Annotated in this window: 47 protein-coding genes and 4 pseudogenes; 18 read left to right on the forward strand and 33 right to left on the reverse strand. The window is 71.7% G+C overall.

The features are described 5' to 3' along the window. A pseudogene (locus ADK57_RS22230) lies at positions 1-1,128 on the reverse strand (hypothetical protein); the annotation flags it as partial. A gap of 310 nt (positions 1,129-1,438) precedes the next feature. On the opposite strand from ADK57_RS22230, the gene ADK57_RS22235 reads away from it, so the two are divergent. Both ADK57_RS22235 and ADK57_RS22240 read left to right on the forward strand, forming a co-directional pair. After that, positions 1,439-2,077, forward strand: a complete 639-nt coding sequence (locus ADK57_RS22235; protein ID WP_078973271.1) for an RNA polymerase sigma factor — start codon at positions 1,439-1,441, stop codon at positions 2,075-2,077. Then, on the forward strand, positions 2,074-3,123 hold the full coding sequence (locus ADK57_RS22240) for a CU044_5270 family protein (protein ID WP_053751273.1): 1,050 nt from the start codon (positions 2,074-2,076) through the stop codon (positions 3,121-3,123). The genes ADK57_RS22235 and ADK57_RS22240 overlap by 4 nt, the downstream gene beginning before the upstream one ends. A gap of 12 nt (positions 3,124-3,135) precedes the next feature. Here the strand turns inward: ADK57_RS22240 and ADK57_RS22245 are convergent, their stop codons facing one another. From ADK57_RS22245 to ADK57_RS22260, 4 genes are all read right to left on the reverse strand, one after another. Next, complete coding sequence (locus tag ADK57_RS22245; protein ID WP_053751346.1) at positions 3,136-4,194, reverse strand: NAD-dependent epimerase/dehydratase family protein; 1,059 nt, start codon at positions 4,192-4,194, stop codon at positions 3,136-3,138. A gap of 171 nt (positions 4,195-4,365) precedes the next feature. After that, positions 4,366-6,048, reverse strand: a complete 1,683-nt coding sequence (locus tag ADK57_RS22250; RefSeq protein ID WP_053751274.1) for an acyltransferase — start codon at positions 6,046-6,048, stop codon at positions 4,366-4,368. A gap of 49 nt (positions 6,049-6,097) precedes the next feature. Continuing rightward, positions 6,098-6,781: a response regulator gene (locus ADK57_RS22255; protein WP_053751275.1), complete on the reverse strand. Its 684-nt coding sequence runs from the start codon at positions 6,779-6,781 to the stop codon at positions 6,098-6,100. After that, positions 6,778-7,635 (reverse strand): sensor histidine kinase, encoded by an 858-nt coding sequence (locus ADK57_RS22260; RefSeq protein ID WP_420711881.1) that lies wholly within the window; start codon positions 7,633-7,635, stop codon positions 6,778-6,780. Before ADK57_RS22260 ends, ADK57_RS22255 begins: the two co-directional genes overlap by 4 nt. Positions 7,636-7,775: 140 nt before the next feature. Between ADK57_RS22260 and ADK57_RS22265 the strand changes: the two genes are divergently transcribed. Both ADK57_RS22265 and ADK57_RS22270 read left to right on the forward strand, forming a co-directional pair. Next, positions 7,776-8,483 (forward strand): ABC transporter ATP-binding protein, encoded by a 708-nt coding sequence (locus ADK57_RS22265; protein ID WP_053751277.1) that lies wholly within the window; start codon positions 7,776-7,778, stop codon positions 8,481-8,483. Then, complete coding sequence (locus ADK57_RS22270) at positions 8,480-10,792, forward strand: ABC transporter permease (protein WP_053751278.1); 2,313 nt, start codon at positions 8,480-8,482, stop codon at positions 10,790-10,792. Before ADK57_RS22265 ends, ADK57_RS22270 begins: the two co-directional genes overlap by 4 nt. 33 nt (positions 10,793-10,825) lie before the next feature. Here the strand turns inward: ADK57_RS22270 and ADK57_RS22275 are convergent, their stop codons facing one another. Next, complete coding sequence (locus tag ADK57_RS22275; RefSeq protein WP_199830652.1) at positions 10,826-11,308, reverse strand: MarR family transcriptional regulator; 483 nt, start codon at positions 11,306-11,308, stop codon at positions 10,826-10,828. Positions 11,309-11,510: 202 nt separating this feature from the next. Between ADK57_RS22275 and ADK57_RS22280 the strand changes: the two genes are divergently transcribed. Together ADK57_RS22280 and ADK57_RS22285 are read left to right on the forward strand one after the other, a co-directional pair. Continuing rightward, positions 11,511-12,470, forward strand: coding sequence for an alpha/beta hydrolase (locus tag ADK57_RS22280; protein ID WP_053751279.1), 960 nt, complete (start codon positions 11,511-11,513; stop codon positions 12,468-12,470). A gap of 58 nt (positions 12,471-12,528) precedes the next feature. Then, the gene (locus tag ADK57_RS22285) at positions 12,529-13,344 is read left to right on the forward strand and encodes an alpha/beta fold hydrolase (RefSeq protein ID WP_234390362.1); all 816 of its coding nucleotides are present in this window, start codon (positions 12,529-12,531) and stop codon (positions 13,342-13,344) included. Here the strand turns inward: ADK57_RS22285 and ADK57_RS22290 are convergent. Genes ADK57_RS22290 through ADK57_RS22310 form a run of 5 tightly spaced genes read right to left on the reverse strand, consistent with a single transcriptional unit; the run spans position 13,325 to position 18,706 of the window. Beyond that, the gene (locus ADK57_RS22290; RefSeq protein WP_053751280.1) at positions 13,325-14,575 is read right to left on the reverse strand and encodes a glucarate dehydratase family protein; all 1,251 of its coding nucleotides are present in this window, start codon (positions 14,573-14,575) and stop codon (positions 13,325-13,327) included. The genes ADK57_RS22285 and ADK57_RS22290 overlap by 20 nt on opposite strands. After that, positions 14,572-15,480, reverse strand: a complete 909-nt coding sequence (locus ADK57_RS22295) for a 5-dehydro-4-deoxyglucarate dehydratase (protein WP_053751281.1) — start codon at positions 15,478-15,480, stop codon at positions 14,572-14,574. Before ADK57_RS22295 ends, ADK57_RS22290 begins: the two co-directional genes overlap by 4 nt. A gap of 48 nt (positions 15,481-15,528) precedes the next feature. Further along, positions 15,529-16,473, reverse strand: a complete 945-nt coding sequence (locus ADK57_RS22300) for a carbohydrate ABC transporter permease (protein ID WP_053751282.1) — start codon at positions 16,471-16,473, stop codon at positions 15,529-15,531. After that, positions 16,470-17,375: a carbohydrate ABC transporter permease gene (locus ADK57_RS22305; RefSeq protein ID WP_053751283.1), complete on the reverse strand. Its 906-nt coding sequence runs from the start codon at positions 17,373-17,375 to the stop codon at positions 16,470-16,472. Before ADK57_RS22305 ends, ADK57_RS22300 begins: the two co-directional genes overlap by 4 nt. Next, the gene (locus ADK57_RS22310) at positions 17,372-18,706 is read right to left on the reverse strand and encodes an ABC transporter substrate-binding protein (RefSeq protein WP_053751284.1); all 1,335 of its coding nucleotides are present in this window, start codon (positions 18,704-18,706) and stop codon (positions 17,372-17,374) included. Before ADK57_RS22310 ends, ADK57_RS22305 begins: the two co-directional genes overlap by 4 nt. A 199-nt stretch (positions 18,707-18,905) precedes the next feature. Between ADK57_RS22310 and ADK57_RS22315 the strand changes: the two genes are divergently transcribed. Next, on the forward strand, positions 18,906-19,829 hold the full coding sequence (locus ADK57_RS22315; protein ID WP_053751285.1) for a phosphotransferase family protein: 924 nt from the start codon (positions 18,906-18,908) through the stop codon (positions 19,827-19,829). Next, positions 19,826-20,686, forward strand: coding sequence for a fructosamine kinase family protein (locus ADK57_RS22320; RefSeq protein ID WP_234390363.1), 861 nt, complete (start codon positions 19,826-19,828; stop codon positions 20,684-20,686). Before ADK57_RS22315 ends, ADK57_RS22320 begins: the two co-directional genes overlap by 4 nt. Before the next feature lie 134 nt (positions 20,687-20,820). Here ADK57_RS22320 and ADK57_RS22325 read toward each other — a convergent pair whose 3' ends face one another. Then, on the reverse strand, positions 20,821-22,992 hold the full coding sequence (locus ADK57_RS22325) for a TerD family protein (protein WP_053751286.1): 2,172 nt from the start codon (positions 22,990-22,992) through the stop codon (positions 20,821-20,823). Positions 22,993-23,052: 60 nt separating this feature from the next. Next, on the reverse strand, positions 23,053-23,442 hold the full coding sequence (locus tag ADK57_RS22330) for a DUF5997 family protein (RefSeq protein ID WP_053751287.1): 390 nt from the start codon (positions 23,440-23,442) through the stop codon (positions 23,053-23,055). Positions 23,443-23,500: 58 nt separating this feature from the next. Between ADK57_RS22330 and ADK57_RS22335 the strand changes: the two genes are divergently transcribed. From ADK57_RS22335 to ADK57_RS22345, 3 genes are all read left to right on the forward strand, one after another. Beyond that, positions 23,501-24,316 carry a LysR family transcriptional regulator substrate-binding protein gene (locus ADK57_RS22335; protein WP_078973272.1) on the forward strand — a complete coding sequence of 272 codons (816 nt, stop codon included), beginning with the start codon at positions 23,501-23,503 and terminating at the stop codon, positions 24,314-24,316. Between the two features lie 239 nt (positions 24,317-24,555). Then, positions 24,556-25,017, forward strand: a complete 462-nt coding sequence (locus ADK57_RS22340) for a CBS domain-containing protein (RefSeq protein ID WP_053751289.1) — start codon at positions 24,556-24,558, stop codon at positions 25,015-25,017. Between the two features lie 13 nt (positions 25,018-25,030). After that, positions 25,031-26,329, forward strand: coding sequence for an SLC13 family permease (locus ADK57_RS22345; protein WP_053751290.1), 1,299 nt, complete (start codon positions 25,031-25,033; stop codon positions 26,327-26,329). A gap of 27 nt (positions 26,330-26,356) precedes the next feature. On the opposite strand, the gene ADK57_RS22350 is transcribed toward ADK57_RS22345, so the two are convergent. Further along, positions 26,357-29,161 (reverse strand): beta-L-arabinofuranosidase domain-containing protein, encoded by a 2,805-nt coding sequence (locus ADK57_RS22350; protein ID WP_053751291.1) that lies wholly within the window; start codon positions 29,159-29,161, stop codon positions 26,357-26,359. Positions 29,162-29,428: 267 nt separating this feature from the next. On the opposite strand from ADK57_RS22350, the gene ADK57_RS22355 reads away from it, so the two are divergent. Further along, positions 29,429-32,032, forward strand: a complete 2,604-nt coding sequence (locus ADK57_RS22355; RefSeq protein ID WP_053751292.1) for an ATP-binding protein — start codon at positions 29,429-29,431, stop codon at positions 32,030-32,032. A 101-nt stretch (positions 32,033-32,133) separates the two neighbouring features. Then, positions 32,134-33,549 (forward strand): FAD-binding oxidoreductase, encoded by a 1,416-nt coding sequence (locus ADK57_RS22360; RefSeq protein WP_053751293.1) that lies wholly within the window; start codon positions 32,134-32,136, stop codon positions 33,547-33,549. Between the two features lie 178 nt (positions 33,550-33,727). Here ADK57_RS22360 and ADK57_RS22365 read toward each other — a convergent pair whose 3' ends face one another. After that, complete coding sequence (locus ADK57_RS22365; protein WP_053751294.1) at positions 33,728-34,426, reverse strand: HAD family hydrolase; 699 nt, start codon at positions 34,424-34,426, stop codon at positions 33,728-33,730. Positions 34,427-34,430: 4 nt separating this feature from the next. Beyond that, a complete protein-coding gene (locus ADK57_RS22370) occupies positions 34,431-34,922 on the reverse strand; it encodes an Lrp/AsnC family transcriptional regulator (protein ID WP_053751295.1) in 492 nt (163 codons plus the stop codon). 196 nt (positions 34,923-35,118) lie between these two features. On the opposite strand from ADK57_RS22370, the gene ADK57_RS22375 reads away from it, so the two are divergent. Together ADK57_RS22375 and ADK57_RS22380 are read left to right on the forward strand one after the other, a co-directional pair. Beyond that, the gene (locus ADK57_RS22375) at positions 35,119-36,630 is read left to right on the forward strand and encodes an FUSC family protein (RefSeq protein ID WP_053751296.1); all 1,512 of its coding nucleotides are present in this window, start codon (positions 35,119-35,121) and stop codon (positions 36,628-36,630) included. 147 nt (positions 36,631-36,777) lie between these two features. Continuing rightward, positions 36,778-37,812: a lactonase family protein gene (locus tag ADK57_RS22380; protein WP_053751297.1), complete on the forward strand. Its 1,035-nt coding sequence runs from the start codon at positions 36,778-36,780 to the stop codon at positions 37,810-37,812. A gap of 117 nt (positions 37,813-37,929) precedes the next feature. Here the strand turns inward: ADK57_RS22380 and ADK57_RS22385 are convergent, their stop codons facing one another. The 3 genes and pseudogenes from ADK57_RS22385 to ADK57_RS22395 all read right to left on the reverse strand — a co-directional run. After that, positions 37,930-38,853: a sirohydrochlorin chelatase gene (locus ADK57_RS22385; RefSeq protein WP_107091619.1), complete on the reverse strand. Its 924-nt coding sequence runs from the start codon at positions 38,851-38,853 to the stop codon at positions 37,930-37,932. A gap of 182 nt (positions 38,854-39,035) precedes the next feature. Further along, positions 39,036-40,016, reverse strand: a complete 981-nt coding sequence (locus tag ADK57_RS22390) for an N-acetylglucosamine kinase (protein ID WP_053751299.1) — start codon at positions 40,014-40,016, stop codon at positions 39,036-39,038. Continuing rightward, positions 40,013-40,477 (reverse strand): annotated as a pseudogene (locus ADK57_RS22395) (uracil-DNA glycosylase); the annotation flags it as partial. The pseudogene ADK57_RS22395 and the gene ADK57_RS22390, both read right to left, overlap by 4 nt. 232 nt (positions 40,478-40,709) lie before the next feature. Between ADK57_RS22395 and ADK57_RS22400 the strand changes: the two are divergent. Beyond that, positions 40,710-41,387 (forward strand): uracil-DNA glycosylase, encoded by a 678-nt coding sequence (locus ADK57_RS22400; protein WP_053751300.1) that lies wholly within the window; start codon positions 40,710-40,712, stop codon positions 41,385-41,387. Positions 41,388-41,567: 180 nt separating this feature from the next. Here ADK57_RS22400 and ADK57_RS22405 read toward each other — a convergent pair whose 3' ends face one another. The 13 genes from ADK57_RS22405 to ADK57_RS22465 all read right to left on the reverse strand — a co-directional run bounded on the left by ADK57_RS22405 (position 41,568) and on the right by ADK57_RS22465 (position 54,994). Continuing rightward, complete coding sequence (locus tag ADK57_RS22405; RefSeq protein ID WP_053751301.1) at positions 41,568-42,368, reverse strand: hypothetical protein; 801 nt, start codon at positions 42,366-42,368, stop codon at positions 41,568-41,570. Between the two features lie 49 nt (positions 42,369-42,417). Continuing rightward, a complete protein-coding gene (locus ADK57_RS22410) occupies positions 42,418-43,068 on the reverse strand; it encodes a hypothetical protein (protein WP_234390365.1) in 651 nt (216 codons plus the stop codon). Continuing rightward, complete coding sequence (locus tag ADK57_RS22415; RefSeq protein WP_053751302.1) at positions 43,041-44,318, reverse strand: MCE family protein; 1,278 nt, start codon at positions 44,316-44,318, stop codon at positions 43,041-43,043. The genes ADK57_RS22410 and ADK57_RS22415 overlap by 28 nt, the downstream gene beginning before the upstream one ends. Beyond that, the gene (locus ADK57_RS22420) at positions 44,315-45,604 is read right to left on the reverse strand and encodes an MCE family protein (protein WP_053751303.1); all 1,290 of its coding nucleotides are present in this window, start codon (positions 45,602-45,604) and stop codon (positions 44,315-44,317) included. Before ADK57_RS22420 ends, ADK57_RS22415 begins: the two co-directional genes overlap by 4 nt. Next, positions 45,601-46,731, reverse strand: coding sequence for an MCE family protein (locus ADK57_RS22425; RefSeq protein WP_199830654.1), 1,131 nt, complete (start codon positions 46,729-46,731; stop codon positions 45,601-45,603). Before ADK57_RS22425 ends, ADK57_RS22420 begins: the two co-directional genes overlap by 4 nt. Then, a complete protein-coding gene (locus ADK57_RS22430) occupies positions 46,731-47,708 on the reverse strand; it encodes an MCE family protein (protein ID WP_053751352.1) in 978 nt (325 codons plus the stop codon). Before ADK57_RS22430 ends, ADK57_RS22425 begins: the two co-directional genes overlap by 1 nt. A gap of 179 nt (positions 47,709-47,887) precedes the next feature. Then, on the reverse strand, positions 47,888-48,925 hold the full coding sequence (locus ADK57_RS22435) for an MCE family protein (RefSeq protein ID WP_053751304.1): 1,038 nt from the start codon (positions 48,923-48,925) through the stop codon (positions 47,888-47,890). Beyond that, positions 48,922-50,187: an MCE family protein gene (locus ADK57_RS22440; protein WP_053751305.1), complete on the reverse strand. Its 1,266-nt coding sequence runs from the start codon at positions 50,185-50,187 to the stop codon at positions 48,922-48,924. Before ADK57_RS22440 ends, ADK57_RS22435 begins: the two co-directional genes overlap by 4 nt. Before the next feature lie 14 nt (positions 50,188-50,201). Continuing rightward, entirely contained in the window at positions 50,202-51,005 is an 804-nt protein-coding gene (locus tag ADK57_RS22445; protein WP_053751306.1) for an MlaE family ABC transporter permease, read from the reverse strand. 4 nt (positions 51,006-51,009) lie between these two features. Further along, positions 51,010-51,780: an MlaE family ABC transporter permease gene (locus tag ADK57_RS22450; protein WP_053751307.1), complete on the reverse strand. Its 771-nt coding sequence runs from the start codon at positions 51,778-51,780 to the stop codon at positions 51,010-51,012. Further along, a complete protein-coding gene (locus tag ADK57_RS22455) occupies positions 51,777-52,721 on the reverse strand; it encodes an ABC transporter ATP-binding protein (protein ID WP_053751308.1) in 945 nt (314 codons plus the stop codon). The genes ADK57_RS22450 and ADK57_RS22455 overlap by 4 nt, the downstream gene beginning before the upstream one ends. Before the next feature lie 112 nt (positions 52,722-52,833). Further along, the gene (locus ADK57_RS22460; RefSeq protein ID WP_053751309.1) at positions 52,834-53,898 is read right to left on the reverse strand and encodes a sigma-70 family RNA polymerase sigma factor; all 1,065 of its coding nucleotides are present in this window, start codon (positions 53,896-53,898) and stop codon (positions 52,834-52,836) included. 121 nt (positions 53,899-54,019) lie between these two features. Then, entirely contained in the window at positions 54,020-54,994 is a 975-nt protein-coding gene (locus ADK57_RS22465; RefSeq protein WP_234390367.1) for a lytic transglycosylase domain-containing protein, read from the reverse strand. A gap of 369 nt (positions 54,995-55,363) precedes the next feature. Here ADK57_RS22465 and ADK57_RS47710 point away from each other — a divergent pair. Both ADK57_RS47710 and ADK57_RS51345 read left to right on the forward strand, forming a co-directional pair. After that, positions 55,364-55,697: pseudogene (locus ADK57_RS47710) on the forward strand (2-oxo-4-hydroxy-4-carboxy-5-ureidoimidazoline decarboxylase); the annotation flags it as partial. Positions 55,698-55,713: 16 nt separating this feature from the next. Then, positions 55,714-55,871, forward strand: a pseudogene (locus tag ADK57_RS51345) (hydroxyisourate hydrolase); the annotation flags it as partial. A gap of 312 nt (positions 55,872-56,183) precedes the next feature. On the opposite strand, the gene ADK57_RS22470 reads toward ADK57_RS51345, so the two are convergent. Further along, a complete protein-coding gene (locus ADK57_RS22470) occupies positions 56,184-57,269 on the reverse strand; it encodes a WD40/YVTN/BNR-like repeat-containing protein (RefSeq protein ID WP_053751310.1) in 1,086 nt (361 codons plus the stop codon). Between the last annotated feature and the right edge of the window lie 48 nt (positions 57,270-57,317).

The following is a 57,317-nucleotide window of genomic DNA, read 5'->3' on the forward strand; positions in this document are numbered from 1 at the left end:
GTTCACCACGAACGCCCCGTTCACCATGGACGCATCGCTCACCACCAACGCGCCTCTCCCCACGGACACACCGTTCACCACCGACGCGTCCATGAGGAGTGACGCGTCGGTGGTGAACGGTGTGTCCGTGGGGAGAGGCGCGTTGGTGGTGAGCGATGCGTCCATGGTGAACGGGGCGTTCGTGGTGAACAGTGCGTCCGTGGGGAGAGGCGCGTTCGTGGTGAGCCGCGTGTCCATGGTGAGCGGGGCGTTCGTGGTGAGCGGCGCGTCCATGACCGGAGGCGGCTCGATGGTCAGCTGCCCGCCCATCGTGGCGGCGGTCGGCTGCTGTTGCTGCCAGAACAGGTCGGGTTCGTGGCGCGTGTCCTGGGCCGGGGTGGCCCAGGAGTCCTCGGCCGGGCGGGACTCGATCGCGGCGAGAGGTGCGCTCGTCAGGGCGGTTTGGGCGGCGTGGGCGGTCAGCAGGTCGCGGGCGGCGGCGAGTTGACGCTGGACGCGTTCCTTCGTGGTCCGCAGCGAGGACGGGCCCGACTCGGCCGTGGCGGCGGGCAGCGCCTTGGGAGCCGTCTCCGGAGCGGGTGGCAGCGCCGGGACGGACCTGGCGGTCAGCTCCGCGACGGGACGGTCGGCAGCCGCCTGCTCACGGACGCCGGGGGCGGCCGCCGGGCGAGCGGGCCGGGTGTCGACCGACGAGGCCGGCCTCCGGTCGGGCGGCAGCGATGCCGGCGTGGTCGGTCCCAGCTTGGCGCGCGCCACGTCGAACCACTGCCGGGTGACGTCGCCGAGGGCGGGATCGGCCTGTCTGCGCGGCGTGTTGCCGGTTCCGGCGTCGGCGGCCGTACCGGACTGCCCGCGTCCGGTGTCGGCGAGCGAACCGGCGCGCTTGCGCGGACTCGTCGCCGCGCGGGTCGCGTTGAAGGTCCCGGTGTCGGTCTCGGCCCGGTCGTAGAGGTTGTCGATCCGCTGCCGGACCTCGTCGCGGCTCGGCCCGTCCTCGGCCGCCGCGGGAGTGGCGCCCGCGGTCTGGGAGAGCAGGGCCACGGAGGTGAGAGCCGCCGTGGCGAGTGCGGAGTTGCGCATGCCCGGGAGGCCGATGCCTCCGGGGCGCGGGGATCGCTCCGGCGCCATGGAAGAGGTACTCCTTCCGTAGCCCGTCACCGAACTCCTGCCGCCGAGGCGGATGTCGGGTTCGGTCAGGGGTGACTCGACCAAGGTACGCGCGACACGACGGGTTTCGCCGGGGGAAGTCGTGCGGTCAGGCGGCCAACTTAGCCAACTTGTGTGACTGGTGTGAAGATTCAAGGGTAAAATGTCCGATACGTAACTGTGACCTTCGTCGTGTTGCTCCGAGGGACCTCCGGTGGAGCGTGAACTCGTTCCGTTCGGGTCGGCAAGTACGGGTGAACGATGTCGATTTCGCCGACCCCACGGACTGCCGATGACCGATCTGCCCTGCCGGCCCTCCCCGAGAGCCGGCGTTCCCCACGGTGCCGCCGAGGACGACGACGCCTCGTTGATCGTGGCGTCGCTGGACGAGCCGGAGCGTTTCGCGGAGCTGTTCGACCGCCACGCACCCGCCATCCACCGGTACATCGCGCGTCGGCTCGGCCGTGACGCGGCCGACGACGTCACCGCGGAGACCTTCCTGACGGCGTTTCGGATACGGAGCCGCTACGACGCGAGCCGGACCTCCGCCCGCCCCTGGCTGCACGGCATCGCGGCGAAGCTGATCGGCAGGCACCGCAGGGAGGAGGTCAAGGCGCTGAAGGTCCTGGCCCGCAGCGGAACCGACCCGGTCGCGCAGACCTGGACCGAGAACGCCGACGACCGGGTCGCGGCGCAGGCCGCCTCCCCGGCGCTGGCGAAGGCGCTGACCCGGCTCTCCCAGGGCGACCGGAATGTCCTGCTGCTGTTCGCCTGGGCCGACTTCACGTACCAGGAGGTCGCCGAGGCCCTGGACATCCCCGTGGGAACCGTCCGTTCCCGGCTCAACCGGGCCCGCAGGAAGCTGCGCGGCGTCCTGGGCGAGCACCGTTCCCTGGTCGAGGCACCCGCACCCGAAGGTGGCACCGTATGAACGAGATCATCGAGACGCGCGCGCTGCGGGACGACTGCCCGCTCCCCGACGACGCCAGGCTCGCCCCGCTGCGGGACCGCGTGCTGGACGCCGCCCGGGTCGACGGCGCCGGCCGGCGCCCCACACTGCGCGGCACGGGCGGCGGGTTCCCGCGCCGCAGGATCGTCCTGACCGCGGCGGCGACTGCGGCGGTCGCCGTGACCGGCATCGTCGTCGCGGATCTGCCGGGCGGCACCGACATTCCTGCCGACGGCCCCCGGCTGCTGTCCGCGCGGGCATCCGCCAACGCCCTGGAACTGGCCGCGAACACGGTGGAGCAGCTCGGAGCCACCGAGCCCGGGCCGAAGCAGTGGGTGTACGAGAAGTCCACGAGCTTCCAGCACGGCACACCGCAGTCGGCGGAACAGTGGACCCGTTGGGACGGCACGGGGTCGGCCAGTCTGCCCGGCGTCCCCCGGTCCGGAGACATCTCGGACTTCGACCCGAACAAGCTCCAGGTCTGGTACGGGCCCAACCAGGAGGAGAAGTGGAAGAAGGAGGGCTACGACGACCGTTCGCAGCGGCAGTTCTACCGCTTCCTCGCCACCCTGCCCGGCGACCCCGACCGGATGATGCGGCGCATCCGTCAGGAGCACGCCATCGGTGACATCGAAGGGGAGACGCCGGCGCAGCGCGACTGGCGGGAGATCCACGTCCTCTACCGTTCCGTCCTGATTCCGCCGAAGGTGCAGGCGGGCATGTTCCGGGCCCTGGCGAAGATCCCCGGCGCCCGGGTGGAACAGGGCGTCGAGGACCCCCTCGGGCGGAAGGCGATCGCGGTGACCGTCAACTACCCCGAGCGCACCGCGAACGGCCTGCAGGGCAAACAGGAGATCTTCTTCGACCCGGAGACCTACGCGTACCTCGGGGCGAGGGAAGAGGTCCCGCCTCTGGAGTCGATCACCACGAACGGCACGAAGATGCCGCTGCCCGCGGAGGCCGACTCCGCGATCGTCGTCGCACGTGCCGCGTGGGGGGTCGTGGACAAGCCGGGCGCCCGGCCCTGAGGGCGCGGGCGGTCACCGCGCGGCCCGCTGCCCCCGCCAGGCCTCGTAGTGGTCGAGAACCGTCTGCTCGACGGGGCGGTAGGTGACGCCGAGTTCGTGCACGCTCCTGCTGTTGTCCACCCGGAAGCGGATGCCGAGGTGCCCCCGGATGTAGTCCTGGGTCAGGCCGAAGGCCGGGCCCAGGACGTGCACCGGCCAGTGCGGCAGCGCGGTGCGCGGCAGGCGCAGGTCACGGGGGTGGTGCGCCCGGATGATGCGGGACATGTCGTGGAACGACGTCATCGTCTCGGCCGCGACGATGTAGCGCCCTTTTGCCTCGGGGTTCTCGGCCGCCGCGATGTGCGCGTCGGCCACCTCCCGTACGTCCGCCGTGGTGAAGGCGAAGTCCGGTGCGCCGTAGAAGAAGTAGCCCTTGAACAGCTCTTCCAGCAGGAACAGGCTGCCGGACTCCGACGCGGGGGCGAGCGACGGGCCCAGGATCAGGCCCGGATTGACGGAGACCATGCGCCAGCGGTTCTGGGCCGTCTCGGCCTCCCATGCCGCGCGCTCCGCGACGGTCTTCGCATAGTGGTAGGGGTTGTTCCGCACCGTGCTCGTGGTGTTGAAGTACTTCTCCGAGAGCACCTGGTCGTCCATGTCTAGCACGTCGGCGTAGTCGCCGAAGATCGCGCCCACGGTGGAGGTGAACACCAGTCTCTCGACCGTCGGGGTCCGCTCCAGGCTCCCCAGCACGTTGCGTGTGCCGAGCAGGGCCGGGTCGACCATGTCCCGTCGGCCGTCCTTGATCTTCTCCGGCATGAAGAACGGCGACGCCACGTGGAAGACCACCCGGCAGCCGCGGATCGCGTTGTCGAAGGACCCCTCGCGCAGCAGGTCCGCCTCGAACAGGTCGAGGCGGCCCGGAAACTCCTCCTGCATCTCCCGAAGCGGCAGCACCTTGGCCGTGTGCGCGAGGCTCCGTACGGTGGTGCGCACCGCGTAGCCACGTTCCAGCAGCCGCCGGACCAGATGGCTGCCGACAAAACCACTGCCGCCGGTCACCGCGACGACCGTCGCCCCGCCTTTGCCCACGCCCTGCTCCTCAGTGCCGGTCACCGGTACGTCCGGGGCGCTGCGATCGGTGCCCCAACGGTCAGGGTCGGGCATGACACTGTGGAAAGGGAACATGCATGGCTGAGTTGTGATCGTTGTCGGCGGCTCCACTGCGCCGTGTGGGGTCCCTTTCGCCCGGCCGCGTCGCACTCACCCGTCCGGGCCTCTCTGGTCCCCAGCACCTCCTCGGGCCGCGTCGGGCCGGTGGATGCCGCGGGGCCGGTAGCCGAGTTCGTCGGAGCGGCCCAGCAGGTCGGCCAGGAGCCAGACGATGGCCAGCCACATCTCGGTGCCCTGGAGGCCCGGTTCCGGGCCGGGGCCCGCCGTGCCCGGGCCGAAGCCGAAGCCACGGCCGTCCCGCCAGCGAGTGAGGGCGAGGGCCAGCTGCCGCTCGGCCCAGGCGCGGATCTCGGCGGTGCGGTAGCCGGCGCCCCCGGCGCCCGTCCCGAGCTGCCCCGTGCACAGCCACAAGGGGTGGGCGACGTCCAGCACATTGCAGGCGTTCTCCCGGCCCGTCCCGAAGTACCGGGTGTCCCGGGCGTGGTCCAGGACCGCGTCCACGACCCGCTCCGGGTGCGGCACGGGCAATCCGAACTGGGCGAAGGAACCGCGCGTCAGCCGGTAGTAGCCGTTGACCACCTGCAACCGCCCGGCGCCGGGCGAGGGTACGCCCCACATCCCGGTCCACGGGTCGGCACGGGTGAGCAGCCAGCCGAACAGCGCCTCCGGCGCTCCGGGTTCGGTACCGCCGCCTTGAGGCCGCCGCAGGTTCCAGTGGGCGGCCGTGGCCCAGGAGTCGATCCAGGCTCCGGCACCCCACGCACCGTCCCGCCAGGGCAACTCTTCGAGCCGCGCGACAAGTTGGGGGACCGTCATCTCCTGTACCCCGCGCACCGGATGGGGGAGGCCCACGCCCAGCAGGTCCAGCGCGTAGCCGACGCAGAGGACGTGGTACAGCGCCGCACCCTCGCCGGGGAAGCCGTCGTCCGGCAGGGACTCGCCGAACTCGGGCACCAACCCGGTTCCGGGGTCCTGGAGCGCGGCCAGCCGCCCGCGGTGCTCGTCGGCCGCCAACTGTCCCGGGGCGGAATCCAGCAGCAGGTCGGCGATCTCCACGGCGTCGCAGTGCGCCCGTACCGTGGGCGCGGCGCCGGGACGGTCGACGTACCGCTCGCCGTCCCAGCAGCGGGCCAGCAGGTCCGGAGCCTGGGCGCGGGCGGTGTCGGCGAACCGGCTCAGATCCGTGCCGACCGCGGGGGGCGGCGGGGTGTCCCGGCGGTCACGGACCGGACGTGCCGGATTCCCGGCGGCCACCGTCCACGCCGGAAGGTCCTTGGTGACGACCGCTCCCGCGCCGATCACACAGTGGTCGCCGACGGTGACGCCGTCCACCACGACCACGTGCGAGCCGATCCACACGTCATCCCCGATCTTGATCCCTCTGCTGGTGAGCGGTTGCCGGAAGACCGGCCGGTCGGGGTCCATGGAGTGGTTGAAGCCGAGCAACGAGGTGTGGGCCCCGATCCGTACGCCGTCACCCAGGGCCACGGCACCTCGGACGGTGGTGAACGGATTCAGCGTGCAGTCCGCGCCGGTGGCCAACTCCCCGGTGACATAGGCGTGGGCGGCGATGTACGAGCCGGCCCCGAGCCGCAGCCGGTCCGGGAACACCGCGGCCGACTCGGCGACGTAGCACCGCTCGCCGATCTCGCTGTCCCCGTCGATCGCCCGCTGCCGTTCCCGCTGGGCGAGACGCTGCTCCTCGGTCGCATCCTCCGCGAACAGCCAGGGACAGTGGTCGAAGTGCCGCACGGACGGCTCCTGGTGATCCATGGGCCGTACGCTAGGCGTCCCGATACCGCGCCGGAAGAGCCCATGAGTCTCACCGGTCCGGCAGCCCGCCCGGCCTGACCAGCCCCGCCTCATACGCGAGTACGACCGCCTGGGCGCGGTCGCGCAGGGCCAGCTTGGCGAAGATGCGGGCCACGTGGGACTTCACCGTGGCCTCGCTCAGGGTCAGTTCGGTGGCGAGCTCGGTGTTGGACAGGCCGCGGCCCAGCAGGGTCAGGACCTCCAGTTCGCGGGGCGTGAGGGCGGCGAGATTCGCGGGGACGGCGGCCGGACGGTCACCGTGGGAGGCGAAGCGCTCCACCAGGCGCCGGGTGATGGACGGGGCCAGCAGGGCGTCGCCCGTGTCGACCAGGCGTACGGCCGCCGCCAGATGCTCCGGCGTGACGTCCTTCAACAGGAAACCGCTGGCCCCGACCGACAGCGCGGTGTAGACGTAGCGGTCCAGGTCGAAGGTGGTCAGCATGAGCACCCGGCAGTCCGGGGAGTGTTCCAGAATGCGGCGGGTCGCCTCCAGGCCGTCCATGTTCGGCATGCGGATGTCCATCAGCACGACGTCCGGGCCGAGTTCGCGGGCCATCGCCACCGCCTCGGCGCCGTCGGCCGCCTCGCCGACCACCTCGATGCCCCGCGCTTTCAGGATCAGCCGGAAGCCGGTCCGGATCAGGTTCTGGTCGTCGGCGACGAGGACGCGGGGTGACCGCTCGGCCGCCGTCACGGGCGGTCCAGGGGGATGCGGGCCCGAACCCGGTAGCCGCCGCCGAGCCGACGCCGGGCGTCCAGGTCACCGCCGTACACCGCGACCCGCTCGCGCAGGCCGAGCAGCCCGCGGCCCGTGCCGTCCCGGTGCCGGGGGTTCGTCCGCGCGGGCGGGTTGCCGGTCAGCACGCTCGGGCCGGTGTTGAGCACCTCCACGCGCAGCGCGTGGTCGGCGTACCGCACCGTGACCTCGGCCTTGCCGCCGTCGCCGTGTCTGAGCGCGTTGGTCAGCGCCTCCTGCACTATCCGGTAGGCGGTCACGTCGATGCCCTGCGGCAGCGGGCGCGGCTCCCCGGAGATCCGCACCTCGACGGGCAGGCCGGCGAAGGAGATCCGGTCGACGAGCGGACCGAGCCGGTCGAGGCCGGGCTGCGGAGCCAGCTCCACAGGGGGTCCGACATCGCCCTCTTCCTCCGACTCCGGGTCCTCGCCGCTCGCCGACGGCGCCAACAGCCCCAGCAGATGCCGTAGATCGGTCATCGCCCCGCGTCCCGCGTCCTCCACCGCCCGCAGAGCCACCGCGGCCTCGTCCGGCATCGTGCCCAGTACCTCGCGGGCCGCCCCGGCCTGCACCACCATCAGGCTGACGTTGTGGCTGACGATGTCGTGCAACTCCCGGGCGATACGGTCGCGTTCGGCCGTGACCGCGGCCCGCGCGGCACTTTCCCGTTCCCGCTCCAGCAACCAGCCGCGCTCCCCGACGGCCGCCTGCCACCGGCGTCGCGTACGCCACAGCGCCACCGCCAGCCCGACGGCCGCCGCGCACGCCACCCCCAGCGCCGCCATCAGCGCGTTCGTCTCCCCGTCCCACACGAGCATCACCTTGGCAGACCCTCACGGGATCCGCATCAGCCTGTGGATCCAGGGCCCTGCATCTCCAGGATGAGCGGCCGCCCGATCTGCCATCCACGGAGGGATGTTCAGGCCGCCGTACCCTCCGTAGCGTTTTCCGCATGATCACTGAGGAGAACAGGGGAGAGGCCGTCGTACGGCTCGACGGTGTGCGCAAGGAGTACGGCGAGACGGCCGCGCTGGACGGTGTGTCGCTGGAGATCCGGGCGGGGGAGGCGGTCGCCGTGATGGGGCCGTCGGGGTGTGGCAAGTCCACCTTCCTCAACATGATCGCCGGGTTGGACCGGCCGACCGGCGGCACGGTCGTCGTGCACGGGGAGAACGTGGGGGAGTTGAGCGAGAAGGGCCTCGCCCTGTACCGGCGCCGCCGGATCGGCATGATCTTCCAGTTTTTCAACCTGGTCGACGACCTGTCGGCGCTCGACAACGTGGCGCTGGCCGCGCAGTTGACCGGTACCCCGGCCCGGCAGGCCCGCCGCCGCGCACTGGAGCTCTTCGACGAACTCGGCATCGCGGACCGCCGCAACGCCTACCCGGCGGTACTCAGTGGCGGCGAGCGGCAACGCGTCGCCGTGGCGAGGGCGTTGATGAACCGTCCGGCCCTGCTGCTGGCCGACGAGCCGACCGGAGCCCTGGACAGCCGGGCGGGCGAGCAGGTGATGGATCTGCTGCTCGACCTGAACCAGATCGGCCAGACCCTGATCCTGGTGACCCACGACGAGCACCTCGCCCGGCGCTGCGCCAGTCGGCTGGTCGAGTTCGCCGACGGCCGGGTGACCGGCGAGCACACCCTGGAGCCGTCCGCATGAGGGCGGTGTGGCGAGCCGCCCGCGCGGCGGTGCGGCGGCGCAGACTCCAGACCCTCGTCATCGCCCTGGTCACGCTGACCTCGACGGCGGCGATCGTGGTGGCGCTCGGTCTGGTCGACGCGGCCTCCGCCCCCTTCGACAAGGCCTTCGACAAGCAGCGTGGCCCGCATGTCGCCGCCGCTTTCGATCCCGCGAGGGTCTCGGACGCGGAGCTGGCGCGGGCGGCCCGGCAGCCCGGCGTCGAGGCCGCCGCCGGGCCCTTCGCCCAGGCCGCGATCGAACTGCCGCGCGAAACCATGAACTTCGGACTCGGCAGCGACCTCACCGTCGTGGGCCGGGCCGACCCGGCAGGCCCGGTGGACCGGCTGGACCTGTGGGCGGGCCGCTGGGCCACCGGGCCGGGCGAGGTCGTCCTGAACCGGCAGTCCGACTGGACCGCGGACGACCTCGGCAAGAAACTCCGGGTGCCGTCGGGCCCGGACCTCACCGTCGTCGGGTTCGCCTTCGACCTCGGCCGGACCGCGGACGCCTGGGTCGCCCCCGAGCAGATCGCGGCCCTGCACCCCACGGCCACGCAGATGCTCTTCCGCTTCACGGACGCCTCCTCGCAGGACCGGCTCCGCGCGAGCCTGGCCGCCGTCACCGACGGGCTGCCGCCGGACGCGCTCACCGCTTCGCAGTCGTACCTCACCCTCAAGCAGCAGATCGGCAGTTCGGCCCGCGCGTTCACGCCCTATCTGATGGCCTTCGGCATCCTCGGCATCGTGGTGGCGGTGCTCATCGTCGCCAACGTCGTCAGCGGCGCGGTGATCTCCGGCTTCCGGCACATCGGCATCCTCAAGGCCCTCGGCTTCACCCCGGGACAGGTGCTCGCCGTGTACCTCACGATGATCTCCGTCCCCGCGGTCGCCGGCTGTGTCCTCGGCACCGTCGTCGGCAATCTGCTGGCCCGCCCCCTCTTCGAGTTCGTCTTCATGGGGCCGGACGCCGGGGTGTTCCACGACAGCGTGGGCATCGCGCCCTGGGTGAACGTCCTCGCCCTGCTCGGCATGCCCGGCGTGTGCCTCCTCGCCGCGCTCGCCCCGGCGGCACGCGCCCACCGGCTGCCCGCGGCCCGGGCCATCAGCGCGGGCAGCGCCCCGCGCGCCGGGCGCGCCCTGGGAATCCAGCGGCGGCTGGCGGGCAGCGGGCTGCCGCGTTCGGTGAGCCTGGGCATGGGCCTGCCGTTCGCCCGGCCCGGGCGCAGTGCCCTCACCCTTGCCGCGGTGGTCCTGGGCGTGACCGCCGTGACGTTCGCGACCGGCCTGGGCGCGTCGATGACCAGGTTCGGCGAGGCGGGCCGCGACGCCTTCCAAGTCACGGTGTACGTCGGCAAGTACAAGGACGGCAAGGAGATCCGGCCGACGCACGGCGACGCCGAACTCCAGTCGATGCTGCGCTCCCTGCCCGGCGCCGACGAGGTCACCGCGAGGGCGGACGTCGAGGTGCGCATGGCGGGCTCCGCGCAGGAGGTGATGCTCGAAGGCCGCCGGGGAGACCGGCCGCAGCTGGACAGCGTGCTGACCGCAGGCCGGTGGATGCACCGGAGCGGCGAGATCGTCGCCGGCTCGGCCTTCCTGCGCCGGAACGACCTGCGGGTCGGCGACCGCCTCCGCCTGGAGAAAGGCGACCGGCACGAGACGGTGGTGATCGTCGGGGAGTTCATGCACAACGACCGTCGACTCGTCGTCACCGACCAGTCGACACTGACCGCCCTGGCCCCCCAGGAGAAGCCCATCGCCTACCACGTCAGGCTCCGCGACGGGGCGGACCAGGCCGCCTACGCCCGCGCGGCCCGGGCCGCCGACCCCGGGATCAGCCCGGACCCGGTCGGCGCCAACACCGTCACGCAGACCATCGTCGGCTCGGCATCGTTGCTCACCGTGATGCTCGCCGTGGTCGCCTCCCTCGGCGTCTTCAACACGGCCGTCCTCAACACCCGCGACCGCCGCCGCGACCTGGGCATGCTCAAGTCCATCGGCATGACGCCGCGTCAGGTCACGGCGATGACGGTGACCTCGATGGCGGTGCTCGGGGCGCTCGGGACCGTGGTCGGCATACCGCTGGGCATGGTCGGCCACGAGCTGGTCGTGCCGCGGATGGCGGACGCCGTGGACATCACCCTGCCGTCGTACATGACGGACGTATGGCAGGCGCCCGCCCTGCTGGCCCTGGCCCCGGCAGGTGTGGCGATCGCCGTCCTGGGCGCGTACGTCCCGGCGCGCAGAGCGGCACGGCTGACGGTCGCCGAGGTGCTGCACAACGAGTGACGGTGTACGGCCGCTCCGCCCTCACCGCGTGCCTCAGTCGGCGCTGACGTTCGAGGTGAGCAGGCGGAGCAGCTGTTTGGCCAGGGCGTCCTGCTCCGGGGTCAGGCCCATGGCGTCGCCGATCGCGAGCGGGACCGTACCCGCGCGGTCCCGGAGCAGGGCTCCGGCTTCGCTGAGACGGATCGCGACCGAGCGCTCGTCGTCCGCCCGGCGCTCGCGGTGCAGCAGGCCGTTCGCCTCCAGGCGCTTCAGCAGGGGCGAGAGGGTGCTGGACTCCAGCTGGAGCGAGGCACCCAGCTCGCGGACCGAGATCGAGTCCTGCTCCCACAGCACGAGCATGACCAGGTACTGCGGATAGGTCAGCCCCAGCTCGTCCAGCAGCGGCCGGTAGCGCGCCGTCACCGCGCGGGAGGCGGCGTACAGCGCGAAGCAGAGCTGGTCGTCCAGGAGCAGCGACCCTTCGGCCGGTTCTGGGGCTGTACTCACGGCTCGGCTCCTGCTTCCTGCGCTGGTCATCGAGGCTCACCACCCTATCCTTGAAGTCCTCTCGATTCTATCGAGCCCTAAGAAGTCCACCCCTAATGAGTCCAGTCCTAATGAATCTTGCCCTAATGAGTTGTGCACGATCTAATCGAGCGCTACTCTCCAGGTGTGCCGCCTCTCCGGGCCGGGGTCCCCGCCGGAGCCTGCCCGCGGCACCCGATCCGAGGAGATCGTCATGACCGAGACCCGCCCGGTCCTCGAGCCCGCCGCCCAGTCCTTCGTCGAGGCCACCGCGAACCCGCCGTACCTCTTCGACCTCGGTCCCGTCGAGGGACGCAAGACGGTCGACGAGGTGCAGTCCGGGGAGATCGCCAAGCCCGACGTCGACGAGGAGTGGGTCACCGTCTCCGGCGGCCCCACCGGCGAGGTCCGCACCCGGATCGTCCGCCCGGCCGGCGCCACCGGCGTCCTCCCGGTGATCCTCTACATCCACGGGGCGGGCTGGGTCTTCGGCAACGCCCACACCCACGACCGCCTGGTGCGCGAACTCGCCGTCGGCACCGGTGCAGCGGTGGTCTTCCCCGAGTACGACCTCTCGCCCGAGGCCCGCTACCCGATCGCGATCGAGCAGAACTACGCGGTCGCCCGCTGGATCGTCACCGAGGGCGCCGGCCACTACCTGGACCCCACCCGCATCGCCGTCGCCGGCGACTCCGTCGGCGGGAACATGACCGCCGCGCTGACGCTGATGGCCAAGGAACGCGGCGATGTCCCCCTGGTCCAGCAGGTGCTGTTCTACCCGGTCACCGACGCCGCCTTCGACACCGGCTCGTACCAGCAGTTCGCCGAGGGCTACTTCCTGCGTCGCGACGCCATGCAGTGGTTCTGGGACCAGTACACGACCGACGAGCAGCAGCGTGCCGAGATCACCGCCTCGCCGCTGCGCGCCACCACCGACCAACTGCGCGACCTGCCTCCGGCGCTGGTCATCACCGGCGAGGCCGACGTCCTGCGCGACGAGGGCGAGGCCTACGCCAACAAGCTGCGCGAGGCGGGCGTCCCCGTCACGGCCGTCCGCTACCAGGGCATCATCCACGACTTCGTGATGCTCGACGCCCTGCGCGGGACGCACGCCGCCGAGGCCGCCGTCAACCAGGCCGTCAGCACGCTGCGCACGGCGCTTGGCACCGCCTGACACCGGCAGGTTGTTCCTGGAGCACCATTCCTGAAGGAACAGGGCACGTCCGAGAGGCGTGCCCGCTGCCCCGTCCACTCAGGAGAGCCACCGGTGGTCGACCTCGGCCGCATCCGCCTGTTCTTCACCAGCCCCGGCCCGGCCCCGCCGACGCCCCGCCCTGCTGCTGGTGCACGGCTGGGGCGGTGACGGCCGGGAGTGGTCGCCGCACGCGGAGGCGCCGGCCGGCCGGTTCCGGGTGGTCGTGCCCGACCTGCGCGGACACGGCCGTTCCGAGGTTCCGGCCGAGGGCAACACCCCGGTGGAGACGGCCGCGGACTTGGCCGCCTTGATCGACGCCCTCGGCACCGGCCCCGTGGTCGCGGTCGGGCACTCGAGGGGCGGCCAGGTCGTCAACCTGCCGGCCGTCCACCACCCGCACACCGTGCGGACGGTCATCGAGCTCGACCCCGCCCACGGCGCACACGGCGAGGAGGCCGAGCAGATCGCGCCCGCGGCTCACGCGCCGCCGCCGACTTCGTGGCCGGCGCCTTCGCACCGGACGCCCCGGCCGGACTGCGCACCGCCCACGTCCGCGCCGTGCTCGGCACCCCCGACCACGTCATCGCCCGGTCGTACGCCGGGATGTACACCGACCCGGGCGCGGTGGGCGTACCCGCACAGCGAGCAGTACCTGCGCCGCCGCGCCCGGCGGGCGCTGACCGTATGGACGTCGGCCGAGGCCGCCGCCTGGGAACGCGGCACCCGGCACGTGCCCGGCTCACGCGTCGACCACTGGCCGGGAACCGGGCACTACCTCCACGAGGAACACCCGCGGCGTACCGTCCGCCTCGTCGAGGACTGGGCGGACTCCGTCACCAGCGCGGCAGCTTGAGCTCGTACTCCGGCTGGATCCGCCGCATGTAACCGGTGTCGTCCCGCGTGCGCACACCGGACTCGATGTACAACCGGTGCAGCCGGTCGAGGGCGTCGTGGTCGAGTTCCACGCCGAGACCGGGCCCGGTGGGTACCTCGACCGCGCCGTCGCGCAGCTCCAGCACACCCGGGACGATCACGTCGTCGGCCGAGTTCCACGGGTAATGCGTGTCGCAGGAGTGGTCGAGGTTGGGGATGGCCGCCGCCACATGGGTCATGGCGGCGAGGCTGATGCCCAGGTGAGAGTTGGAGTGCATGGACAGCGCCAGCCCGAACGCCTCGCAGACTGCGGCCAGTTCACGGGTGCGGCGCAATCCGCCCCAGTAGTGGTGGTCGGTCAGCAGGACCTGGATCGCGTTCTGCTCGATCGCCGGCTTCAGGTGTTCCCAGGCGATCACGCACATGTTGGTCGCGAGCGGCAGCGGCGCGTCCTCGGCGACTTCCGCCATGCCCGGGATGCCCTTGGTCGGATCCTCCAAGTACTCGAGTACGCCGTCCAGTTCGCGGGCGACGCACTTCGACGTCTCCACCGTCCAGGCGGTGTTCGGGTCCAGGCGCAGCGGCTCCCCGGGGAACGCCTCCGCCAGCGCCTTGATCGCGGCGATCTCGTCGTCGGGAGGGAAGACCCCGCCCTTGAGCTTGAACGAGCGGAAGCCGTACCGCTGTTGCATCAGCCGGGCCTGCTCGACGATCCCGGCCGGGTCCAGTGCCTCGCCCCAGTCGTCGCCGACGGCCGCGCGGCCGTCGAGGGCCGGGTGTTCGGCCCACTTGTAGAAGAGGTATGCCGCGAACGGCACGGAGTCCCGCACCGCGCCGCCGAGCAGGTCCACGACCGGACGCCCGAGCAGTCGGCCCTGCGCGTCGAGGCAGGCGACCTCCACCGCGGAGGTGGTCCAGCCGCGTTCGTGGGAGCTGGGCACGGTCGGCAGCAGGGCGGCGTCGATCGCCGCCGCGACGGCCGTCGTGTCGAAGACGTCCATGCCGACGACCACCTTCGCCGCCGCCTGAAGTCGCTCCAGGCGGGCGGTGCCGCCCGGCGACTCGCCGAGGCCCACCGTGCCGTCCTCAAGGACGAGTTGGAGAATCACACGTAGTGCAAGGGGCTCGTGGACGCCGTTGGAGTTGAGCAGGGGCGGGTCGCGGAAGGCGATCGGGGTGACGATCAGCTCCCTGATCCTGGTGGGCTTCATGCGCCGATCACCTCCAGGCCGTGGTCGATGAGCTTCGCGAGCCGGGCGACGTGCTCCGGCGTCGGGTCGACGAGGGGCGCCCGTACGCCGCCCACGTCCAGGCCGCGCAGGGTCACCCCGGCCTTGACCAGCGACACGGAGTATCCGGGGACCTCGTCACGGAGCTCGACCAGTGGACCGTAGAACTCGTCGAGGAGCGTGTTGACCTGCGCCTCGTCGTTCTCGGTGAGCGCCCGGTGGAAGGCCAGGGCGATCTCCGGGGCGAAGGCGAACACGGCGGAGGAATACAGGTCGACGCCGATGCCGCGGTAGGCGGGTGCGGTCATCTCGGCGGTGGGCAGGCCGTTGAAGAACTGGAAGTCCTGCCCGTCCGGGAGGGCGCGCACGGCCCGGACGATGCGGTGCATCCGCTCGATGTCACCGAGACCGTCCTTGAGGCCCACGACCCCGGGCAGGGCGGCGATCTGCGCGGCCGTGGACTCGGTGAGGCGGGCGGTGCCGCGCTGGTAGAAGACGACGGGCAGGCCGGTGGCGTCGGTGACCTCCTCGACGTACCGCACCAGGCCCTGCTGCGGGGCGTTCACCAGGTACGGCGGCAGCAGCAGGAGGCCGTCGGCGCCGGCGCGTTGGACGCGGGCCGCCTGGTCGCGGGCGACCCGCACGGGACCGCCGGCCGCCGCGAGGACGGGCACCCGCCCCGCGGTCGCTCCGACGGCGACCCGTGTCGCCCGCTCGATCTCCTCCGGTGTCAGCGCGTGGAACTCGCCGGTACCGCAGGCGACGAACACGCCGCCCGCGCCGGCCGCGACGCCCGCCTCGATGTGGTGGGCGAGCCGTCCTTCGTCCAGTGAGCCGTCCGCGGCGAACGGCGTGACCGGGAAGAACAGCACTCCTTGGAACTTCATGTCTCCCTCGTAACTGCGAGTGTGCGTGGGGGGTGAGGTCGGCGGGGGTCAGCCCTTGGTGGCCCCGGCGGCGATGCCGGTGACCAGCGAGCGCTGGAGGAGCAGATAGACGATCAGGCTGGGGACCAGGGCGATGACCGCACCGGCTAGCACGACCCCGGAGCCGACCTCGGGGTCGGTGCGCAGGATGGACAGGGCGACGGTGACCGTGTAGTCGGTGGGGTCCTTGGAGGCGATCAACGGCAGCAGGTACTGGTCCCAGATCATGACGAAGCCGAGCACACCGGCCACGCCGAGGGCGGGCTTGCACAGCGGCAGGACGACCTGCCACAGCATCCTGAACTCGCCCACGCCGTCCAGCCGGGCGGCCTCCTCTATCTCGGTGGGGATGTCCTTCATGAACTCGGTCAGGAGCATCACGGAGAAGCCCCAGGCACCGAGCGGCAGGATCACGCCCCACGCCGTTCCCTTCAGGTCCACGCCGACCACCGGGACGTGACCGAGGACCAGGGACAGCGGGATCGCGATGACCTCCTCGGGGAGCATCATCGTCAGCATGAACAGGGTCAGGACCAGCGCCTGGCCGCGGAACCTGTGCCGGGCCAGCGCGTACGCGGCGAGCACCGACACCGCGAGCTGGAGCAGCAGCGCGCCGCCCGCTATGACGAGGGAGTTGGTGAAGTAGTCCCAGATCCCGCGCTCGCCCGCCACCTTGAAGTTCTGCAAGGTGCTGTCGTGCGGGAGGAAGGACAGCGACGAGCCGCTGGCGTGTGCGGTGAAGGCGCCGGAGACGATCGTCAGGAACGGCGCCGCGAAGATGCCGAGCGCGATCGCGCAGAGCAGGATCCGCAACGTCCAGGCGACGCCCGGCCGGTCGCTCCAGCCGAGGGCGGTGTCGAAGCGGGCGGGGGTCGCCCGCTGCCTGGCCGAGGCATTCCCGGCCGGTGAACCAGGCACCGACGTGCGGACGGTGTCGATGGTGGGTGCGCTCATCGCACGTCTCCCCTCTTGCGGAAGTGGTTGACCGTCACGGTCAGCAGCAGGGTCACGCAGAGCAGCACCACGGAGGCCGCGGAGGCGCCGCCGATGTCGTTGCGGGTGAAGCCGAGGCTGTAGGCGCGGGTCATCCAGACCTCGGTGGACCCGGCCGGACCGCCGCCGGTGAGGACGTACACCTCGGTGAACACACGCAGTCCGCGGATCGCGGCGAGCGTGAGGACGATGCCGAGCGCGGGGCGGATCGCGGGCAGCGTCACGTAGCGCAGCCGCTGCCACAGCGAGACGCCGTCCATCGCGGCGGCCTCGTAAAGGGTGCGGTCCACACCGGCCAGACCGGCGAGGATGATCACCATGTTGTACGGGGCGAGCATCCAGACGGCCATGACCATCGTCGCCCACAGCGCGGTGTTCGGGTTGTCGAGGAACTGCGTGGGCCCGAGCCCGAGGAAGCCGAGGCCGTGGTTGATCAGGCCGTCGGAGGTCGGGTAGTACAGCAGCCGCCACATCTCGCCGACCACCGCGGTCGCCGTGACGACCGGCAGGAAGACGGCCGTACGCATGATCTTCAGGGAGCGGGCCTGGCCCTCAAGGAGCAGGGCGAGCAGGAAGCCGACGAAGATGGCGCCCAGCGACTGGCCGAGGCCGAGGAGGAGGGTGTGGCCGATCGCGTCCTGGAAGCGATGGTCGGTCAGGACCCGGGTGTAGTTGTCGAGGCCGACCCACTTGTCGCCGAGGAAGGGCCGCACGTCGAAGAAGCTGAGCCAGACGCCCTTGCCCATGGGCAGGAACTTGAAGACGAGGGCGAGCAGCAGGCCGGGGGCGAGGAACACCCAGGGAAGCGCTGCCTTCTTGGTGAGAACTCTGCGCCGCTGGGGCGTGGTGACGGTCGCGGTCATTTCAACAGGTCCTGGTCCTTGAGGTCACCGGCGAGGGTGTCGTTGAGTTCCTTCAGGCTCGAACTGACGTCGCTGCCGCAGTACGTGAAGATCGCGTTGAGGCTGTCCGCGGTGTCCTGCTTGATCGGGGCGAAGTCCGGCGCGTTCGGGAACTGCTCCGAGGTGTCCTCGTACGCCTTCTGTACGACGCTCCAGCGGGAGTCGTTCCGTACCTTCGCCGCGTCCAGGGCGGAGTTGACGGGGATGCGGACGACCGGCTGGTGGCCGTCGACGCTGGTCATGGCGATCCGCTGGCCCTCGGGGGAGATCAGGAACGCGGCCAGCGCCTGCTCCTGCTTCGTCTTGCCGGTCTTGGCGCCGAAGTACACGTTCTCGCCGTCGGCCAGCACGTCGGACCCGGCGGGCCCGGCCGGAGCGGCCACGACCTCGTACTTGTCCTTGCCGGGCGTCGCGTCGAAGGTGGTGATGTTGTACGGGCCGGTGAGGTACATGCCCGCGTTGCCGTCCTGGAAGTTCGTGGCGTTGCCGGTGATGGCGGTGAGCGCACCCGGCTGGACCACGTTCTCGGAGCCGCAGAAGAGGTTGTCCTTCAGCCAGGTGACGGTCCGTACGGCGGCCGCCGAGTCCATGGCGGGGCGGTAACGGCCGTTGCCGCCCGGCTCGATGATCTTCGCGCCGCCCTGCCACAGGTAGCTGGCGCCCCACCAGGCGGCGTAGCCGTTCTGGGCGCTGCCGGGGACGACCATGCCGTAGGTGTCGGCCTTGCCGTCGCCGTCCGGGTCCCCGGTGGCGAAGGCCTGGGCGACCTGGAGCATCTCCTGCCAGGTCGTGGGCGCATCCAGGCCGAGCTTCTGCAGCCAGTCCTTGCGGATCATCAGGGTCATGGCCTGGCGGGAGTACGGGATGCCGTAGTGCTTGCCGTCGATGCCCACGGTGGAGGACCAGGACTTGCCGGTGATCTGGTCGTGGCCCGCGATCGAGTCCGGGGCGATGGGCTTGAGCAGGCCCTGGCTCTGGTAACTGCCCATCAGAGCCGTGTCGTTGATCATGACGTCGGGCAGGTCCTTGGTGGACGCCCGGCTCTGGAGCTGCTGGTCGAAGTTGACCACCGGCTGATAGTCGATCTTGATTCCGGTCTTCTTGGTGAAGGCGGCGAAGACGCGGTCGTAGGTCGCGGCGGAGTCCGGATTGCTCCGCGTCCACACCTCCAGCGTGTTCGGGTCGTCGGAACCGGCGCTGTCGGAACCGGAGCCACAGGCGGCCGTTCCGAACACCAATCCCGCGACGGTCAGCGCGGCGGCCAGGCGGCGACTTCGTCGACGATCGCCCATGGGCACTCTCCGTTCATATCCGTGAACTCTCTTCACGAATCTAAATGATCGCCCAAGCTACGAATCGTTTCACCCGTATGTCAATACATGGCTGAAACATTTCACCAGCGTCACACACGGCCGGGTGGCGGTCCTCGGAGCCGCTCTCCGAGGACCGACGCGTTGTCACGGACGGACCGGCGGCCCTACGGTTTCGGGCGTGCTGCCTTTGGTGGAAACGGACGAGGAATGGGACACGGTCGTCCCGGACGAGACGGTCATGCGGGCCGGTGCCCAGGACCTCTGCGTACGACTCGGGTTGGCCGGCGCACCACTGACCCGCTTCCCCGAGGGGTCACAACCGGTCTACGCGGTGGGCGACGACCTCGTCCTCAAGCTCTTCCCCTCGGCCGCCGCCCGCGACGGCGTCGCCGAGGGCCGGGTGCTGTCCCACCTCCAGGGGCTGCTGCCCGTGCCCACACCCCGGGCGCACGGCTTCGGCCCGTACGAGAACGGCCGGCAGTACGTCCTGATGTCCCGCCTGCACGGCGAGAACCTGGCCCACGCCAGGGGGCGGCTGCCCCGGGCCGACCACGAGCGGCTCGTCGCCGACGTCGGCGAGACCCTCGCCGTGCTCCACACCCTCGACCCCGATCCCCTCGCGGATGTCCTCGGGCCCGGGGACTGGGGCGCGTTCCTGGACCGTCGCCGGGCGGCCGTCGTCGAGCAGCAGCGCCAAAAGGGGCTGCCGGCCGCCTGGCTGGAGCAGATCCCCGACTTCCTCGCCTCGGTCGACCTCCCACGCGCCCCACGGCCCGCCCTGCTGCACACCGAGGTCATGGCCCAGCACTTCCTCGTCGATCCCGGTGCCCGCCGGCTGACCGGCCTCTTCGACTTCGAGCCGGCCATGATCGGCGACAGGGCCTACGACTTCGTCGGCGTCGGCCTCTTCGTGACCCGCGGGGACCCCCGACTGCCGGCCCGCCTCACCGCGTCGTACGGCCGCGCCTTCGAACCCACCGAACTGCTCGCGTACACACTGCTGCACGTGTACAGCAACCTGCCCTGGTACCTGCGCGAACTGCACGCGCCCGCCGAGGCAACGCTGACCTCGCTCGCCGAGGCATGGTTCGGTACGGCGTGACGCGCGAGGGGCTCGGTGACGTGGCGACGCGCCTCACCGGGCGCCCCGTCACCGAGGTGCGCCCGCTGTCCGCAACGCTCGCCGAAGTCACCCTCGCCGACGGGCGGGTGGTCATGCTGAAGGCGGGGGAGGAGCCCGGAGCGGTCGAGGCAGAGGCGGCCGGGCTGCGCTGGCTGGCCGACGCGGACGCGGTCCGGGTCCCGGTCGTGCACGGCCACGACGGACGTCGACTGGTGATCGACCGGGTCCCGCAGGGCCGCCCTGCCGGCGGCGCGGCGGTCCGGTTCGGCCGCGACCTCGCCGCCCTGCACGCCGCCGGGGCACCCGCGTTCGGCGCCCCGCCGCCCGGCGGCCCGAGGGACGCGTACATCGGGCACGCCCCGATGCGGAACGCCGACGGCACCGACTGGCCGTCCTGGTACGCCGAGCACCGGGTGCTGCCCTATCTGCGCCGCGCGGTCGACGACGGCACCGTACGCCCCGCCGAGGCCCGCGTGATCGAAGAGGTCTGCGCGCGCCTGCCCGAGCTGGCGGGCCCGGCCGAACCGCCCGCCCGACTCCACGGCGACCTGTGGAACGGCAACGTCCTGTGGGGCACCGACGGCGAGGTGTGGCTGATCGACCCGGCCGCGCACGGCGGCCACCGCGAGACCGACCTGGCGATGCTGCACCTCTTCGGCTGCCCCCACCTGGACCGGGTGCTGGACGGCTACCAGCAGGCCGCGCCGCTCGCCGACGGCTGGGCGGACCGCATCGGGCTGCACCAGCTCTTCCCGCTGCTGGTGCACGCGGTGCTGTTCGGCCGCGGCTACGCCGAACAGGCCCTCGCACAAGCACGAACGGCCCTGGCGCGCTGATCCGCGCGCCAGGGCCGTCGTACGAACAACGCCTTTCGGCGTGACGTGGAGGGCGAGGAAAGCGAAGGGACTAATTTCAAGGGAGTTTGAGAAGGAAGCCCCTTCATGGCCTCGCCGTGATCAGACGTTAGCAGTCACTCGGGGATCAAGTCGCGCAGATTTTCGAGGGTGATGATCCGGGAGTCCGGGTGCAGCCCCTCGGGGCGCTCCAGACCGATGTAGGTGACCGGCCCGTCCGGGGTGGAGCCGCCGTCCCACAACGCCATGCCCGTCGCGCTGTCGGCCATCAGCTCCGTCAGGTACCGCACCGTCAGCTGCTCGCGCTCGACGATGCCGCGCAGCAGCGTGGCGACCGAGACGCGGTTGCCCTCGACCCGGTTCGACGTCGGCGTGCCCTTCAGGTACAGGTGCAGCCACTTGGCACGCCACCGGCCGTCCTCGCCCCGCAGGAACGCCAGCGGCAGCGCCACCCGGCCGGGACCGCGCAGCTCCGACTTCATCCGCACCGTGCGCGCCTCGAACGGGCGGCCCTGCTGCTCGCCGTCACGCAGCATGAACCCGAAGAACGACTCCTCGACCTCCTCGAAGCCCTCCCCCGAGAAGAGGTTGACCTGCGGGACGATGAAGGTGCCCCGCACGGCGCCAAGACGCAGGTTGATGAACTCCGAGGCCCCCTCGGGCGCTTCGACGATGTCGCCGGAGTGCTCACCGTCCACGGCGGAGAGGTTCGTGTACGACAGCCAGGAGACGGTTTCGTAGTCGGCGCCCAGCATCAGCGCCGACAGGTCGTAGTCCGTGTTGCGTTCGGTCTGCTTCCAGTACACGAAGAAGCGCAGCAGCTCGCCGTCGACCGGGGAGACCGAGCCGCGCGGCAGCACGCCGAGACCCGCCGCCGTCGCCTTCCCGCTGAGCGGGAGCGCCACGTCGAGGACCGCGGGGTCGACCAACAGGTGCCCCGGAGCGGGGAGCCGGCGCCTCGTCTCCGCGTCGAGCGCGGCGATCAGACGGTCCCGCTGCGGGGCCGGCAGCGGCGGGCGGTCCTCGGGGGCGACCCAGGCACGGCCCATGCGGTTGATGAAGACACGTCGATGGCCGGACTCGTCGGCGCGGTTGTGCAGGTGTTCGCGCACCGACAGCACGACGCGCCCGGCGACCGAGGGAGCGGCCTCCTCGGCGGCGGCCACGACAGCCTCGCGCTCCTGCTCGCCGACGGCCGTGCGCAGCAGACGGTCCAGCGCCCGGAACAGCTTTCCAGGAGCGGACTTCAGCAACTCGGCCGCCGCCATCACGTCGCCCGCGCCGAGCAGCTCCTCGATGCGGCCGTCGAACGACCGCGCCTTCAACTCGCCCCGCGCGACGGCGAACACCTCGGCGGCATGCGGCCACCGCGGGTACTCGTGCGGGTGCAGCCGCTCGCCGAGCCGCTTGAACTCCTCGCGGTGCGCGTGCACGTCGGCGAGCTTGGCCGGAGCCTCGGCGACGACGCTGTCCAGACCGGCGAGCAGCGCGCGACGCGCCGGACGGGACAGCGCCCGGAACCGCGTCGGCTCCTGAAGGGTCACATCACCGCCCGACAGAGCGCACGCCAGGCGCAGCACGTCGGTGACGGTGTCCAGCAGCAGGTCCGCGCCCACCTTCAGACGGGCCTCGTTGACGACGGCACGGTTCTCCCGGACCGGAATCTCCTCCGGCCGGGGCCCGTTCGCGCAGTGCTCCGCGAGCGCCTTCAGGTCGCCGAGCCCCTCCTCGCCCAGCGGCGTCGCGCTGCCGGCCAGGGCCAGGTACAGGCCGGCGACCTCGTCGTCCAGTGCGCCGCCGAGGTGCAGCACCGTCATCCGGTCGCCCGCCGCGGCGATCAGCTCGTCGTGGGCGGCGAGCATCTCGGCGTACGTGTGCTGGTAGCGGCCGTACGACGGGAGGGTGAGCAGGTTCACCACACCCCGGCGCAGCTGCTCGAGGACGCCGACCCGTGCCCGGCTGTCGTCGAGGGCCTCGGCGATGCAGTGCATCCAGAAGTCGAACGTGTCCGGCACGTTGGCAGGGAAGTCGACGAAGTAGACGTTGTGCCCGACGTGGTCGCCGACCATCTCGCGGACCGTGCGCAGCGTGCGCACGGCGGTGTCGACGACCGTGCCCTCGGACAGACCCGACAGGCGCTCCAGCAACTGTGCCGACAGCTTGAAGCCGACGGACATCAGCGCGGCGTCGAACTGCCGCGCCGCGACGTCGCCCTCACCGGCGGGACCGGTGGGGGAGGGGAGGCGGTGGGTGTGCCGGACGACCAGCGGTTCCAGACTCTCGACCATCCCGCGATGATCGCAGAGCGGCGCCCGCCACCGCACCGGAGTTTTCGACCGGTGTTCGAGTCAGGAGGGCTGGTCCCGCTCGGCGTTCTTCTCCTTGATGCGCACCGCTTCCTTGCGCACCTCGGCCTGGGTGGCGCGCTCCTTCTCCAGCCACTCGGGCCGGTCCTGCTTGAGCGCCTCGATCTGCTCGGTGGTGAGCGGCTCCGTGACACCGCCGCGCGCCAGACCGGCGATGGAGACGCCGAGCTTCGCCGCGACGACCGGGCGAGGGTGCGGGCCGTTGCTGCGCAGCTCCTGCAGCCAGGCGGGCGGGTTCGCCTGGAGCTCGTTCAGCTCGGCGCGGGTGACGACTCCGTCCTGGAACTCCTGAGGGGTGGCCGGGAGGTACACACCCAGCTTCTTCGCCGCGGTCGCGGGCTTCATCGTCTGGGTGGTCTGGTGCGACTTCATGGTGTCAAGACTATCGACCGCCGACGAGAGGTCCGACCACGGCCGGTAGCCTGGCCTGGTGACAGGCTCCGCGGCATCCCCTTCGTTCCGGCTCGCATACGTCCCTGGCGTGACCCCCGGCAAGTGGGTGCGGATCTGGCAGGAACGCCTGCCGGACATCCCCCTGGAGCTCGTCGCCGTGCCGGCCGCCGAGGCATCCGGGGTGCTGCGCGCCGGCGACGCCGACGCGGCGCTCGTACGGCTCCCCGTCGACCGCATGGTCTTCAGCGCGATCCCCCTCTACACCGAGACGACGGTCGTCGTGGCTCCCAAGGACCACCTCGTCACAGCGGCCGACGAGTTGTCCGCCGAGGATCTCGCCGACGAGATCGTGCTGCACCCCCTCGACGACGTCCTCGACTGGGACCGGCCCCCCGGACAACCCGCCTTCGAACGCCCCGCCACCACCGAGGACGCGGTCGAACTCGTCGCCGCGGGCATCGGCCTCCTCGTCGTCCCCCAGTCCCTGGCCCGCCTGCACCACCGCAAGGACCTGACCTACCGCCCGCTCGTGGACGCCCCCCAGTCCGGCGTCGCCCTGGCCTGGCCCGAGGACGCGACGACCGACCTGGTCGAGGACTTCATCGGAATCGTCCGCGGCCGAACGGCCAACAGCACCCGCGGCCGCACCAAGCCGGAACCCGAGGCCGGGGCCCAGCGCAAGCGGCCCGAACAGAAGGGCGGCGCCCGGAAGCCGGCGGCCGGCAGGTCGGCCGGGCAGGGCTCCCGGGGCGGAGCCGGGAGCCCGTCCGGCTCGCGGGGCGGTGCCGGGCGTTCGGGCACTGCGGGCGGCTCCAAGGGAGCGCGACGCGGCAAACCCCGCCGCCGGTCCTAGGCCCTGTCGTCACCATCCCCCCTGCCGCGGGGCCACCCCCTCCGTGCGTCGAATCGCGGCGCCCCACAGGCGGGTCGCCGCGTCGCCGGCTGTCCCTGCCCAGGACCGGGGAGCGACAGGGCGAAGCGGGCCCGGCCACGCTCTCCGCTTCTCGCCGAGCGGCTGTATCGTCGCTGGTGCGACCAGCCGGACCGGCCTTCACGGGCCGGAACCAGGCGACAGCGAGACGGGAGCCGAGTGTGCGGGCGCGTGATCTGGCGGTGGAGTACGAGACGGTCGGCCTCGACAGCGACGCACTGGACGCCGCACGGCTGATGGCCGAGCACCGGCTGCCCGCCCTGCTGGTCGTCGACGAGCTGGGTGCGCCCCGGGCGATCCTGCCCGCCTCCCAGATGATCAAGGTGCTGGTGCCGGGATACGTCGTGGAGGACCCGACGCTCGCCGCGGTGGTCGACGAAGGCCACGCCGACCGGCTGTGCGAGGCGCTTGCGGGCCGGAAGGTGCGCGACTGTCTCTCGACGACCACACCCTCACCCGCGATCGCCGCGCCCGACGACACGGCGCTGGAGGTCGCGGCCCGGATGGCCCAGGTGCGCAGCCCGCTGGTCGCGGTCGTGGACGAGGACAAGGCAGGCGTCCGGCTGCTCGGCGTGATCACGGCATCCCATCTGCTGGAACGTCTGCTCGCCGCCGCCTCGTGACCGCGGGCCGACCGTGAACGACTGGCACAGCTGGGCGGCGCTCGTCGTGTTCGTCGGCGCCTACGCCCTGATCATCAGCGAGAAGATCCACCGCGTCGCCGTGGCCCTCGGCGGCGCGGGCCTGATGCTCGCGATCGGCGCGACCGACGACACCTCGGCCTTCTACTCCGAGCACGCCGGCATCGACTGGAACGTCATCTTCCTGCTGCTGGGCATGATGATGATCGTCGGCGTGCTGAAGCGGACCGGCATGTTCGAGTATCTGGCCATCTGGTCGGTGAAGCGGGCCAGGGCACGTCCGTACCGCGTGATGGCCATGCTCGTCGTGATCACCGCCTGCGCCTCCGCGCTGCTCGACAACGTCACCACGGTCCTGCTGGTCGCCCCGGTGACCCTGCTGGTCTGCGAACGACTCGCGCTGCCCGCGGCCCCGTTCCTGATCGCCGAGGTCTTCGCGTCGAACATCGGCGGCACCGCGACCCTGGTCGGCGACCCGCCCAACATCATCATCGCCAGCCGCGCCGGCCTTACCTTCAACGACTTCCTGATCCACCTCGCCCCGCTGGCCGCGGTGCTGGTCGTGGTCCTGCTGCTGCTGTGCCGGGTGATGTTCCGCAAGACCTTCGTCTACGACGAGGACCGCGCCGCCGAGGTGCTGGCGCTGGAGGAGCGGGAGGCCATCAAGGATCCACGGCTGCTGATCCAGGGCCTGGTGGTGCTGGCCCTGGTGGTCGCCGGGTTCGTCCTGCACCCGGTGCTGCACTACGAACCCAGCATCGTCGCCCTCCTCGGCGCGGGACTGCTCGTCGCCGTGTCCTCGGCCGACACCAACGAGGTCCTGGCCGAGGTGGAGTGGCCCACGCTGGCGTTCTTCGCCGGCCTGTTCATCATGATCGGCGGCCTGATCGAGACGGGCGTCATCGGCGAGGTGTCCCGCGCGCTCGCCGACGCGATCGGCACCGACGAGTTCGTCGGCTCCATGACGATGCTGAGCGCCTCCGCGGTGCTCTCGGGCGTCGTGGACAACATCCCGTACGTCGCCACGATGGCCCCGATCACCGCCGACCTGGTGCACAACATGGGCGGCGGCAACGACCACGTCATGTGGTGGGCGCTGGCACTGGGCGCCGACCTCGGCGGCAACGCCACCGCCATCGGCGCCTCCGCCAACGTGGTCGTCCTCGGCATCGCCGAACGCAACCGACAGCCCATCTCCTTCTGGCAGTTCACCCGTTACGGCCTGATCGTCACCGCCGTCACGGTGATCGTCTCCCTCGGCTACGTCTGGCTGCGCTACTTCGGGAGGTCCTGACGGCGGTGACGACGGATCCGCGGGGCGTCAGGCCGCGAAGGACGCCTTCCGCGCCGTACTCACCACCTTGTCGCCGTCGGCCCGGGCGAGCAGCCCGGCGGACACCCACGTGTCCACCACGGACCGCACCCGTGCGACCAGCGCACCCTTGCCGCTGAACGGGGCCGCGGCCCAGATCTCGTCCAGCAGCGTCGTGCCGTCGGCCTTCGCGGGGTTGGCCACGCCCGAGTCGACGGTGCCGAAGACCACGCGCGGTTCGGAACGCCGGAAGTAGGCGTGCGTCGGGTCCTCCGTCCCCTCGGAGAACGGGGCGAACTCGGTGCCGTCCAGGGTGTGGTGGAGCGGCTTGCCGGTCACGGGCGTGAGGGTGGGCAGCAGGTCGCCGGAGAGACCGGCGTTGGCGTACAGGCCGAACTGCAGGTAGTCCGTGGCCGGGTTGCGGGCGACGAGGTTGACCGGGCCGTAGAAGAGGGTCTGCAGCGACGGGTCGTCCAGGGCCTTCTCCACGCGCAGCCGGAAGGGCATGGAGACGCGCACGGTGTCGCCGGAGCGCCACGTCCGGGACACCGCGAAGTAGCTCCCGGGAGTCGGAGTGCCGGACACCGCACGGCCGTTGACCGTCACGCGGAAACCGGCCCTCGCCCAGGACGGCACGCGCAGGCGAAGCTCGAAGGCGGCGTGGCCGCCCCCGATCCTCAGCGTGGTCCCTTGCTCCACCGGATAGTCGGTGGTCTGGGTGACCGTGACGCCCTTCTCCGCCCAGGTCAGCGTGGACGGGCTGTAGAGGTTGACGTACAGGGCCGAGCCGTCGGCCTTCCTGAAGTACACCGAGTCCTGGTACTTCGTCGCGCTCTCCATGCCGGTGCCCTCGCAGCAGGTCGTGCCCTGCTTGGGCGTGTAGTCCCGCACATGACCGGGCGTCAGCCCGATGAAGTACGTGACGAGCGGCTTCTCCGCGTCGGCCTTGTCCTGCTTGGAGCCGAGCACCTGGTTGTAGAGCGCCCGCTCGTAGTAGTCCATGTACTTCGGGGACTGATCGTGGAAGAACAGCATCCGGCTGAGCTTCAGCATGTTGTACGCGCAGCAGGTCTCGGCGGTCGTCGAGCTGATCGTCCCCGCGATCACCCCGGAGGCCTTCCAGAACTCCGTGGTGCTGGTGCCGCCGATGCCGTACATGCGGCCCGGTACGACCATGCCCCAGAAGTTACGCGCGGCGGTGAGGTAACGCTCCTCGCCCGTCGCGTCGTACAGGCGGACCAGGCCGGTGAAGATCGGGATGTGCTGGTTGGCGTGCAGGCCGTCGAGGATGTCGGTGTTCGCGGCGCAGGCGTCGATGAGCTTGTCGAGGTCGAACAGCCTGGCCAGCGCGAGGTGTTCGGCCTTGCCGGTGAGCGAGTGCAGGTCGACGATCGCCTCGACGATGCCGCCGAACTCGCCGCTGGAGAAGATGCCCCACATCCGCTGGAGGGTGGCCTCGGGCAGCTTGGACAGCCGGGAGTACATCCAGTCGCACATGCCGGACGCGAGGTCGAGCGCCCGTGCGTCTTCGGTGGCGCTGTACGCGTCCAGCAGGCCCCTGAGGATCTTGTGCGCGGTGTAGTAGGGCGCCCACACCTTGGTGTAATCGGGGCTGGTCCTGGACTCCAGGTCGATGAACTGCGTCTCCGGGTACGCCGCCAGGAACCCGGGATGGCTGGGCGCTCCCCAGGTGCGGCGCAGGGTGGCGGTGAGGCCCCGTCCGGAGGCGTCCGCGAAGGTCGATCCCGTGGTCTCGTCGAAGGCGTAAGACGCGAGGTCGCCGCGGCCGGCGGAGGCCTCGGCGGCCCGGCTGCCCTGCAACTCGCCGATCTCGGCGGCGGTCAGGGCGTGCGACCAGACGTTGAACTCGTCGAAGGCGCCCGCGAAGACCGGGTCGGCGGAGTAGTTCGAGCGGCCGAGCCAGTTGTTGGCGAGGGCGCCGAGGGCCGCCGGGGTGAGGGACATCGAGGTGTTCCGGGCGACGGCCGTGCCGTTGACGTACAGCGTGCCCGTGCCGTCGGCGATCGTCACCGCCAGATGGCTCCACTGGTTCAGAGGCAGCGCGGCGGTGCCGTCGAGGCCCTGCTCGCCGCCGGGTCCGCCGGTGGTGATGGCGAAGCGGGGTACGCCGCCGGCGTTGCGCGCGGCCAGATACAGGTAACGCGTGGTGTCGTTGCCGAAGTCGAAGATCCGGGTCCAGTTGGCGCCGTGCGTGGGCTTCACCCAGGCGGACAGGGTGATCGCCGAGGCGCCGTCGAGGACGCCGGCGGGGAGATCGACGTACTGGTAGGAGCCGCGCACGTTCTCCGCCGAAGTCCCGAACCTCCCGGGGGAGTTCAGCACGACCGGGTCGTGGCGCAACGCCTCGCGCACCTCGGTCAGCGCCTCGACCATGGTGAGTGTCTTGTCGACGAAGACCTGCTCGCCGGTGCCGGCGTACGCCTGGGACAGCATGGTCAGGAAGTGGCCGGGGTAGTGGCCGCGCAGGTTGCCGTTGGCCTCCCCGTCCAGGCCCTCCCAGCCGCCGGGGGCGACCGCGCCGCCCGTGGCGAGACCGGCGTTGGCGCGAAACACCTGGAGCAGCCGGTTCACGTCGTAGCCGCGGGCATGGTCGAGCATCAACTGCCGCTTGTCGGCGAAGACGCCCGCCCCCAGCTTCACGTCCTCGAGCGCGAAGGGCCGTACGGTCCACACGGACGGTTCCTCCGAAACCGCGGCGACGGCCCGGCCGGTCGCCGCGTACGAGATGGCCGGGGTGACCGCGGCGAGCGCCGCGGCCTGGAAAAGGTGCCGTCTGGAGAGGGGCGGTGCCATGTGTGCGCCTCCACGAGTCCATGTTCACGAATGTCAGAGCGTGTTCGAAATATCGAACTTTGTGCGGGTAATCGACCAGACGATAGGGAGGGGACGGGGGAGCGTCAACGGGTCTGGAGCGTTCAATTCCGGCCGTTGGACGGGTTGCCGGCGTGATCGCCGGGGTTGATGATGCACCGGCGAAGGGTCCTGGCAGCCGGAATCTCCTGGCGTTTGCCCTTCTCGGCGTAGGCCCGCCGTGGCGCCCCCGGTGGCAGAATCTCCCCCGTGGACCGGGGGATCCTGGAGCGCGAGACCGAGCTGGTGCGACTGGCTGCGGCCGCCCGGGAGGCGGCGGACGGGGCCGGATCGGTGGTGCTCGTCTTCGGGGAGGCGGGGATCGGGAAGTCGAGCCTGGTGAAGGCCATGCCGGAGCGGCTCCCGGCCCGGGCCAGGATGCTCGTCGGGGAGTGCGACGACCTCGCCACGCGGCGGCCGCTCGGCCCGTTCCGCGACCTCGTCGGCTCTGTCGGCGCCGAGCTGGCGCGGGCCGTCACGGAGGGCGGCGACCGGCACCGCGTCTACGAGGCCCTGCACGAAGAACTGGCCGGGAACCCACATCCGACGGTACTCGTCGTCGAGGACGTCCACTGGGCCGACGAGGCCTCGCTGGACGCGCTGCGCTTCCTGGTGCGGCGCGTGGAACGGCTGCCCGCCCTTCTCGTCCTCACCTACCGGGACGACGAGTTGACCAGCGGGCACCCCCTGCGCCACCTCCTCGGCCAGGTCTCCCGAGTGCGGCGCGTCCACCGCCTCCCCCTGGCCCGCCTCTCCCTGGCCGCCGTACGCACGCTGAGCGCGCCCGGCCGGCTCGACCCCTCGCAGGTGTACGCCGTGACGTCGGGCAACCCCTTCTTCGTCGCCGAGGTGGTGGCCGCGGGCGGCACCGGGGCCGTGCCTCCGACCGTCGTCGACGCCGTGCTCGCCAGACTGCGCGGCCTCGACTCCGCCACCGTGGCCGCGCTGGAACAGCTCGCCGTGGTCCCCTCGGCCGTCGAACGCCCGCTCATCGACGTACTGCTCGGGGGCGGAGTGGCCGTACTGACGGCGGCCGAACAGCGCGGCCTGCTGGCCGTGGCCCCGGAGCGGGTCGTGTTCCGGCATGAACTGATCCGGCGGGCCATCGCCGACTCCCTGCCGGCCGCCCGCCGCATCGAGCTCAACCGCACCGTCCTCGCGGCGCTGGTCGCCCGGCCCGGCGCCGACACCGCCCGCATCGTCCACCACGCCGCCCAGGCCGGCGACCGGGACGCCATCGCCCGGTACGGGCCCGACGCCGCCAAGGACGCCGCGGGAGCCGGCGCCCACCGCGAGGCCGCCGCCCAACTCCGGCTCGTCCTGCGCGAACGGCACCGCTATGCCCCGGCCGAACTCGCCGACCTCCTCGAGCGTTATGCGGTGGAGTGCTACACCATCGCCGACTCGGCCGCCGCCGTCGCCGCCCAGCGGGACGCGGTCGCCCTGCGTCGCTCCCTCGGCGACGTCCGTGCCCTCGGCGCCGACCTGCGCTGGCTGTCGCGCATCCACTGGTGGGCCGGCGACGCCGACCCGGCCCAGGAAGCCGCCCGCGAGGCCGTCGCCGTCCTGGAACACGCGGGCGACGACCGGCTGCTGGCGCTCGCCGTCAGCAACACCGCCCAGCTGCGGATGCTGTCCGAGCGCTACGCCGAGGCCGTCACCCACGGCGAACGCGCCATCTCCCTGGCCCGGAAGGCGGGCGATCCGGCGATCCTGTCGCACGCCCTCAACAACGTCGGCACGGCCCGCTGGCGCGACGGAGACCCCGGCGGACGCCGTCAGTTGGAGGAGAGTCTCGAGGTCGCCCTCACCGCGGGCGAGGTCGAACACGCCTGCCGGGCCTACGCCAACATCATCTGGAACCTGCTCGACACCCTCCAGTACGCCGAGGCCGACCGCTTCCTGCCTCCGGCGATGGACCTGGCCGAGCGGGCCGAACACCTCGGCTTCCTCAGCTACCTGCACGTCGAGCTCGCCATGCGCCGGCTCGCGGCCGCCGACTGGGACGACGCGGAGAAACACGCCGAGTTCGGGATGCACGACTTCGTCCCCGCCCGCTGCCCCGCCCTGACCGTCCTCGCCCGGGTCCGCATCCGCCGCGGCGGTCCGCCCGGCGCCGGGGAACTCCTCGACGAGGCATGGGAGATCGCCGTACGGACCAGGGAACTCCAGCGCACCGGGCCCGTGGCGGTGGCCCGGGCGGAGGCGGCCTGGCTGCGCGGAGACCCGGCCGGGGTCGTCGCGGCCGCCGCACCCGTCTTCGCCCAGGCCCGCGACCTGCCGGGCGCCCCCTACCGCGCCGAGCTCGGTTACTGGCTCACCCTGGCCGGCCACCCGGTCCCGGCGGACGACACGGACCATCCGTACGCGCTGCAGGCCCGCGGGCAGTGGCGCCGGGCCGCGAAGCTCTGGCAGGCGGCGGGCTGCCCCTACGAGCACGCCGTGGCGCTCGCGCAGAGCGCGGAGCCCACCGACAAGCTCACCGCGCTCACCGCCCTCGACACGCTCGGCGCCGAGCCGCGGGCCCGGCTGATCCGCGCCGAACTGCGCGGCCTCGGCGTGCGGCACATCCCCCGCGGCCCGCTCGCGGCGACCCGCGACAACCCCGCCGGTCTCACGGAACGCCAGCTCCAGGTGGTGCGGCTGCTCGTCGACGGCCTGACCAACGCGGAGATCGCCGCCCGGCTGGTCGTGTCGGTCCGCACGGTCGACAACCACGTACGCGCGGTCCTGGACAAGCTGGGCGCGCCCACGCGGCGGCAGGCCGCGGTCCGCGCGACGGAGCTCGGGCTCCTGGACGACCGCCGGACCTAGGTATGCGGCGGGCCCGAGCTGGGTGACGGTCACGGATACCCGCACCCCCGCGAACGGAATAGAACGGGCGGATCGACCTGAAACGACTACGGGGGAACCGCATGTCCAGCACACCAGCCCAGGCGGCCCGACGCGAACTGACGCACTTCACCGGCGAGTTGACCGGCCCCGACGACACCGGCTACGAGGACGCCCGTGCCGTCTACAACGCGATGATCGACAAACGCCCGGCGCTCGTCGCACGCTGCGCCGACGCGGACGCCGTCGCCCGCCTGATCGGCTTCGCCCGCGCCCACGACCTCCCGCTCGCGGTCCGCGGCGGCGGTCACCACGGCGCCGGACTCGGCACCGTCGACGGGGGAGTGGTCGCCGACCTGTCGCCCCTGAAGGACATCCACGTCGACCCCGAGGCCCGCACGGTCCGGGTCGGCGGCGGCTGCGTGTGGGGAGAGGTCGACCGGGCCACCAACGCGCACGGCCTCGCCACCCCCAGCGGCATCATCTCCACCACCGGGGTCGGCGGCATCGCCACCGGCGGCGGACTCGGCCATCTGACCCGCAAGTGCGGCCTGACCATCGACAGCCTGCTGGAGGCCGATCTCGTCCTGGCCGACGGCCGGCAGGTCCGGGCGAGCGCCGACGAGAACAGTGACCTGTTCTGGGCGGTCCGGGGCGGCGGCGGCAACTTCGGCGTCGTCACCTCGTTCCTGTTCCGGCTGCACGAGGTGAGCACCGTCGTCGCCGGCCCGACCTTCTGGCCCGTCGAGATCAGCGCCGAAGTCCTCACCGCCTACCGGGACTTCCTCCCGACCGCGCCCCGCGACCTCACCGCCTTCTTCCTGTACGGCACCGTCCCGCCCGCCCCGCCGTTCCCCGAGGAGTTCCAACTGCGCAAGACGGCCGGCGTCGTGTGGTGCTACACGGGTGACGACACCGAGGCGGCCGCCCGGGAGATGGCCCCGCTGCTCGACGCCCTGCCGCAGCCGATGCTGCACGCGCCCGGGCCGATGCCGTATCCCGACATGCAGTCCATGTTCGACGGGCTCTACCCGCCCGGCCATCAGTGGTACTGGCGCGCCGACTTCGTCGACGAGATCCCGGACGAGGCCGTCGAACTGCACGCCAAGTTCGGCGCCGAGGTGCCGACCATGCAGTCGACGATGCACCTCTACCCGATCGACGGCGCCGCCCACGACGTCGGCCCGGACGAAACCCCCTGGGCCTACCGCGACGCACGCTGGGCGTCCGTCTACGCGGGCGTCGACCCCGACCCGGCCAACGCCGAGCTGGTCAAGCGGTGGACGGTCGACTACTTCGAGGCGCTGCACCCGTACTCGGCGGGCGGTGCCTACGTGAACATGATGATGGACGAGGGTCAGGAACGCGTCCGGGCCAGCTACCGCGGCAACTACGACCGCCTGGCCCGCATCAAGGCCGACCGCGACCCGGACAACGTCTTCCGCCTCAACCAGAACATCCGCCCGACCCCGGCACCGCGCCACGAAACACGCCCCTGAACCCACCAGACGGCGGCGAGCAGGTGGTGCCCCGGCTGCGGGACGGGGCACCACTTGGGCGTCCAGCGGGTCCGGCCGGCTCTCGGCGACGTCGATCTCGCCGCCGGGCGGCACCGCCGGCCTGAGGTACCGGGCCCTGGGCGAGGCCGCCGTCGGTCGGCTGTTGGTCGCCGGTCGGCTACCGAGGCGTCGCCGGAGCCGTCCGCACGAGCCAGTCGTACGCGGCCCGTGCCGTGAACTCGGCCTGTCCACCGCGCAGTAGCAGGTCGGCGGTGGCGAACTCCGGGGCGTCGGCCTGCACGGCGACGTAGGGGATCGCCAGGCAGCGCATCCCGGCCGCGTGGGCCGCGGCGGCGCCCGGAGCCGCGTCCTCCAGGACCACGCAGTCGCCCGGGTCCGAGCCGAGCCGGCGGGCCGCTTCCAGGAAGACGTCGGGGGCGGGCTTGCCGTGCGCGACCTCGTCGGCCGACACGACGGTGGTCAGAAAGGCGCCCAGGCCCGTGCCGGCCAGGATCGCGTCGATGGCCTCGGGCGACGAACCCGAGGCCACGGCCATCGGGACGCCCTCGCCCGCCAGCAGCTCCACGAACTTCCGCATCTCGGGATACACGGTGGTGGAGACGCGGGCCAGTTCCAGGTAGCGGCGGTTCAACTCGTCGAGCAGTTCGGTGCGCGGTGCCCGCACGCCGTACCGCTCCTGCCAGAGTCCGAGCGTCTCCCAGGTGCTGATACCCACGTACTGCTCGTTGTCCTGCCATGTGAAGTGGATGCCGTGCCCACCGAGCAGCTCGCGTGATGCTTCGTAGTAGTTCGGCTCGCTGTCCACAAGCGTTCCGTCGAGATCGAAGATGACCGAGAGGGCGCCGAGATCGCTCATGCCTTCACGATCTCAAAGGTGCTGTGCGCGCAGCGCGCCCGATCGACTCCACCAGCGGCAGCAGCCGGTACGGGACGCGCTCGCGCAGGGCCACCTCGGTGCGGGTGCGGACGACCCCCGGCAGGCTGATCAGCTTCTGGATCACGTCCTCCAGGTGAGCGTTGTCGCGCGCCACGACCCGGGTCAGCAGATCCCCGCCGCCCGTGATCGAGAAGACCTCGACGATCTCCGGTACGGCGGCCAGCGCGTCACCCACGTCGTCGAGGTGGCCCTGGGTGACCTCGATGTGCACGAACGCGAGCACCGGGTGGCCGAGCGCGGCGGGGGAGAGCGACGGCCCGGTGCCGGTGATCACCCCGTCCCGCTCCAGACGGTCGAGGCGGGCCTGGAGCGTGCCCCGGGCGACACCGAGGACGCGGGCGTACTCGCGCACGCTCGTGCGGGGCTGCTCCAGCAGCAGTCGCAGGATGCGGGTGTCGAGCTCGTCCACGGCCATGCGGTCAGCGCTCCTCGTACCTGGTCCGTTGGCCCGCCGATGGGCGGGCCGGAACCGTGATGTCTGTGCCAATGGTCCAGCATTCTAGGCAACACTTGAGCCAGGTGGGGCCTTGATGCTGTGATGGACACGTCGATGGCGCTGCGGATCCCGCGGCGCCTTTCTCATGCCGGAATCCGGAGGGGGCGGGGGAGCAGTGCTGAAGAGGGTGTTCATGGCGCCGGACCCGGGGCGGGCGCGGCTGCGCTTCGCCACCCGGGCCGTGCTGGGCATCGGAGGGGCGGTCGTCCTGTGCGGGCTCGCCGGGCACTCGCTCGTCGGTGCCGTCACCGGCGGACTCGCCGCGCTGCTGGCCCTGTTCACCGTCACGGACGCCACGGTCCGCGGCCAGGCCGTCACCACCGCGCTGCTGCCGGCCGTCGGCCTGCCCGTGCTCGCCGCCGCGGCCGAACTGCAGGACCACCCCGTCGCCCGGGACCTCACCTTCCTCGGCGTGGTCGGCGCGGGTGTGTACGCGCGACGCTGGGGCCCGCGCGGACACAGCCTCGGCGTGTTCGCGTTCATGACCTTCTTCGTGGCCCAGTTCCTGCACGCCACCACCGACCGGCTGCCCGAGCTGTACGCCGCCGTCCTGCTGTCCGTGCTCACCGCCGCGGCCGTCCGCTTCGGGCTGTGGTGCTACGAGCGCCGCCTGCCCCCCGCCCCCGTCCCCGCCCCGCCCGGCGGCACCGGCCTCGCCCGCGTGACCACCCGCCAGGCGATCCAGGCGACCGCAGGCGCGGGCTTCGCCCTCGTCGTGGGCCAGCTGGTGTCCGGCCAGCGCTGGTACTGGGCCGTCGGCGCCACCTGGTGGATCTTCGTCAACACCACCTCGCGCGGCGAGACCCTGGTCCGCGGCTTCCGCCGCGTCCTCGGCACGGTGGCCGGCATCGGCCTCGGCCTGCTCGTCGCCGTGCCCCTGAACGGCGCCGGGCTCCCCACGGCCGTACTGCTCACCGCCTGCGTCTTCGGCATCTTCTACTCGGCCGCCGTGTCCTACACCTGGATGATGCTCTGCGTGACACTCCTCGCGGAGCTCCTCTACGGCCTCCTGGGCGTCCTGGACCCCGCGCTGCTCGCCCTGCGGCTCGCGGAGACCGGGATCGGAGCGCTCGGCGCCATACTGGCGGTCCTCCTGGTGCTGCCCGTCACCACCCACACCGTCACCGAGGCCTGGATCGGGCGGGCCCTGCGCTGCGTCCACGCGTGCACCGCGGAGGCCGCCGCCCGCCTCGCGGGCTCCCCGAGCGTCGACCCGGTGTCCCGCGTGACCGAACTGGAGCAGCTGCTCGGCCGGGTACGGCTGTCGGTCGCCCCGCTCGTGCACCCGCTCAATCCGATGCTCGGCCGCAAGCGGCGCGCCCGCCGGGTGCTGGCCCTGCTCGACGACTGCGCCCGCGAGATCCGCGGCCTGGTCGCCATCGCCGCCGACCCTCAGGCCTCGCACGACGCCCGCCTCGCCGCCGCCTGCCGGCGCGTGGAGGCCGCGGTCGAGGCGCTCATCGGCGACGGGCTCAGCGCGGGCGCCCGCGAGCACATCACGGTGCCCGCGCCCCGGCCGCCCGCCGCGGAAGCCGCGCTGGCCCACCTCCACGGCCTGGAGCGCGCCCTCGCGGAACTCGCCATGCCCCTGCGGACGCCGCCGGGTTCACCGCTGGTCGGCGCCTGAGCCGCCGGTCAGGACGCTGCCCGCGCGGCCCGGCGGTCCCGGTCGGCCGCCTTGTTGCAGTCCGGTGAATCCCGTCCTTTTGGTCTAGACCTAGCATGATCGGCTGCTACCGTCACCCCGAACGGCACCGGACGACAGGGGACTGCGGTGGCAGACGGCGGCAGGCGGCGACAGCGGGCCTTCATCGGGTCCTTCACGGCGGCCGGGGGTCCGGGGATCGTGACGGCGGAGGTGGACGCGTCCACCGGCGCGCTCACCGTACTCAGCAGCCTGGACGGCCTCCCCGACCCGTCGTACCTCGCCCTGGCTCCGGACGGAGACACGCTGTACGCGGTCAGTGAGACGGCCGCGGGCGCGGTGGCCGCGTACCGCGTGAGCGGCGACAAGCCCGAGCCGGCCGGCCCGCCCGTGCCGATCGACGGGAACGGCCCCACCCACCTCAGCGTCCACGCCCGCCACGTCCTGACCGCCAACTACGGCTCCGGCAGCGTCACCGCCGTGCCCGTCCGCTCCGACGGAACCCTCGCCGGCGCCCCCTCCGGAGTGCTCCGGCACACCGGCTCGGGCCCGCACACGCCCCGCCAGCAGGGGCCGCACGCGCACCAGGTGCAGCCCGACCCGAGTGGACGCTGGACCGTCAGTGTCGACCTCGGCACCGACTCCGTGCGCGTGTGCACACTGACCGACGGCGCTCCAGTACTGCACCGGGAGACCGCCCTGCGGCCCGGCTCGGGGCCGCGCCACCTCGTCTTCCACCCCGACGGCTCGTACGCCTACGTCGTCAACGAACTCACCCCGACCGTCACCGTGTGCCGCTGGGAGGCCACGGACGGCACGCTGAAGCCACTGGCGGAGGCGCAGGTCCTGCCCGGTTCCCCGACCGGCGACGCCTACCCGTCGGGCATCGCCGTCTCGCCCGACGGCCGCTTCGTGTGGACCGCCACCCGGGGCGAGGACGTCCTGTCGACGTTCGCCGTCGAGCGGGACGGACTGCGGCTGATCGGCACGGTGCCCTGCGGCGGCCACTGGCCGCGGGACATCACCGTGTCGGGCGGTTTCCTGTACGCCGCGAACGAGCGCTCCGGCGACGTCTCCTGGTTCGCCGTCGACCCGGACACGGGACTGCCGCGCCACGGCGGCTCGGTCGAGGTCCCCGCGGCGTCCTGCGTGGTCATCGGCTGAGCCGCAGCCGCCGCCGGAGCCCCACCGGGCCCCGGCCGGCCCCCGGCCCCGGACATGGCGAGGGCCCGCTCCCTGTACGTGGAGCGGGCCCTTCGCCGTACGAACGTGCCGTGCGCGTCAGCGGACCGGCGCGCCCTGCGGCTGCGGCGGGGCGATGCCCAGCGCGGTCGTGTACTTGGCCAGGGCGAGCTTGCCGATGGCCGGGTACGGGCCGAGCGGCTCGGCGGCGGAGCAGTCCGCCTCCTTGGCAGCCTCCGCGACCAGCGCCGGGTCGATCTCCGGCCCTATCAGGTACGGCGCCAGCGCCAGCTGCTGCGAGCCCGAGGAGCGGAGCTGATCGGCGACGGACGCGATCGAGCCGTCCTGGTCCAGTGCCGCGGCCATCACCGGCACGGCCAGGCGCGCGGCGAGCAGCATGCCGGTGATCCCGGCCGCCTGTACCGCCTCCTCGCCGCCCACCGAGGCCAGGATGATGCCGTCCGCGGCGGTCGCCACGGTGAACAGGCGGGCGCGGTCGGCGCGGGCCAGACCGGCCTCCGACAGCCGGACGTGCAGCGCCTCGGCGAGCAGCGGGTGCGGGCCCAGCACATCGGTCAGGTCGGCCGCGATCCGGCTGTCCATCACGGCCTGGCGGATCCGGCGCAGCAGCGCGCTGTCCGGGCCCGCCAGCAGCGGCACGACGACGGCCACGGGGCCGTCCGGCTCCCTGACGTCCACACCGGCGGCCTTGGCCTGTTCGTAGCGGGCGGCACGCTCCTCGGCGGCGTGCACCAGCACGGCCTGCAGCGTGGGGAACTCCGCGTCGTCCCCGTCGAGGTACCCGATCCGGGCGTCCAGACCGGGGAGCTCGGAGCGCGCGATGCTCACGACCTCCTCGGCGAGACTGCGCGTGGCGATGCCCGGCGTGCCCGGCACCGCGAGCAGGAGCGCGGGCGCGCCCTCGGGAGCCGCCAGCGGCTCGGGTCGGCGGTGCCGCCCGGGCTGGCGAGGTCGCGGCATTCGTACTGGCAGGCCGGACGCGGGCCCAGTGGGGGAGCTCATGGCGTCGCATGTTACTGGCTTCTTGGGTTCCCCTGTTCGGGGAGGGTGCAGGTGAGCGGTATCCGTCCGGTTTTGTCTGATGAGTTACGTACGGATCAGAAGTGATCAGCGGTTTTCATGGCTGCGTGCACAAGTCCCGGGGTGTGAAGAGGTACTTGTCGGACACCTGCCGCGCCGCGGGATCAATCACCCTTCACGGTCACCACGTACAGCATCTTCTCGTCACCCGGCAGAGTGAGCGAGCCGGCCGCCAGATCGGTGGCGATGCACACCGCGCCATGCAGCGGATCGCCCTCGGCCGCCACCCGCCGCGCGTGCGGCAGCCGCCTTGCCAGCTCTTCTTCCAGCGGTACGACAAGGGGGTCGCCCATCTTGAACAGGCCTCCGGTGAGGGCGACTCGGGGCTCGCCCGCGGACGGGCAGACGGCGGCCGCGGAGTCGGCCATGTGCCGGGCCGCCGCACGCAGGATGCCCGCGGCGACGGGATCGTCGGCGGCGCACGCGGACACTTGGGGTGCGAAGGAGGCGAGGACGGCGGGGCGGTCCGGGCGCGGGTACAGCTTGCCGGGCAGCTGCGTCAGCGGGCCGAACAACTCCTCGGCGCACGCCAGCAGCCGTACGGATCCGCCCTCCCGCCCGTCGTGGGCGCGCAGCGCGGCCTCCAGGCCGGCCCGGCCGATCCAGGCGCCACCGCCGCAGTCGCCGAGCAGATGGCCCCAGCCGTCCGCGCGCCGCCAGCGCGCGAGGTCGGTGCCGATCGCGATCAGCCCCGTCCCGGCGGCGACGACCGCACCGGGGTACGGACCGAGGGCGCCGGTGTAGGCGGTGACGGCGTCGGCGACGAGGGCGAGCGAACTGATCCCGAACTCCCGCGCCAGCGCGGCCGGGAGCTCGGCGCGCAGAGCGTCGCCCAGCGTGGCCAGCCCGGCGGCACCGACAACGGCCGTACCCAGCCCGTCGACACCCGCCTCGGCGGTCGACGCACGAACCAGGGGCACCAGTTGCTCCATGAAGTGCCCCGGATCGATGCCCCGGTCACCGGTGCGTACCGGCTCCCGGGACTCCCGGCGGGAGAGCGGACCGCGGCCGAGGGCACCGACGACGACGCGGAGGCCGGAGCCGCCGGAGTCGACGGCGAGGAACCCGTCCTCCGCACCGCTCACGGCAGGCGCCGGTCCACCGGCTGTCCGCCCAGCCCGACCAGCAGGTCGTTGGCCCGGCTGAAGGGACGGGAACCGAAGAAACCGCGATCGGCCGACATCGGCGAGGGACGGGAGGACTCCACCGACGGCAGATTGCCGAGCAGCGGACGGAGATTGCGGGCGTCGCGGCCCCACAGGATCGACACCAGCGGCTTGCCGCGCGCCGCCGGCGCGCGTATCGCCTGTTCGGTGACCTCCTCCCAGCCCTTGCCCCGGTGTGCCCCCGGACTGCGCGGCGCAGTGGTGAGTGCCCTGTTGAGCAGCAGCACGCCCTGCCGGGTCCACGGCGTCAGATCGCCGTTGGAGGGCTGCGGCAGCGCCAGGTCGGTGTTCAGCTCACGGAAGATGTTGATCAGGCTGCCGGGCAGCGGACGCACGTCCGGCGCGACCGAGAACGACAGGCCCACCGCGTGTGCGGGAGTTCCGAGATCTGGGATTCGGCGACGAAGGGCCGGCGAGGTGCGATGACCATGGCGGCGTGGCTTGATCACAAGAGGCAACAGGCTCCCCTCCTTCCCGGTGACCGGCTGAGCGATCTGCTGGACCGGCTCGATGACCTCGACGAGGAGGAAGAGTAGCGCCGAGGCGGCGTCCGTGCGTGGGGGCTTCTGTGTTTGTGCGGGACCCTGGGGTGTGCCAGTAGGGTGACGCGCTGTGGCACCACGACCCTTGCATGAACTTGTCGAAGCAGGCTGGGCGAAGGCTCTCGACCCTGCGGCCGGACGTATCGCCGCGATGGGGGACTTCCTCCGGGCCGAGATAGCGGCCGGCCGGACCTACCTTCCGGCGGGAGCGAATGTGCTGCGGGCCTTCCAGCAGCCCTTCGACGACGTTCGCGTCCTGATCGTCGGTCAGGATCCCTATCCCACGCCGGGTATGGCCATCGGGTTGAGTTTCGCGGTGGCGCCCGAGGTGCGTTCGTTGCCGGGGAGTCTGGAGAACATCTTCCGGGAGATGCACTCCGACCTGGGGCTGCCCAGGCCGTCCAACGGGGATCTGACGCCATGGACGGAGCAGGGGGTGCTGTTGCTGAACAGGGCGTTGACGACGGCCCCGCGCAGTCCCGCGGCGCACCGGGGCAAGGGGTGGGAGGAAGTCACCGAGCAGGCCATCCGGGCGCTTGCCGCGCGTGGTAAGCCGCTGGTGTCGATCCTGTGGGGCCGCGACGCCCGAAATCTGCGGCCGTTGCTCGGGGATCTTCCGGCGATCGAGTCTGCTCATCCCTCGCCGATGTCGGCGGACCGCGGGTTTTTTGGTTCGCGTCCGTTCAGTCGGGCAAATGACCTGCTGGTGCGGCAAGGGGGTCAGCCGGTGGACTGGCGACTGCCGTAAGCCGTGGTGCGTGTGGTGGCTTGGAGGATGGCGGCCCTCTGTACCCGAGGCACAGGGCAGCCCCAGGGCGTCGAGCTCGGAGCGCTCGAGGGTGGGGGAGCCGACCCCGAGAAGGGTGCAGAGCGAGGGCACAGGAAAATGCCCCCGCGCGAGCTGCGCGGGGGCAGGGTCAGGGGTTGGTCAGAGGGCGTCCACAGCGCTCACCTTCCAGCCCTTGGAGGTCCTCGTGAGTGTCATCCGCACGCGGTTCAGATCCACGCGGGATCCGGTCACCTGAGTGCTCTTGGTCACCTGGTTGACGAAGAGCAGGACGATGACCTTCTCCGGCGAGGACGACACGACGGAGGCCGCAGGAGGGCCGCCGCTCGCGGGCGCCACCACCGTCGCCTTCACCACGCCGTGGTACTTCCTGGCAGCCGGAGCGACCACTGTCCGCGTCGTCTTCCGGTATTCGTCGCGGAAGTCCCCGGTCAGGTGGGTGCGCGCCCGGGCGAAGTCCCGGTCCAGGTGACGGTAGTCGTACGACAAGACGACGGGCGCCGCCTTCCGCGCGGCCGTGAGTGCCTGCCCGCGTGCCCGGTCGGCCTGCCGCCCCTCCCGGTACTGCCACCCGAGTACCGCCACGGCGACCAGAGCTGCCACGAGTACGAGGCAGAGCGCTGCCGCACGCGCTCTACGCCAGGACCGCCGCACGGGACGGGACTCCTCAAGCGCCGCCTCGGCGGACCCCGGCGACGGCTCCGGCGGGTCGTCCCAGCCCTCCGGGGCCTCGATGAGCACGGTCCGCCCGGAGTGCTCTTCCTCGGCCGGCTTCGGTGTCTCTTCCGCCGGGCTCCAGGCCGGGCCCGGGGCGACCGTGCGGGTGCCGTGCCCACCGCGCTCCGGGCGCTTCGTGCGCTTCGCCGCCGCACGGGCGGCCGCGGTCATCGTGCGGCGGGCGGGGGAACCGGCGCCACGGCTGCGGGAGGTCGGGTTTGCCACGGTGTGTCTCCTCAACTCTGATGCCTGGTCGTACGATGGGCGGTCGCCGTCATCCGACGAACTCGACGTCGGAGGTCAGCCAGTGGCCGCCCGCCAGCAAGAGGTCGAGCTGCAGCCGGTAGGTCCGTGCCTCCCCGTCGGGCACAGCGGTGTTGGTCACCTTGCTGTCGGCGACCACCAGGACCCGGGCCGAACGCGTGTCGGACCGTACGATGCCCGCTTCGAGGACCTGCCCCTGGGACACCGACTTGTTCTCGGCGACCAGCGCGGTCAACTCCTCGGTCTGGGCTGCGAACTGTTCCTTGAAGTCACCGGTGGCACCTTTCAGTACGTTCGCGCTGTCCCGGTCGTAGTGCCGGTAGTCGAGGGAGGTGAAGTTCAGCGCCGACTGGCGGGCCGCCGCCAGGATCGCCTCGCGGCGCTGCCCCGCCTCACCCTCCTTGTGGACCTGGACGCCCAGCCAGATGGCGAGCGCCGTCGTCAAGGCCGTCGCCGCGACGAGCCCGGCCGACAACGCCCTGCGGCGCCCCGCGGTCGGCGACGCCGTACCGCTCCCGGCGTCCGCGTGCCCGGCCGGGTCGTGCCGTGTGTCCGCGCGCCCGGCGAGCAACCGTCGCAGCGGTCGTACCGCCCGGGTGAGGGATTCCCGGGTCCCCGCGAGGAACCCCGCGCTCATGCCATCGGTCCGACGAGCAGCCATTGCCACGAGTCCTTTCCGAACACGGTTTGTTCGCCGCCCGTCGAGCCGATCTCGACGGGCGTTCCGTTTGGACCGGTGGCGGTGCCGGTCTCCGGGTCGTACGGCGTGACGTACGCGGCCCGGTCGACGGCGCCGGAACCGGACGACGCTCCGGGGGCGTTCTGCGCACCCCGCACCGAGGTGTCGCTGCCGCGCGGTGCCGTGCAGCGGGCGTCGGTGTTGGCGGGGCGTGTGCTGGTGTCGGCCGGGTCGCGCCGGCGGGTGTTGTACCCCTGTGTGCACGGCGGTGGGTCGTCGGCGCCCACGACCAGCCCGAAGTGGGTGGTGCCGTCGCCCGGAATGACGGTGTAGCTGCCCGCGACGGTCACCGGGAAGGTGACCAGGGCCTGCTCGACGCCGGGCAGCCGGGCCAGAGTCACCTGGCCGCCGCTGATGAGGTTGGCGAGCAGGATCGGCAGATGCGGCCGGGTGGACCTCAGCAGCGAGTCGACCTCCTGCGCGGCGGGGGCCGTGTTGCCGACGAGCCGGCGCAGGTCCCCGTCGCTCGACTTCAACTCGGCGGTGAGGGCGGCGAGATCGCGGGAGAACGACTTGATCGCCGAGCCCTGGTCGGCCTGCGTCTTGAGGACCTTGCGCGAGTCCTCGATCAGTGCGACGGTCTCGGGGAGGGACTCGGAGGCCGACTCCACCAGCTTGTTCCCGGAGTCCACCAGGCGGCTCAGATGCGGCCCGGTGCCGGAGAAGGCCTTGCCCAACTCGTCGACGGTGACGCGCAGATCGTCCTTGCCGACGGATTCGACCAGCCGGTCCAGACCGAGCACGAGGTCCGTGGTGGCCAACGGGACGCGCGTGTCCTGGCGCCGGATGGTGCTGCCGTCCAGCAGATAGGGGCCGTCGGACCGGCGCGGTTGCAGGTCGACGTACTGCTCGCCCACCGCCGAGCGGTTCGCCACGACGGCGAGGGTGTCCGCCGGGACCCGGGGCGCGCCGTCCTCGATCTCCAGCGCAACGGAGACACCATCGGCACCCGACAACCGCAGCTCGCCCACCCGGCCCACCGGCACTCCCCGGTAGGTGACCTCGGCGCCGGGGTAGATCCCCCCGGACTCGGCGAAGTCGGCGCGCACGGTGTAGCCGCGGCCGAGGACCTCATCGACCAGACCGGTGTACTCGGCGCCGACGTACGACACCCCGACCGCCGTCATGGTGGCGAAGGCGAGCAACTGGGCCTTGACCGTACGTGTGATCACGGTTGCATCCCCTTCAGCATGAGCTCCGCGAGCGCGAGGTCGATCCCCGCGGGGAGGCGCCGGGAACCAGCGGCGCCGTAGGCGGCCGTGCAGACCGGCGGGCACAGCAGGTCGTCGTCCGAGGGCGCCGACGGACCGGTGGGCGTGTCCGGCAGGTCCGGGGAGTCCGGGAGCGCGGTCGGCGTCGGAACCCCGGGGACGTCCGGCAGGTCGGGGAGGCCCGGGGTGTCCGGTACGGCGTTGTCGCCGTCGTCTCCGCCCGGGTCGCCGGAACCGCCGGGCTCGTCGGTGAGGTTGCCGTAGACGCCGGACAGGTCGAGGTCGGCGGTCACCTTGAGGTTGACGTAGTCGCCCTCGACGGCGTCGACCGCGTTGCGCGGGAACGGGTAGGTGGTCAGCAGTTCCAGGGAGTTGGGCAGGTCGTCGCCCGCCTTGTTCAGCTGCCGCAGGATCGGCTTCAGCCGCTTGAGGTTCGCGACCGTGTCGCTGCGTGAGGCGTTCACGACCCTGGTGCCGGTCTTGCCGAGCTCGGACAGGGCGGTGAGCATCTTCGTCAGGTCGCGCCGCTGGTCGGCGAGGACCTTCAGCGCGGGCGGCAGCGTCTCGACGGCCGTGGCGATCGTCTTCCGTTCCGTGCGGAGCCGCTTCGCCAGCCGGTCGATTCCCGCGAGGGCGCGGACGATGTCGGCGCGCTGGTCGTCCAGGCCGCCGAGGAACGTGTCGAGTTCCTCCAGCAGGGATCTGGCCCGGTTCTCACGGCCTTCAAGGGCCTTGTTCAGCTCGACGGTGATCGTCTTGAGCTGGGCGACCCCGCCACCGTTGAGAAGTGCGGACAGGGCGGACAGCACCTCCTCGATCTCCGGGTTCCGGCCGCTGCGGGACAGCGGGATGCGGTCGCCGTCACGCAGCCGCCCCACAGGTTCCCCATCGCCCGGCGCGGACAGCGCCACGTACTTCTCGCCGAGCACGCTGGTCTGCCGCAGCTCGGCTACCGCGTTGCCGGGCAGCTTCACCGAGTCGGCGACCCGTAGCCGCACCCGGGCGTGCCAGCCGTCCAGCTCCACCTTCTCGACTGCGCCCACGGTGACGTTGTCGACCTTCACCGCCGACTGCGGCACCAGGTCCAGTACGTCCCGGAACTCGACGGTGACCCGGTAGGCGTGGCCGTCCGCGGCGGCGCCGCCGGGAAGCTGGACGTCGTACCAGCCGTTGAACCCGCAGCCCGACAGCAGCAACGAACCCGCGGCCGTCCACGTGACCGCCCGGGCCGTGTGTGCTCCGCTCATGCGCCGGCCTCCAGAATTCCGCCGAGACTCCGGTCGACCGTGCCGGTCACCGGCGCAGCCGCGGGTACCTCGGGCAGGGAGCCGAAGAGTTTCTCCAGCTCCGCGCAGTCGGGGTTCTCGCCGCCCTCGTCCCCGGTGGTCTTCAGCAGGGAGCACAGCAGCGCGGCCGGGTCCTGCGGGTGGTCGGGGTTGTTGCGGGTGTCGAGGGTGCCCGCCGCCGGGTTGTAGGCGTTCTGCAGGTTGGACAGCCCGGTGGGTGCGACCTCCAACAGCTCCTCCAGTGCGGCTCGTTGGGTGACGAGCACCTTCGTGACCTTGCTGAGGCCCTCGACGTTCGAGGCCAGCGACGTCCTGTTCTTCCTCACGAAGGCGGACACGTCACGCAGGGCGGTGCCCAGGTGCTTCAGCGCCGCCGCGAGGTCCTCCCGCTCCCCGGCGAGTTGCTCCGCCACCGTCGCGAGGCTGCTGTTGAACGAGCGCACGCCCTTGTCGTCCGCCGCCAGCGCGGCCGTGAACACCTGCAGGTTCCGTACGGTGCCGAACAGGTCGCCCCGGCCGTCGGACAGTGTGGTGACCGCCTGGGAGAGGTCCTCGACCGTCTGGTGGAGGTTCTCGCCCTGGCCTTCCAGGTTGTCGGCGCTCACGCCGAGCAGTCGGGACAGGGAGCCGTCCTTGTTCGCGCCCTGCGGGCCGAGCGCCTCGGCGGTCGTGTGCAGACTGTCGAAGATCCTGTCCAGCTCGACCGGTACGGCCGTCCGCGACTCGGGAATCACGTCGCCGTCCCGCAGCACCGGGCCCTTGCGGTACACCGGCAGCAGCTGCACGTAACGGTCGCTGACCACCGAGGAGTTGATGATCGCGGCCTTCGCGTCCGCCGGTACCTCGCGGCCCTCGTCGTACTCCAGTTCCACGCGTACCCGGCCGCCCTCCGGTGCGATCTCGGTGACCTCGCCGATCCGGACGCCCAGGACGCGTATGTCCGAGCCTGGGTAGATGCCGACCGTGCGGGGGAAGTACGCGGTGACACGCGTCTTTTCCGGGCGCGGCCACAGGACGAGGGCGAGCGCGGCGACGACCGCGAGCGCGGTGAGCAGGGCCAGACGCCTGCTCCTCAGCCGGCCGATCATCACGAACCCCCCGTCCGCGGCACCACGGGAGCCGCCACCATGTTCTGGATGTAGCCGTCGAACCAGCGGCCGTTGCCGAGCGTGTTGGTGAAGACCCGGACGTAGGGGGCGAGCAGCTTCACGCTGCGGTCGAGGCTCGCCTGGTTGCGTTCGAGCATCTTCACGAACGTGTTGAGGTTCGTGAGCGCGGGCCCGATCTGCTCGCGGTTGTCCTCGACCAGGCCGGACAGCTGGATGCCCAACGCCACGGAGTTCTTGAGCAGCCGGTGGATCGCGGTGCGCCGTTTGCTGATCTCCTGGAACAGCTTGTCGCCGTCCTCGACCAGCGCGGAGAAGTCCTCGGTGTGCTCGGCCAGCACGCCGGTGACCCCGTGCGCGTGGTCGAGGAGGCCGCGCAGCGCCTTGTCGCGTGACGCGACCGTCCGGGAGATCCGTGACAGTCCCTTGACGGACGCCCGCACCTCTTCGGGCGAGTCCTGGAAGGCGGTGGAGATCGTGTCCAGCGCCTTCGCGAGCTGCTCGGTGTCGACCTCCTCCGTCGTGGTCGTCAGGTCGCTGAAGGCCTCGACGACGTCGTACGCCGACACCGTCCGGCTCAGCGGGATCTCGCCGCCCGGCCGGAACTGCCCGGGTCCCTTCGGGTGCAGTGCCAGGTACTTCGCGCCGAGGATCGTCTTGACCCGGATCGACGCGCCGGTCGAGGTGCCGAACTCCGGGTCGTCCTTGACCTTGAACGTCACCTTGACGTGAGCGCCGTCCAGGTCGACCTCCTCGACCTTGCCGACCTTCACCCCGGCGATCCGCACCTCGTCGCCCGGCTTGAGGCCGCCCGCCTCGGAGAAGGCCGCGCTGTACGTCTGGCCGCCGCCGATCAGCGGGAGACTGTCGGCGTTGAACGCGGCGACGGCCAGCAGTGCGAGGGTGGTGAGGCCGACGGCGCCGATCGTCACGGGGTTGCGCTCCCGGAACGGGATCAGGCGCGGGCGGCGGACGCGTACGCGGGGCAGCCTGGGCGGCTCGATCCGCACCTTCATCAGCGGTTCCGGCCGGCGCGGACGGGGTGCCCGGCGCGGCAGGAGCCGTATCTTCGGGAGCTTCGGCGGGTCGACGCGGACCTTGACCAGCGGCTGCGGGCGGGGCCCCCGGACGCGTTTCCTCATGAGCCGCACCTCGCCCGTGCCACGTGCAGCTCGGGAGTGACCACCTGCTTCGTCTTCGGCAGCACGATCCGGCCGTCGAAGTCGCAGAGGTAGAAGTTGAACCACGAGCCGTAGGAGGCCGTTCCGGTCAGCTCGTCGAGCTTGTTCGGCAGCCGCTTCAGCACGCCCTCCACGGTGTCCTCGTTCCTGTTCAGGGTTCCGGTGAGCTCGGCGAGCTCGGCGATGTCGTCCTTCAGCGGTGGCCGGGCGTCCTCCAGCAGCCCCGAGGTGGCCCCGGTGAGGTCGCCGATGCCTTCCAGGGACTCCCCGATGGGCTTGCGGTCGGCGGACAGCCCCGAGACCACCCGCCGCAGCTGCTTGAGCAGCCCGGAGAACCGGGTGCCGCGCTTGTCGAGCGTCTCCAGCACGGAGTTGAGGTTGTCGATCACGGAGCCGATCAGCTCGTCGCGGTCGGCCAGTGTCGTGGTGAGCGACGCCGTGTGCGCGAGCAGGCTGTTCACCGTGCCGCCCTCGCCCTGCAGGGTCCGGATGATCTCGGTGGCGAGCTGGTTGACGTCGCCTGGGCTGAGCGCGGCGAACAGCGGCTTGAAGCCGTTCAGCAGCGCGTTGAGGTCCAGCGCGGGCTGGGTCCTGGACAGCGGGATGGTGCCGCCGGGCCGCAGCCGGGTGCCGTCGCCCGCCCCCTCGGTCAGCGCGACGTACCGCTGCCCGAGCAGGTTCCGGTAGCGGACGACCGCGCCGGTGCTGGTCAGCAGCGGTCGGTTCGCGGTGACGGTGAAACTGACCTCGGCCAGAATCCGGTCCTTGATCCGGATGCCCTCGACCTCGCCGACCCGTACTCCGGCCACCCGGATGTCGTCGCCCTCCTCCAGGCCGGTGACGTCACTGAAGACCGCCCGGTAGGTGTGCTTCGGCTCGAAGGACACGTTGACGATGGTGGCGGCGAGCAGCGCCGTCGCCAGGACCGTCACCAGAGCGAAGAGAGAGAACTTGACCAGCGGTGCCACGGTCTGCCGGGCTCCTGTCGCCCTCATGCGTTGCTCACCGCCGTTCCCCTCGCCAGCGGGCCGAACAACAGGGTCGCGACGGGCGGCACCTCATCGGCGGGCACTCCCATGACGGGGGCCACGAGCGAGCCGACGGCCCGCTGCTCGGCCCTGGTGGCGGACACATCGGCATTCCCGGGCAACGCGCCACCCGGACTCCCCGACGACGTACCGTCGTTGAGCTTCGTGTGCGGCGCAGGCACCGCAGGCCCGGGCAGGCCCCGGCAGTTCGGGCCCGACCGCTCGCCGTAGCTCGGTTCCTCGCCGGGCTCGTACGCGGGCCGCGGGCGGACGGCCTCGAGGGTGATGCGCATCTCGCCGCCCCGGAACGCCTCCTCGGCCGCCGCCTCCTGCCGGACCAGTCCTTCGAGGAGGCACGGGTACTCGGGGGAGTAGCGGGCGAACAGCTCCAGGGTGGGACGGGAGACCCGGCCGAGGGTGATCAGCCGGTCGCCGTTGTCGTCGAGGTAGCCGTCCGCGGTGCCGGCGACGGTCGCGGTCGTGCGGAGCGCGGCGGACAGCTGGTCCTTCTTCTCGACGAGGGTGCGGCTGGTGGTGACCGTGTTGTGCAGGATCCTCATCAGGTCGGGCGCGGCGTCGCCGTAGACCTCGGCGACGTCGGCGAACCGTGAGATGTCCTCTTTCAGGGACGGCAGATGAGGGTTGAGGCGGCGCAGATAGCCCTCGACCCGGGTGAGGTTGTCGCCGATCCGGTCGCCGCGGCCCTCCAGCGCGGTGGCGAACGCCGAGAGGGTGGCGTTGAGTTCACCGGGCTCGACGGTGCGCAACAGCGGCAGCAGGTCGTTCATCAGCTGCTGCAGCTCGATGCCGACCGTCGTGCGGTCCTGGGTGATGACGTCCCCGGCGCGGATGGGCCGAGCCGATGACCGCGCGGTGCGGGCGGGTGCCACGAGGTCGACGTACTTCTCGCCGAACAGCGTCTTGGGCAGCAGCCGCGCGTGCACGTCGGCCGGGATGAAGCGCACGTGCTCCGGCTTGAGCGCGATGTCGAGGGTGGCCTTCGCACCGTCCGAGTGCACCGCCCGCACCTCACCGACCAGCAGTCCGCGCAGCTTCACGTCGGCCCGCGGATCCAGCTGGCTGCCCAGGCTGTCGGCCTCCAGGGTGATCCGTACGACGGAGGTGAACGCCTGCTGGTAGACGGCGACGGCGAGTGACAGCAACAGTGCCAGCACGACGACGAAAGCGATTCCGTAAAGCCGCAGTCTCACTCGGCTCACCCCACTCATCCCACTCACCCCGCTCACCCCGCGATCCGTACGGTCGTGTTGGCGCCCCAGATCGCGAGGCTCAGGAAGAAGTCCAGGACGTTGATGGCGACGATCGACGTCCGCACCGCGCGGCCCACCGCCACACCGACCCCCGCCGGTCCGCCGCTCGCGTAGTAGCCGTAGTAGCAGTGCACCAGGATGATCAGGACGGCGAAGACGATCACCTTGCCGAAGGACCACAGCACGTCGACGGGTGGCAGGTACTGCTGGAAGTAGTGGTCGTACGTGCCCGTCGACTGTCCGTAGTAGCCGGTGGTGATGGTGCGGGCGGCGAGATACGAGGAGAGCAGCCCGATCACGTACAGCGGGATGACGGCGACGAAGCCGGCGATCATCCTCGTCGTCACCAGGAACGGCAGCGAGGGCACGCCCATCACCTCGAGGGCGTCCGTCTCCTCACTGATCCGCATCGCGCCGAGCTGCGCGGTGAACCCGGCTCCGACGGTCGCGGACAGCGCGAGTCCGGCCACCAGCGGGGCGATCTCACGGGTGTTGAAGTACGCCGAGAGGAAGGCCACGAAGTTGGAGGTACCGAGCTGGTTGAGGGCCGCGTAGCCCTGGAGTCCCACCTCGGTGCCGGTGAAGAAGGAGAGGAAGGCGATGACGCCGACCGTGCCGCCCACCACCGCGAGCGCGCCACGGCCGAAACTCACCTCGGCGAGCAGCCGCAGTACCTCCTTCTTGTAGCGGCGCAGGGTACGGCCGGTCCACGCCAACGAGCGGCCGTAGAAGGAGAGCTGGGAACCCAGCTGCTCCAGGCGATGCAACAGCGCCATGCCCTCAGCCCCTCTGCGGAACGACTTGGAAGTACACGGCGGTCATCACGAAGTTCGTTACGAACAGCAACATGAAGGTGATCACCACTGACTGGTTGACGGCGTCGCCCACGCCTTTCGGGCCGCCCTTCGCCGTCAGTCCCTTGTAGGAGGCGACGATCGCGGCGATCGCCCCGAAGACCAGTGCCTTCAGCTCGGCCGCCCACAGGTCGGAGAGCTGGGCGAGAGTGGTGAAGGACGCCAGGTACGCGCCCGGCGTGCCGTTCTGGAGGATGACGTTGAAGAAGTAGCCGCCCGCGACGCCGACGACCGAGACCAGGCCGTTGAGCAGCACGGCCACCAGCATCGACGCGAGGACACGCGGTACGACCAGCCGGTGGATGGGGTCGATGCCGAGCACCTGCATCGCGTCGATCTCGTCACGGATCTTGCGGGCACCGAGGTCCGCGCAGATCGCCGTGCCGCCCGCGCCCGCGATCAGCAGCGCGGTGACGATCGGCGAGGCCTCCCGCAGCACGGCGAGGACGGAGGCGGCACCCGAGAAGGACTGCGCTCCCAGCTGCCTGGTCAGACTGCCGATCTGCAGCGCGATGACCGCGCCGAAGGGGATCGACACGAGAGCCGTGGGCAGGATCGTGACGCTTGCGACGAACCACGCCTGCTGGATGAACTCCCTTGCCTGGAAAGGCCGTCGGGGGATGGTCCGGAGCACGTCCAGCGCCATCGCGAACAGACTCCCCGAGTGCCGCAGCGCTCCGGTGGGTGACAGGCTCATACGTCCGCCACCTCCCTGCGGTGCAGTTCCTCCTCGCGTCTCGCGATCCCCTGCCAGCGGGGCGGGCGGGTGATGCCGGGGCCCGGCAGCAGGCGGGGAGGCAGGGCCCGACTGCCGGGGGTCTTCGTCTGCTCGCCGTCGCCGAGCTGCGCCAGCTCCTGCTCGACCTGGGCGGCGTCCTTCTCCTCCGCCATGCCGATCGGCCCCTGCATCCGGCCGTTCAGAAACTGCCGTACGACGGGCTCGTCGCTGGTCAGCAGCTGCTCGCGGGGGCCGAACAGCACCAGTTCGCGCCGGAACAGCAGCCCGATGTTGTCCGGCACCTGACGGGCCGAGGCGATGTCGTGCGTGACGATCAGGAAGGTCGCGTCGATCTGCGCGTTGAGGTCGACGATGAGCTGGTTGAGGTACGCCACGCGCACCGGGTCGAGGCCCGAGTCCGGCTCGTCGAAGAGGATGATCTCCGGGTCGAGGACCAGGGCTCGGGCGAGCCCGGCCCGCTTGCGCATCCCGCCGGAGATCTCGCCGGGCAGCTTCTCCTCGGCGCCGATCAGCCCCACCATGTCCATCTTCTCCAGCACGATCCGCCGGATCTGGCTCTCCGACTTGCGGGTGTGCTCGCGCAGGGGGAAGGCGATGTTGTCGTACAGGTGCATCGAGCCGAACAGCGCGCCGTCCTGGAACAGCACGCCGAAGAGCTTCCGCACCTCGTACAGGTCGTGCTCACGGAGTTTCGTGATGTCCCGGCCCGCGATGCTGATCGAACCGCGGTCCGGCTTCAGCAGCCCGACGAGCGTCTTGAGGAACACCGACTTGCCCGTGCCCGAGGGGCCGAGCATGACCGAGACCTCCCCGGCGGGCAGCGTCAGCGAGACGTCCTGCCAGATGACCTGCTGACCGAAGGACTTGGTCAGCCCTTCCACACAGATCTCGACACCCATCCGGTACACCCTTCGGCCCGTGGAGCAGCTCCGACATGTGCTCTACGGGGAGGAGAGGGGCGTCCGTCGCCAGGGATGCGGATTTTTTTCGAGAGGGTTCGCGGGAGCACCCTCAGCTCTGCGGCAGCACGTCCAGGTCGGGTGCGTCGGCGGGGGCCGACGACGCGTGGGGGGCATCCGGGACGTCCGGGGTCTCCAGGACAACCGGGACGGAGGACTCGGCCGGTACGTCCGGCACATCCGGCAGGCCCGGCACATCCGGCACGGGCACCTCGGGGACATCCGGCGCAGCGGGCACCTGCGGGACTTCGGGTGCCGGCAGCGGGACGTCCGCAAGGGACGGCACGGACAGCGGTACGACCGGCAGGGCGTCCGACGGCTGAGCGGACACCGGCAGGGCAGTGGGCGTGGAGTTCGAGGCGCCGCGCGCGTCCGCTGCCTCGCTCCGGCCGCCGCCGTCGGACCGGAGCGCCTCGGCGGAGCTCCCCACGGACGGCCGCGGAGTGCTGCCGCTCCCGTTCTCGTCGCCGTCGAGTGAGTACGGGAGCACGAACACCGCCACCGCCAGGGTCGCGGCGGTCGAGGCGGCCGCCACGACCTGCACCTTCCCGCCCGAGCGCGGACGCCCGCGGCCCAGCAGGAAGAGCACCAGCCCGAGCGTCCCGGCGAGCGAGGCCCGCAGGGTGCGCCGGGCACGGGCCAGCAGCGACTCGACCGTGCGGTAGCTGAGGCCCATCCGCACGGCGACCTGGCCCACGTCCAGGTCCTCGGACTTGAGCCGCAGCGCCTCCGCCTGGCGGGCGGGCAACTCCCCGCTGCGCACGGCCAGCCATCTGGCCTCGGCCCGGTCGCACACCGCCTCCTCGACGGGTACCGGCCCCGATGCGACGAGCATGGGGCTGCTGCGCACCTCCGTCTCGCGGTTCACCTGGCGGTACCGGTCGACGCACAGCCGCATGGTCACGGTCGTCAGCCAGGCACCAAGGCGCTCGTCGTCGAGGTCCGGGCGCTCGGCGGCGCGCAGCATCGCCTCGTGCACGGCGTCCTCGGCGTCCTCCGGACTCATCGACCTGCGCCGGGCCACCTTGAGCAACTGCTCACGGTGGCTCCACATGCGTTCCCAACGCTCGTCGGCTGCCGCCGTCTCCGCAGGCATGTCCGGCATGTCCGTCGCCATGAGGGCCCCTTCGCGCTCACCCGCCGGTCTCGTGCTGTCCGGCGGGGGGCGACATTACCGCCCGGTAGTGGCGGTTGTGGAGGGGGTGGCACCCATCGAGTCCGCACTGTTGTCCGACCTCCTAATCGACGGCGTCGGTCCTCCCTTCACTGGCCAGCGGGCCCGTACCGGGCAGTATGTCGTCGCCGGGAAGCTCAACTCCCGGGTCCGGTACGGGGAAAACGGACTCGCCAGGCGCTGCCGACTCCTCCGCCTCGGATGCTCCGCCGCCGGCCGGCCGGGATCCGGTGGGGGAGGGCGAAGGGGAGGAGGACGGCGTACGCGACGTTGCGTCGCCCGGCCCTCCGGACGGCTTCGGCGAGGGTTCCGGTGTGCGGCTCGGCCGGGACGACTCCCCGCCCTGCGGGGACTCGGTGGCCCGGTCCGGCACCACCCGGTGTCCGTCCAGGAAGTACGTGTACCAGGCCCTGACCGTGCGCAGATACGCCGTCGAGTGGTTGTAGCCGAGGATCGCCCGGTTCAGGTCGGCGGGGTCCGACAGGTCGCGCCCGCCCGCGCACAGATAGCGTCCGGCGGCGAGCGCCGCGTCGAAGACGTTGTTCGGGTCCGCCTGCCCGTCGCCGTTGCCGTCCGTGCCCCACACGGCCCAGGTCGACGGGATGAACTGCATGGGCCCGACTGCCCGGTCGTACACCGCGTCCCCGTCGTACGCCCCGCCGTCGCTGTCCCGGATGAGGGCGAAGGCGCCGCCGTCCAGCCGCGGCCCGAGGATCGGCGACAGGGCCGTACCGTCGGACGACACCCGTCCGCCGCGCGCCTGCCCGGACTCCACCTGGCCGATCGCGGCCGGCAACTGCCACCGCAGCCGGCAGCCGGGCACGGTACGCGCGAGCTCCGACTCGGCGTGCCGGTACGCGGCGAACACGGTCTCGGGCAGCGCACCGCCCGCCACGGGTGCCTCCTTCGGCCGCTGCTTGCCGGCCCGTACCTTGGCGGGCCGCAGCGGAGGGAGTTCGGTGCGGTACGGGGAGCCGCCGGACACGCTCGGCCCGTGCTCCGGGGGTGCCTGCCGCGCGGGCGCGGCAACTTTTGCCATGAGTGTCCCCGGCGCCTGTGACGCGGTGAGCGCGGCCATCGCCGCCGCCGCGATCGCCGTACCCCTCGCGCCTCTCAGGGCACCTCCACGTACACGCACTGCCACCTTGTACTCCCCTCCCGCTGTGGATCCTCCCTCTGCTCTACGCGGCGCGGCGGCGGGTCCGTCGCAGAGAACCGGAACCTCGTGAGCGCCCGTGCTCTCCAGGGCGGCGGTGTCGGCCAGGGTCGCCTCACAACGGACGAACCGACTCCGCCGCCGTGGAGCCCTTGACTCTCGGACCGCAGGTCGGGCAAGGCTCCGGAGGTCGGCGCCCCCCGTGTCTCGCTGCAGGTCAACGTGATCGGGGAGGAGAGGATGGCCGAGGACCTGGCGGAGGCGATGGCCGAGGACCTGGCGGAGGCGGTGGCCGACCACCCGCCGATCGGGACCCAAGCCGGGTCATCCCACCTCGGCCCGGGAGCAGGGCGGCATGGCCGGGGCCTCCGACGACCTCGGGGCGTAAATACTCGAACTGAACCTGGCCTACCAGGACAAGTTCGGCCATACCTTCCTGATCTGCGCCACCGGCCTGACCGTGGGGGAGCCGGACGACGTCAAGGAGCGGATCGGCGACGCGCCGGAGCGGGAACCCGGATCGTCCGCGCCCCGCGCCGAACTGCGCAAGATCAACCGCATCCGTCTCACCCGGCTGGTGGGCTGAGAGCAGCACGAGCACCATGGTCTCCGTGGCCACGCACATCCTGGACACCAGGATCGGCCGCCCTGCCGAGGCCGTCGCCGTTCAGCTTTGCGCCCGCTCCGGGCGCATGGCGGACGGGGGAGGCTCGGCGGCTCCGCGACCGACGCCGACGGCCGGGGCAAGGACCTCCCGGCGCGTTCTGCGAGTCGGAGGGCCCCGGCGGTGGCGCGGATACTCCCCGGATTCTCCCCGGGCGATCCTCCGCCACGCCCAGTCGCGAGGCGAAGGCCGACGCGTCCGTAGGCACGCGGTGTGATTTCTGTGGGCGAGGCGCTGCGTCGGCGAGTTGAGGCGGCGGGCGTCCAGGCTGTGATCGTTGGCCAGCGAGACGACGTTGAAGCCGGCGTCGGCGATGCTCTGTGCCTGGGCCAACGCCGACCGCCGGTGTTCACCGAACTTACGAAATGCCTCTGCCCAGCGAGCGGCCCCTCGGTAACCGGTTCCTGATCATCCGACCACCGCTGCCCGCACACACAGCACGTCCGGCAGATGGGAGGCCAACTGCCGCCAGTTGTCGCCGTCGTCCGCCGACGCGAACACCTCGCCGTTGCGGTTGCCGAAGTACACGCCCGCCGGATCGGCGTCGTCCGTGCACATCGCGTCCCGCAGGACCGTGCCGTAGTGGTCCTCCTGGGGCAGGCCCGCGGTGAGCGGCTCCCAGGTCTTGCCCGCGTCCGCCGTGCGGAAGACCCGGCATCGGTGGTCGGCGGGCACCCGGTCCGCGTCGGCGTTGATCGGGAACACGTACGCCGTGTCGCCCCGGTGGGGATGGGTGGCCACCGCGAAGCCGAACGTGGACGGCAGGCCCTCGCCGATGTCCGTCCAGTGCGCGCCCGCGTCGTCGCTGCGGTACACCCCCCAGTGGTTCTGCAGATACAGCCGGTCCGGCGTCGCCCCGTCCCGCGCCACCTTGTGTACGCACTGGCCGAACTCCGGGTTCGGGTCCGGCAGGAACACCGCGGAGACACCGGAGTTGGACGGCTCCCAGCTCGCGCCGCCGTCCTTCGTACGGAACACGCCGGCCGTCGACACGGCCACCGTCACCGCGCGCGGATCCCGCTCGTCGGTGAGCACGGTGTGCAGCCCCTCACCGCCGCCGCCCGGCACCCACCTGGACCGCGTGGGGTGCTCCCACAGGGGGCGGACCAGCTCGAAACTCTCCCCGCGGTCCTCGGAGCGGTACAGCGCCGCCGGTTCCGTGCCCGCGTACACCACATCGGGCTCGGCGGCCGCCGGGTGCAGCTGCCAGACCCGCTCCAGCGAGGCGGCCGTGTCCGGCGGGAACTTGACGGCCGGCTGCGCCGGTTCGGTCCAGGTCCGGCCCAGGTCGTCGGAGTGGAACACGGACGGTCCCCAATGCGCGCTGTCGCCGCCGGCCAGCAGCCGCGGACGCTCGCCCCGGGTGTCGATGGCGACCGAATACACCGCCTGCGCGTTGAAATACGGGCTTTCGTCGAACTCCCACGCGCCACCTCGCCTACGCCCGATGAACAGGCCTTTGCGTGTGCCCACGGCGAGCAGTACTTCGGTCATGCCGGTCACCTCCGCGACGTCTTCGTCTCAGACATCCGCCAGTCTGCA

Source organism: Streptomyces sp. MMG1533 (assembly GCF_001279775.1).
Classification (GTDB): Bacteria; Actinomycetota; Actinomycetes; order Streptomycetales; family Streptomycetaceae; genus Streptomyces.

Excerpts from the sequence above, each read along its gene's own strand:
- ADK57_RS22235 (WP_078973271.1), top strand. The coding sequence starts at position 1,439 with ATGACCGATCTGCCCTGCCGGCCCTCCCCGAGAGCCGGCGTTCCCCAC.
- ADK57_RS22240 (WP_053751273.1), top strand. The coding sequence starts at position 2,074 with ATGAACGAGATCATCGAGACGCGCGCGCTGCGGGACGACTGCCCGCTC.
- ADK57_RS22250 (WP_053751274.1), bottom strand. The coding sequence starts at position 6,048 with ATGGATCACCAGGAGCCGTCCGTGCGGCACTTCGACCACTGTCCCTGG.
- ADK57_RS22265 (WP_053751277.1), top strand. The coding sequence starts at position 7,776 with ATGATCACTGAGGAGAACAGGGGAGAGGCCGTCGTACGGCTCGACGGT.
- ADK57_RS22270 (WP_053751278.1), top strand. The coding sequence starts at position 8,480 with ATGAGGGCGGTGTGGCGAGCCGCCCGCGCGGCGGTGCGGCGGCGCAGA.
- ADK57_RS22275 (WP_199830652.1), bottom strand. The coding sequence starts at position 11,308 with ATGACCAGCGCAGGAAGCAGGAGCCGAGCCGTGAGTACAGCCCCAGAA.
- ADK57_RS22280 (WP_053751279.1), top strand. The coding sequence starts at position 11,511 with ATGACCGAGACCCGCCCGGTCCTCGAGCCCGCCGCCCAGTCCTTCGTC.
- ADK57_RS22290 (WP_053751280.1), bottom strand. The coding sequence starts at position 14,575 with ATGAAGCCCACCAGGATCAGGGAGCTGATCGTCACCCCGATCGCCTTC.
- ADK57_RS22295 (WP_053751281.1), bottom strand. The coding sequence starts at position 15,480 with ATGAAGTTCCAAGGAGTGCTGTTCTTCCCGGTCACGCCGTTCGCCGCG.
- ADK57_RS22300 (WP_053751282.1), bottom strand. The coding sequence starts at position 16,473 with ATGAGCGCACCCACCATCGACACCGTCCGCACGTCGGTGCCTGGTTCA.
- ADK57_RS22305 (WP_053751283.1), bottom strand. The coding sequence starts at position 17,375 with ATGACCGCGACCGTCACCACGCCCCAGCGGCGCAGAGTTCTCACCAAG.
- ADK57_RS22310 (WP_053751284.1), bottom strand. The coding sequence starts at position 18,706 with ATGGGCGATCGTCGACGAAGTCGCCGCCTGGCCGCCGCGCTGACCGTC.
- ADK57_RS22325 (WP_053751286.1), bottom strand. The coding sequence starts at position 22,992 with ATGGTCGAGAGTCTGGAACCGCTGGTCGTCCGGCACACCCACCGCCTC.
- ADK57_RS22330 (WP_053751287.1), bottom strand. The coding sequence starts at position 23,442 with ATGAAGTCGCACCAGACCACCCAGACGATGAAGCCCGCGACCGCGGCG.
- ADK57_RS22350 (WP_053751291.1), bottom strand. The coding sequence starts at position 29,161 with ATGGCACCGCCCCTCTCCAGACGGCACCTTTTCCAGGCCGCGGCGCTC.
- ADK57_RS22360 (WP_053751293.1), top strand. The coding sequence starts at position 32,134 with ATGTCCAGCACACCAGCCCAGGCGGCCCGACGCGAACTGACGCACTTC.
- ADK57_RS22365 (WP_053751294.1), bottom strand. The coding sequence starts at position 34,426 with ATGAGCGATCTCGGCGCCCTCTCGGTCATCTTCGATCTCGACGGAACG.
- ADK57_RS22370 (WP_053751295.1), bottom strand. The coding sequence starts at position 34,922 with ATGGCCGTGGACGAGCTCGACACCCGCATCCTGCGACTGCTGCTGGAG.
- ADK57_RS22385 (WP_107091619.1), bottom strand. The coding sequence starts at position 38,853 with ATGAGCTCCCCCACTGGGCCCGCGTCCGGCCTGCCAGTACGAATGCCG.
- ADK57_RS22410 (WP_234390365.1), bottom strand. The coding sequence starts at position 43,068 with ATGGCTGCTCGTCGGACCGATGGCATGAGCGCGGGGTTCCTCGCGGGG.
- ADK57_RS22420 (WP_053751303.1), bottom strand. The coding sequence starts at position 45,604 with ATGAGCGGAGCACACACGGCCCGGGCGGTCACGTGGACGGCCGCGGGT.
- ADK57_RS22425 (WP_199830654.1), bottom strand. The coding sequence starts at position 46,731 with ATGATCGGCCGGCTGAGGAGCAGGCGTCTGGCCCTGCTCACCGCGCTC.
- ADK57_RS22435 (WP_053751304.1), bottom strand. The coding sequence starts at position 48,925 with ATGAGGGCGACAGGAGCCCGGCAGACCGTGGCACCGCTGGTCAAGTTC.
- ADK57_RS22440 (WP_053751305.1), bottom strand. The coding sequence starts at position 50,187 with ATGAGTGGGGTGAGCCGAGTGAGACTGCGGCTTTACGGAATCGCTTTC.
- ADK57_RS22445 (WP_053751306.1), bottom strand. The coding sequence starts at position 51,005 with ATGGCGCTGTTGCATCGCCTGGAGCAGCTGGGTTCCCAGCTCTCCTTC.
- ADK57_RS22450 (WP_053751307.1), bottom strand. The coding sequence starts at position 51,780 with ATGAGCCTGTCACCCACCGGAGCGCTGCGGCACTCGGGGAGTCTGTTC.
- ADK57_RS22455 (WP_053751308.1), bottom strand. The coding sequence starts at position 52,721 with ATGGGTGTCGAGATCTGTGTGGAAGGGCTGACCAAGTCCTTCGGTCAG.
- ADK57_RS22460 (WP_053751309.1), bottom strand. The coding sequence starts at position 53,898 with ATGGCGACGGACATGCCGGACATGCCTGCGGAGACGGCGGCAGCCGAC.
- ADK57_RS22465 (WP_234390367.1), bottom strand. The coding sequence starts at position 54,994 with ATGGCAAAAGTTGCCGCGCCCGCGCGGCAGGCACCCCCGGAGCACGGG.
- ADK57_RS22470 (WP_053751310.1), bottom strand. The coding sequence starts at position 57,269 with ATGACCGAAGTACTGCTCGCCGTGGGCACACGCAAAGGCCTGTTCATC.